The following is a 57,671-nucleotide window of genomic DNA, read 5'->3' as shown; positions in this document are numbered from 1 at the left end:
GTGTAGTTACTGGTGACATCTGCTTCCTCTAAACTGCGACGAACGTGATTGTGTGTTGCTCTCCAAAAACCATTGAAGCGCTTCGATTTGTAGTTAAGTGATAATTGAGGACGTAATATTAAGTTAGTCGAATTTGTCGATTGACGTCGTTCTTCCGAATATACATCCTGATAAACAGCTTCATTATCGATACCAAGCGTCCAATCCAATTCATTGGCGAAAGAGTGCTGGCTCGAAAACATTATAAATAGGGGCGTACTAGCTAGTATGGCTGTCGCTAATGGCTTCCTTTTAAACTGCATCTGCTCACTCTTCCTTTTGTTGCTTTGCTTATGCTTTTGGAGCTGGCTCTTCTTCGCCTTCCCGATCACTACCGTAATAATGATAACCATAGTAGCCGGTTTGCTCAGAACTATTCAGTGACTTATTCACGACAAAGCCAATAGCCATGTCTGGGTTGAGTCGCTCAACTGCTTTTTCAATATCTGAGAGCTTTGAACGGCCTTCTTCAACTACGACAACTGCTTGACCAGCAAAGTTAGCTAGCACAGCAGATTCGTTGATACCTATAATAGGGGGGGTATCGATTATCACTACGCGATCAGCGTAACGTGTTGAGAATTCGGTGATTAGCTCATGCATTGCACCACTCGCTAACAATTCAGTTGATAAGTGATGCGAACGACCTGCTGGAATAACACGTAGTTTTTCGATGTTTGAACGAAACATTACTTCGCCAATATGTTTTACATCTCCCAACAAATACTCCATTAAACCTGAGCGTTCGCGCAAGCCTAATGTTCTCAGTGTATTTGGTTTTAATACATCGGCGTCAACTAATAACACACGCTTATCTTGCTCCGCTGCAATACTCAGCGCCAAATTTACCGCAGTGAAGGTTTTACCCTCACTAGGTCGTGCACTTGTTACCATGATGATATTAGGGTTAGTTAAAGTGCGAGACATGGCCCCAAAAGCATTTGCTAGAAGTTTACGTTTAATTTCACGGTATTCTTCGTTAATTTGACTACGAGTACTGTGTAGTGAAACAAATCCGCGGCTTTCTAAATCAACAATATCAATATCAAAGCGTTGCGAGGTAAATTGAGCTTCACCACTCTCTTCTTCGTCATCATTTACTAAAGCAGTTTCTACTTGCTTTTCAGAATTTGGTTCTTTATTTTTCTTACTTTCAGCCGATTGTATTTCTTCTACTTGCGGAGTATCGGAGATAGTCGCATTCGATTCAATCTCGTTACTTATTTCAGCACTCGGTTCTTCTGCTTCTTTCTTGAGACGTTCAGCTTCTTTTTGGCGAAGTAGGGCCTTTTCTATAGTATTACTCATAATATAAACTTACTCGCCAAATCAATGTTCATAATATCTATCACAACTAGCATTGCATAAAGCATTACGATAGCGCCTGAAGACAAAGAGAATATTAAGACGCGCATTTTATTACGCTTCTTAATGTTAACAATATCTAAGTGACCTACAACCCCCCAAATTGGAAAGCCGGTGATATCAGATAATTGTTGACCACGCACTAAGACAGGCTTGATCATGCTCATTAGAAAAGCGATAGCAACGCCGAACCCGAATCCAACAAATAAAATACCGGTGTAGAATAATATTCGTTTAGGACCGCTTGGTTCATCCGCAATTAATGGCGGACGAATAATTCTAAATTGTAAATCGTCCGCTGTATTGTCGGCTCTGCGCGATAAATCGTTTGACTCACGCCTTGACAGCAGTTCCTCAAACTTTTGCTTCATGATGTTATAATCACGGTTTAAGGCAGTTGCCTCTGCTTCTATCTGAGGCACTAAATCGATTTTAGATTGTAGATCAGCGATCTTTCTTTCTGTATCTTTTTTACGAACGTTGAGTGATGCAAGTTGACCTTCCAAACGAGTAATCTCAAGTCTTAACTGACGGTCGCTTTCTGTTAGCATTGACGGAGAACCATCGCCAGTATCTTGTGCCATATAAGCCTGAATTTCTTTCTCACGCTGCTCTTTCAAAGCGTCTAACAAATTCTGGGTTTCTATTACGTCAGGGTGCTTTTCAGTAAAACGCAGTTTTAATTCGTCTAAGCGTCCTTCCAAACCCAAGATACGGTCATCATAACGGGTCGTAAGCACTTGCTCGCCACCTCGAACACCAAAACCATCTGCAGCTTTTTGTGCTTGGCGAGTTTGACCACTCATTGCGTTAATTTGCTGTTGAGTTTCCTTCATGCTTAACTCGGTTGTTTCTAACTGGCTTTTCAGGTTCTGTAAATTGTTATAAAAAGAACCTTCACCAGGCAAAATTTCGTCGTATTGTCGTTTAAAGTCGACCCTACGTTGTTCAGCTTCTGCCAATCTTGCTTCATACTCGGCAATTTGTTCATCAAGGAACCGAGTAGTTGTATCGACGCCGCGTCTTGAATCGCCGAGTGAGCCTTCAACAAATAGGTCAAGCGTTTCTTGCACGACTGTTCTAGCCATTTCAGGACTTCGATTTGCATAGGAAATAGTATAAATATTATCCCTGCTAGTGCCTCGTAAAGTGATATCACTCGTTAAATCTGAGATTAAACGGTTATATTCTTCATCTGTTTTTGCTGTTATATCGAGGTCTGCCTCTCTAGCAATTGTTTCGATATTAGAACGACTTTTCAGCGTCTTCGCCATCATCTGAACTTCTTGCTCAGGATTAGTACCAAAAGCGAGCCCTGAAATAATTTGCTTCAGTACAGAACGCGTATCAACATAAACCTGCGCATCCGATTCATACACATCAGGGAGTGTTGCAACCCAAAAAAAACCGATAGGGCATATCAGCCATGAGCATATCATCACATATCGTTTCTTTATCCATATCCCTCGGATAAAGTCGAGTACCATCTGAATGGTTTGTTCTAAATCTTGCATGTATAAACTTCTCTAAATTTTAGACTAAAACCAAGCTTCTGGAATAATAATAATGTCGCCAGGCAGCATATCAATATTCTGCGTTATATCGCCATCCTTGATCAATGATTCGATATTAATCTCATATGTAGTTTGCTGACCGTCAATAACACGTACTAATTTAGCATTATTACCGCTGGCAAATTCCGTTAAGCCACCAACAGCAATCATGAGGTCGAGGAGGGTCATATTTTCAGTATAATTAATGGCGCTGGGGTTAGTGGCTTCACCAATTACGCGAACTTGCTCACTAAAAGGGCCTTGAAAGCGGCCAACGCTCACTGTGACTCTTGGATTATTAATATAAGTAGCGAGTTGTTCTTCAAGCTGTCGAGCGAGCATCGTTGGCGTTCTGCCAGAAACTTCGACGTCTTCAACTAAAGAGGTAGTGACTTTACCATCTGGACGAACAATAAAATTACCTGAGATTTCTGGATTTCGCCATACGAAGATGGTTAAACTGTCACCAGGGCCAATTAAATATTGGTAGTCATTCACATTGGTTGTTAATGATGCTCGAGTAGTAGCTTCTGGTAATTTGTTAACACTACATCCTGTTATAACAAACGTGGCAAAAAGTAGTGCTGTAATACCCAATTGACGCGCTTTTTTCATCCCTAAACTTCCTTCACTTATACTGGTTATATTCACAAAGTTTATCACAAATCATAAATCAGTCATTTACCCGAGCGCGAAACCTATTATAATGCTCGGCGAAATAATGTAAGTTTATCTTAAATAAATCAATTATCATACGTTTAAACGCGAGTTTGTGTAAAAGTGCATTGATATAGGGAAGTTATGGCCTCTTCTAACAAAAGACAAAATAAACGTTCGACCGCATTAGTGCTCACGGAAGCAGTCCTGGTGTCATATGTTAGCTATATCGCTAGCTTTGTTTTGGTAAGTCTTCAATTAACACCAAAACCCAACTCTGAAGCATTAGCAATTAATATATTTTTGCTGATGATTGTTATTTTAGTTTGCTCTCTATCCGTTGGATTATATGAAACGAAGCTTCGTGAAACATTCCGAGGCATAATTAGACGTATATTCGTTAGCTTAGTTTTAAGTTACTTCGTTGTTGAAATTATAACGAGTGCGATGTTTTCACAACTTAATTTACACGCCTACTTTTTGCCAACAGCGATATGTTTCAATATTGTAACTTTGGTATTTTTCCGTTACTTCACGAATAGATTGGGCCTAATGGGCTTAAGCAGTTCGCGCATATTAATTTTGGGTGCGGGCGTTAGAGCATCTATTATCGAAACCAGAATGCGCCGTGATGTAGACCGATTGGGCTTTGAGTTAGTCGGCTTTGTGCCTATTCCGGGTGATGATCGTCAAAACGGCGTGCAACGAGAAAAAATCATTCACGTGAAAGTAGATGAATCTTTTAGACAATTTTTAAGCGATAACGATATTGAAGAAGTGATTGTTGCCTGCGATCAAAGACGCGGCACATTACCTGTTTCAGTTTTATTTGATTGCCGCCTTCGTGGCATAGAAGTCACGGATTTGCTCGATTTCATGGAGCGTGAGCGCGGTCAAATCGTGGTTGATCTCATGTATCCTAGTTGGGTAATTTACTCGAACGGCTTCCATTCACAGAATTACTTAAGAGAGTCAGTGGATTATCTTCTTAACATCACCTTGGCCACTTTTGTGATGTTTTTTGCATGGCCATTTATGCTCATTACAGCAATCATCATTTATATCGATGATGGTTTCCGAACCGGCGCATCAGTGTTCTACAAACAAGAGCGCGTTGGAAAAGATGGTAAGTTATTCAAAATTTTGAAGTTCAGAAGTATGCGTCCTGATGCTGAAAAGGATGGAGCGAAATGGGCAACGAAAAACGATAATCGTGTTACCACTATTGGTAACTTCATCCGCAAATATCGTATTGATGAATTACCACAATTGCTGAACGTGATAAAAGGCGAAATGTCTTTTATTGGGCCAAGACCCGAACGTCCCGAGTTTGTGCAGCAGTTAGTGAAAGAAGTGCCGTATTTCAATCAGCGCCACAATGTAAAACCTGGTTTAGCGGGCTGGGCGCAGTTGAACTACCCTTATGGTGCTAGCGTGAAAGACTCGCTAGAAAAGCTAAAATTTGATTTATATTACGTTAAGCATCAGAGTTTGTTGTTAGACATATTAATACTGATCAGAACTGTCGAAGTTGTTCTATTTGGAAAAGGTCGATAATTGTTAACACGCGAATCTGTTAACTCGATTATCGAACAGGGGAAATAAACATGTCGTCTAACATTAAACGATTAAATGCAATGACTGTGGATGTAGAGGACTACTTTCACGTTTCTGCGTTTGAGTCGGTTATTTCGCCGTCTGATTGGTCAAACATCACACCTAGAGTGGGTGACAATACTCATCGTTTAATCGATTTATTCAACGAACACGGCATTAAGGGCACGTTCTTTACGCTAGGTTGGGTTGCAGAACATTGTCCGGATGTGGTTAAGCGCATCGTTGATGAAGGGCATGAATTAGCCAGTCATGGTTCAAACCACCGTCGTACAACAACGATGAGTCGAGATGAAGTGTTTGAAGATATTCGTGTAAGTAAAGACAAGCTAGAACAAGTTTCAGGCAAAGCATTACTTGGCTACAGAGCCCCAAGCTTTTCTATCAACAAAACCAATGAATGGGTGTTCGATATACTGCTGGAATTGGGTTTTAAATACAGTTCAAGTACCTACCCAATTGAACATGACCTATATGGCGTGCCCGATTGGCCCCGGTTCAAACATTTGCGCAAAGAAGGCATTATCGAAATTCCAGTGCCCACCATAGTCAGTAAGGGCAAGAACACTGGTATAGGTGGTGGTGGGTATTTTCGCTTGTATCCTTATTGGTTATCAAACCGACGTATAAAAAGATACATGGAAAGTACCACAGAACCGTATAACTTCTACTTTCATCCATGGGAAATTGACGCCAAACAACCACGAGTTGAAGGTGCGCCGTTTAAGTCAAAGCTGCGTCATTATGTTAATTTGCATGCGATGGAGAAGAAGTTAGTCAAACTTATTACCGACTACGAATGGTCAACGATGGCTGAAGTTTACGGTATAAAATAATCGCTGATTAACGGAATTACAGAATAACGGAATAACGGTATAGATGATCAGAATAGCAACACAAGACGATGCTCAAAACTGGAATGCGTTTGTTGAAAACCATGAGCTAGGTAGTTTTTGCCATTTGTTTGGTTGGCGTCGTGTTATTCAAGGCTCTAGTGGGCATAAACCACATTATCTACTTAGTTTGAACGAAGAAGGCCACGTCGATGGCCTTTTGCCATTATTTGAAGTAAAAAGCTTTTTATTCGGGCATCAACTTTGTTCTACGCCATTTTGTATGTACGGCGGCGCCATCGCAAACTCAATTGAAGTTAAAAATGCCCTTGAGCAAGAAGCGTGTCACTTAGCCCAAAAGCTAGGAGTAGATTACCTTGAGCTTCGATATCAATCTGAACAAGCTGAATTGCAAAGCCAGGGCTTTGAAGAAAAGTCGGTACATAGTTATTTTGAAACAGAATTAAAAGATAATGACGACGATATTTTGCTCGCCATTAAAAAGAAGCAACGAGCGGTTGTTCGACACTCCTTAAAGAACGAACTAACAACGGTCGTTGATCAAGATATTGACACTTTATATCAAATTTACTCAACCAGCGTTCGGAATTTAGGAACGCCAGTATTCTCCAAGAAACTGTTTAGTTTACTCCTTGATGAATTTAAAGATCAGGTCGATATTCTAACGGTTTCTCACGACAATCAAGCATTGTCTAGTGTCATGAGTTTTTACTACAAAAATACAGTAATGCCCTATTATGGCGGTGGTTTAGCCTCTGCTCGCGGTGCGAAAAGTAATGACCATATGTATTATCAGCTAATGTGTCATGCCGCCAAAAAAGGCTGCACTTTATTTGATTTCGGGCGCAGTAAAAACGATTCAGGCGCCTATAAATATAAGCGCACTTGGGGCATAGAGCCTAAGCCACTATACCATTACTATCATTTAGTGAAGGCGAGCGAGTTACCCAATTTAAGCCCGAACAACCCTAAATATCAGTTGCTAATTAATACCTGGCAAAAGTTACCTTTGAAAGTGTCACAAATTATTGGCCCTTTCCTTTCTAAATATGTAGCGTAAGGTGATAACATGGACGATATCGAAATGAAGCCTGCCTTATTATTTCTCGTTCATCGTATTCCATTTCCGCCGAACAAGGGCGATAAAATACGTTCTTACAATATGATGAAGGAACTCAGCAAAGACTTTGATATCCATTTGGGCTGCTTTATCGATGACCATGAAGATATAGGCTTTGAACCTGAATTATTACAGTTTTGCAAAAGCGTAAAGTGCATTCAACAGAATAAATTGCTGTGCAAGGTAAAAGGTTTGCAAGGCTTTTTAAGCAATAAAGCAATTACCTTGCCGTATTACTCAAGCGCAGAAATGCAAAAATGGACGAACGAAACTATCAGCCAAAACCAGATCCAACGGGTGTTAGTATTTTCAGCGGCAATGGCGCAATTTGTAGAGCAGCATTTAAGCCAGTTAAGGCATACCGTACTTGATTTCGTTGATGTTGACTCTGATAAATGGCGTCAATACGCCTCAGAAAAAAGCGGGATCAAAGCCTGGTTTTACAATCGCGAAGCACGACTTTTACAAGATTATGAAGTGCAGATGACCGAGACGTTTGATGCCAGTACATTCGTTTCGGATGATGAAGCAGGTATGTTCAAAACCATGCTTGCAGACAATCTAAAAGATAAAGTTTCTGGTGTTAGGAACGGCGTAGATACAAGCTACTTCGACCCTAAAAGTGATTTTAAGAAGGTTGAGAGTATCTCAGAGAATAGCATCGTTTTTACCGGGGCGATGGACTATTGGGCTAACGTGAATGCCGTTATTTGGTTTACAGATAATGTTTGGCCATTGGTACTCGCCGCAAAACCAGATGCACATTTTTATATTGTTGGCTCAAACCCCACATCGAAAGTTCAAGCTCTGAATGGCAAACAAAACATCACTGTAACTGGACGAGTAGAGGATGTGCGGCCTTATATCGAGCAAACGAAATTGTCGATTGCGCCACTACAAATCGCGCGTGGCACTCAGAATAAAGTTTTAGAAGCGTTATCGATGGCAAAACCCATCGTTTTATCGAGCATGGCGGCAGAAGGAATCAATAAGCCAAGCACCGCAGATTATCAAGTTCAGGACGACGCATCAGCAATGGCTAAACTAATCACTGACTTGCTTGAACAAGGTATCGTAGTTAGCCAACAAAATAGGGCTTTTGTTATTGAACACTTTTCTTGGGAAAGTGAAATGCATAAATTTACAGACTTGCTTAACGGAGTAACAGGTTGATGAGTGAAAATAGTAAAAATCGCAATATTATTATCCAATTCGCTTTGTTTGTTGGGGTTTGGTTCGTACTTTACTATTCTACTTTGATTAGTATGGTAGAAGTGTGGGGCTCGTCTGAAACCTACAAACATTGCTTTTTTATTGTGCCAGTCGTGCTTTATTTATTTTACGAGCGAAAAGAAGAGTTCGCCCATGTGAAACTACAACCCAACTACTGGGTGTTGCTAGCCTTATTCCTTGTCCAAATTATCAATATGTTCAGCGAACTGCTTGGTATCAATCTATTTACTCATGCGAGTGCTTATCTATCCTTAGTGCTTATTGTGTGGTTATGTTTTGGTAACGAATTTGTTTATCGCTTCGCTTTTCCTTTATTCTTCCTTGGCTTTACTATTCCTTTTGGTGACGAACTCGTTCCAGCTTTGCAGGACATCACCGCTTATTTGACGGTTGAAATGCTGCAATTGGTAGGGATACCAATATATCGTGAAGGATTGTATTTATACGTACCAAACGGCACCTTTTTGGTTGCTGAAGCTTGCGCTGGTATTCGCTTCCTGATTGCCTCCTTTGCCTTAGGCACCTTATTCGCTTACCTTAATTACAAAACACGCTGGAAAATTGTTGCTTTTGTTTGTGCATCACTCATTGTGCCGATCTTAGCTAACGGAATTCGCGCGTTTGGTATCGTGGTTATCGGTTACTTATCGGATATGGAGCATGCCACGGGTGCCGACCATTTGGTATATGGCTGGTTTTTCTTTGCCTTCGTTTTATTAATACTTTTTGGAATAGGTCAAATAGGACGCGAGAACACGCATTTTATTAAAAACGAAGAAGAAGCGACTGGCTCTGTTACGCTAATGTCGGTAAGAAACTTAGTCATGTCTCTTATCGTGTTTGCTGGACTTGGTTTGTATACGGCGGTTTTCGTGAATTCAACACCTCCTGCTCATACAAATAGCTTGTCGGACACTTACAATTCAAGTACCGCTTTCACTCCAAGAGAATTTGCTTGGCAACCTGATCTAACCAATCCTCACGAGGAATGGTCAGGCATTTATGCGTCTCGAAACGGTAAAACACCACTGTATATCGCCAAGTATTACTTCGATAATGATGAGCATGAGTTGGTGAGTGGCTTGAGCCGCTACTACAATATTGATGTGTATACTCGTAAAACAATCGATAGAGAGATGACATCGAAAGGCCAAGTTAACCTCATCGACCTAGTGGATGTTAGAGGTAACAGCATTTCTTTAGTTTATTGGTTCGAGGTAGATGGCAAACGAACAGCAAGCGCGATCCCAACTAAGATAAATCAAACCGTGAGTAAGCTGGCGGGTCAGCATGGTGCAGGAAGCTTTATTGCCGTTCAAGTTGATAACAGCTTACCTACGCGAGAAGCGAAAATAAACGCAATGGAAGCCGCGATTGAAGGCTTAGAGTATTAATGTATAGCATAAGAGTGAGTAAGGGATAAATGCCTTCTGAACCACTGCAGCCTGAAGGTGAATTGCTTGGCAATGCACCCAAAATCAAGTTGATGCATCTTGTCTACAGCTTCGATGTTGGTGGTTTAGAGCGTATTATTGCAAACTGTATTGCGAGTTTGCCCGATAATTTTGAGCATACTATTGTAACGCTCTCTAATTATTCACCGGAGTTCGTTGCTCAACTTGCAAAGCCTGTAAAGATGATCGCGCTGAACAAGCCAGAAGGCCAAAGCTGGGCTACGTTTAAGCAGTTTTATTCATTGCTCAAGCAAGAAAAGCCAGATATTTTGCACTCTTACAATTTGGCGAGTTTAGAATTTCAAACTATGGCAGCATTGGCGAGAGTACCGTTTCGCTTGCATGCGGAGCATGGCAGAGACGTTCATGATCCAGACGGCACTAATAAAAAATATCAGATTTTGCGTAAGTTAGTGGCGCCTTTTGTTCATAAGATAGTTTCAGTAAGTGATGACTTACATCAGTGGTTAATTAGCGTGGTTGGCTTGTCCAGTGAAAAGTGCCAGTTGATCTTAAATGGCGTCGACACAAATCAGTACAAGCCAGCAGTTGATAAAGAGCAAACGAATTCAAGCGAAAATAAGAAACTAATATTCGGACATGTCGGCAGGCTTCAAGCAATCAAGAATCAAAAAAACTTGATTGAGAGTTATATTCTAGCCTGCGAACAGAACGAGAAGTTTAAAGCTGAAAGTAAACTCGTGATTGTCGGCAAAGGTCCTTTAAAAGATGCACTAGAACAGCAGATAATCTCTGCTTCATATCAGGATAATATAGAGATGTGGGGCGAGCGTCATGATATGCCTGCAGTGTATAAGAGTGTAGACGTATTTGTTATGTCATCCGACGCCGAAGGTGTGCCAATGACAATGTTAGAAGCGATGGCGAGTGGCCTGCCGGTGGTAAGTACAAAAGTGGGCGGCATTCCTGAAGTAACTAGCAAAGAACAAGCTATTTTGGTGGAAGCGAAATCGGCAGAGGCCTTAAGTGAAGGTTTATTATTGATGTTCGATCGCTACCAAGCGGAAGGTGAATTTGGCCCTGTATTTTCAGATATGCAAAAAGCATCTCAACAATTAGTAGAAGAGAGATTTAGTCAGCGTACTATGATGAATCAATATTTAGCGCTTTATCAACAAGGATTAGCTCATGTGCGGCATTAGCGGCTTTATTTCGTTGTCAGGCATCGACAACATCGATGAATCCTTGCTAAAGACAATGAACCGAACTCAGGCTCACAGAGGGCCTGATGCTGAAGGTTATTATTTTGACCAGGGCATTGGATTAGCGCACCGTCGACTCTCTATTATCGATGTGTCGAGTGGGCAGCAACCCATGTTCAGCGATGACAAGAATATTGTGATCGTGTTTAACGGTGAAATATATAATTTTTTAGATATTAATGCCGTGCTTCAGCAAAAAGGCTACGTATTCAAAACGCATAGTGATACCGAAACTATTATTCATGCTTATCAAGAGTGGGGCACAGATTGTCTTCAACACTTTAATGGTATGTTTGCTTTCGTATTGTACGATAAAGCCAAGCAGTCTGTGTTTATTGCGCGTGATCGCATAGGTGAAAAACCGTTCTTCTACACTGTGGTTAATAATAATTTTCTATTCTCATCCGAATTAAAAGTACTGCAAGCCCACCCTGAGTTTGATCAAACGCTCTCACCACAGGCCGTTGAAGATTATTTAACTTTTGGCTACGTGCCTGAAACTCGCTCCATCTTTAAACATGTTAGTAAGCTTCAGCCAGCGCACTTCATGCAGTTTCAAATAGCTGAAACAACAAGTGCCACAGGGTTAAGTCAGCATAAATACTGGGATATTGCGGATACTAGCAGTAGTAAAACAGGCAATGCTGAAACCCTTTACACCGACTTTAAACAAAAAGTTAGCCAGCGCATGATGTCAGAGGTGCCTTTAGGTGCATTTCTATCTGGTGGCGTTGATTCTAGTGGGGTGGTTGCGGCTATGGCGCAGCTTAACCCCGATAAAAAAGTGACCAGCTGTTCTATTGGTTTTGATGTGCCGGAGTTCAATGAATCAGAGTTCGCCCAAGCTGTTGCCGACAAATACAACACCGATCACCACCTTGATATTGTGAGTCATGATGATTTCGGTCTAATCGACCAGCTAATCGACATGTATGATGAACCCTTTGCCGACAGCTCCGCACTGCCAACATTTAAAGTATGCGAAGTTGCGCGTAAGTACGTGACCGTTTGCTTATCGGGTGATGCCGGGGATGAATTGTTTGCGGGTTATAGGCGCTATAAATTACACAAAAACGAAGAAAAAGTGCGTTCGAAAATACCCAGTATCATCCGTGAGCTCATTTTTAAACCGTTATCGATTATTTATCCCAAAGCAGATTGGGCTCCGCGCTTTTTAAGAGCGAAAACCACTTTTCAATCATTAGCGATGAGCAGCTGGAAAGGGTATTTGAATAGCGTAAGTAAAATTCGAGAAGACGAGCGCAAAAAACTCTATTCACGTGATTTTCAGCAAAAGCTAGAGGGTTACAATTCAGAGCAAGTCTTTGTTGATGCGCTGCAAACAAAGTCGTTTAACTGCCCTGTAAAAGAAGCGCAGTACCTGGATTTTAAAACCTGGATGCCCAGTGATATCTTGGTAAAAGTAGACCGTGCTAGTATGGCCAATAGTTTGGAAGTGCGTGTGCCTATGCTCGATCATGAGTTTATTGATAGTTATTTTAGTTTGCAGACCGAGCAAAATGTTGAAGGTTCGAACGGTAAAGCGTTATTCAAGAAGGCATTAGAGCCGCACTTGCCACATGATAATTTGTATCGTGAGAAAATGGGTTTTAGTATTCCTTTGGCAGAGTGGTTGCGTGGGCCTTTAAAAGATAAGTTGCTTAACGCAATAAACGAACCCAAATTACTCGCCCTAGATATATTTGATAGCAAGCAACTAAATACCATGTTTCAAGCTCATATAAAAAATAAACGCGACTTTAGTGCTGAGTTATGGACCGTTTTTATGTTTTCCCAGTTTGTGCAGAAAAATAAGGTTCATTGGTAAGCGGTTTTTACTAATGGCTTATCACTATCGGCTTATTGTTAAGAGCACTGTATTAAGAAAGTAATATTAAGAGCTTGTTGCTCAAGGCTCTGGTTTAAATCATTTCGTTAGCGTTAATGTGAATTTATTAGAAGATTCAAGTAAGGATTAAATGTGAAAGTATTGCATGTGTTAGACCACTCCATTCCGCTGCATAGTGGTTACACATTTAGAACTAAGGCTATATTAGAGCAGCAACATGGCTTTGGTATTGAAACTGTGCACTTAACCAGCGCCAAACAAGGTACTTTTAGCAGTAACCCTGAAACTGTGGATGAGCTCGTTTTTTATCGAAGCAAAGTACCTACGGGCTCTGCTAGCCAACTGCCCTTACTTAATCAATGGTCTATTATTTCAAGTTTGAAAAAGTCTTTAGTTGACGTTATTGAACGTGAAAAGCCCGATATTATTCACGCGCATTCTCCAGCGCTGAACGGTGTGGCGGCGAATTGGGCGGCGAAAAAGTTCGGCATTCCTTTCGTGTACGAAATCAGAGCATTTTGGGAAGATGCCGCAGTTGATCATGGCACCTGTAAAGAAGGTGATTTACGTTACAAGTTAACTCGCGCTATGGAAAGCAACGTCGTTAAGAATGCAAACGCGGTTACTGTTATATGCCAGGGCTTAAAAGACGATTTGATAAGCCGAGGCGTGGCAGATAGTAAAATAACTCTTATTCCGAATGCTGTTGAACTAGATAAATTCATTCACAGAACGCCAGATGAAGCGGCCAAACAAGCACTGCGTGATAAGTTAAGCATGGGTGATGCATACGTTTTGGGCTTCATCGGTTCATTTTACGCTTATGAGGGCCTAGATATTCTGGTCAGAGCCATGCAAAATTTAGCAAAAGCGGAGAAACCGTATAGTTTGTTATTAGTCGGTGGCGGACCAGAAGACGCGAAGTTAAAGGCACTCGCGAGAGAACTCAAGGTTGAAGATAAAATTATCTTTACTGGCAGAGTACCTCACGCCGAAGTAGCCAACTACTATGACCTAGTCGACTTGTTGGTATTCCCTCGCAAATCCATGCGTCTTACTGAATTAGTGACACCATTAAAGCCTTTAGAAGCAATGGCTCAACAGAAGCTTGTATTAGCCTCGGATGTGGGCGGTCACAAAGAATTGATTGAAGACGGACAAAACGGGTATTTGTTTACCGCGGACGATGAAAAAGAGCTCGCCGCTAAAATTATCGATATTTCGAGTAAAACGCACGAAGCAGTTCTAGATGAAGGTTTGCGTTTTGTGAAAGAGGTGAGGAATTGGAAGGTGTCGGTGAGTAATTATTTACCGGTTTATGAAGGATTATTGAAAAAGTAACGATGAATATTATAACGATATCCACACTTTACCCTAACCCTGTTGATCACAAGCATGGCATTTTCGTGCGTACTCGCTTGATGCACTTGGTAAAACATCACCCCGATATCAAACCCGTTGTTATTGCCCCGGTTCCTTGGTTTTTCTTTTCTTCATCGTTGTTGGGAAAGTTCGCAAGTTTCTCTGAAATCCCAGCGAAGCGAATTGATAACGGAATTGAAGTATTGCACCCGCGATACCTAGTGATCCCCAAGCTAGGCATGTTTTTAGCACCTTTCACGCTAGCTTGGGCTTTAAAACGTAGTCTAAAAAAGCTGATATTAAGAAAGGCAAGTGAAAACGAATCGTTCAAACTAATTGATGGTCACTACTTTTTCCCAGACGGCGTTGCGATTGCAAAGGCCGCTAAAACTGTCGGTTTACCATTTTGCTGTACTGCTAGAGGCACAGACATTAACCTTATTCCAGAAAATCCATTGGCGAAGAAGATGGTTTTAAAGGTGTTTGAAGAATCCGTATATAACTTTGCAGTTTGCCAAGCCCTGAAAGATGAAATGGTCGCTTTAGGGGCTGCACCAGAGAAAACCTCAGTTTTGCGCAATGGGGTCGATTTAGAGCTATTTACGTGGTCAGATAATGACGAACAAAAAGCCTTGAAAGCGGAGTTAGGAATTAAAGGCGATCTAGTGGTTTCAGTTGGCGGTTTAGTCGAGCGCAAAGGGCATCATTTGACTATGGAAGCTATTGCTAACTTACCAGATACTACACTAGTGATTGTAGGCGATGGGCCTGAGATGCAGGCGTTAGAAGCGCTCGCCAAAAAACTAAATATACAAGATCGTGTAAGGTTGACAGGGGCATTGCGTCAACCAGAAGTGAACGAGTGGTTTAAAGCCGCGGACTGCAGCGTATTAGCTTCCAGTCGAGAAGGTTGGGCAAATGTCTTACTAGAAAGCATGGCGAGTGGTTGTCCCGTTGTGGCGACTGATGTTTGGGGAACGCCTGAGGTTGTGCAGAGTGATCAGGTAGGGCGTTTGTGTGAGCGCAGTGTTGATTCGATTCGAGAACAAATTTTGATTTTGTTTGCTCAAGAAACACAACGAACAGCTGTTAGAGAGTATGCAGAGTCTTTTGATTGGAAAGAGACTTCAGATAGGCAATGTGATTTTTTTGCATCTTTCAAAAAGGAAAAATGATGAATGTATTCAAACTTTTCGTTTTTTTAGTTTTATCTCAGTCATTAGTAAGTTTTACTGCTAAAGGTCAAATTGGTCCTGTAGTTGGTGAAATCATTGTCGATGGTTATTCATTTTTTGACATAGCTGAAGCAAGCAAGAAAGTTAAGGCTGGTAGTACGATTTTTTTCGGCCCTGGTACTTACACAGAAGGGATGAAAATAAATCACGATAACGTTACTCTCGTTGGTAATAAAACACACTTCAAAGGTGCTGTGGTTGAGGGGAAGGGTACTTTCGTTATCACATCTAATAATGTTGTGCTTGAGTCAATAGAATGCAGTGGCGTTAAAGTTCAAAGTAAGAATGGCGCATGCGTTAGACATGAAGGTGGTAAATTAACTCTTTCAAATGTCCACTTCCATCATTCAGAACAGGGTCTGCTTCAAGGCGGCAGTGTTGGCGGTGCAATTTACGTAAAGTTTAGTTTGTTTGAACATTTAGGTAAGAATGGACAAGCTCATGGTTTATATACTAGCGGTGAGCTCCTAGATATCAAGCATAGTACGTTTAAGAATACCAAAGACCAAGGTCATGCGATTAAAAGTCGCTCAAAAGTGACAAGACTAGACAATGTTGTGATTGACTCTGGTACAGGTGATGACAGCCGTTCAATTGACATTCCCAACGGCGGTGAGCTCTACATTAAAAACTCAGTGATTTATCAAGGCGTTAATACTGTTAATGGGCAAATAATCGGCTACGCCTTAGAGTCTTTAGGGCGTCAGCGTAATCATATTGTAGAAGTAGCTAACACTATTTTTATTGGTGAGCGAGCAAACGGCAATACTTTATTACTTGAACGCAAAAACATCCCTGACTTTAAGGTGAAAATTTACGACAATGTTTTTGTTGGACGATTTACAGAAAGTGTTCTAGCGAGTGATTCGAGTAACCTTTATTTTACAAACAGATTGGAAGCTGGTTTGCACGAAAGTGACTTGCCAAAAAATAGCGAAATCAGAGCATTACGCTTAAGAGTGTTTCAATGATTAAAAAGGTTTTTGCTCTAGTTATTCTATTAGTAGTGGCATGGGTTATTGTCATTAGGGTAGGGCATGCCGAGTTGTATATTTTTAAACAAAATATTCAGAAATACACAGCGATGAACATTCACAAAAACACGGGACTAAAGCGTCGAATGTTAGTGACTATGAAGTCGTTCGCGGGCTATTTACCTGAATATCCAAGAGTATCAAATGAGCAAATTACTGAGGTATTCGAAACTCACTATAACACTGCTCACATAAGTGTAGGTGACCTTCGCTTAGTGTCTAACACCAAAGAGCTTCGAGAAGCAATTGAATCGGCTATTCCCGGTGATGTTATTGTTTTGGCTGACGGCGAATATATAATAACAGGGGCGCCATTGAGGTTAGGGCGTCCTAATTATTCGTTTAAAAGCCTGCTACCAATAATTTTGAGTAGTGAAAATTATAAAAAAGCAGTTATAAAAGTAAGTCGCGCAGTTGGGATGCAAATTACTCATAAAAACTGGATTGTCAGTAATTTGGTGTTCGAAGGAACTTGTGATGCTGACAGTAGCTGCGAACATGCTCTGCACATTTTTGGAGACGCTGATGATTTACAAATTATTGGTAATGATTTTGTTAATTTTAATGCAGCCATTAAAGCGAATGGTTCCGCTTTTTCAATTGACAGTTCTACTCGCCACTTCCCTGACCAAGTTTTAGTCGATAATAACCGCTTTTATAACCACTGGACTCGAGAAACTAAAGCACCAGTAACTCCAATTGACGTTGTTGGTGGTAGTAATTGGACAATTAGTAATAATTTTATTGCAGACTTCTCAAGATTGTATAGAAATAAGCCAAGTTATACATACGGTGCATTCTTGAAAGGGGATAGTAAAAATGGTGTATTTAAGTCAAATTTTGTGGCTTGCAATTGGCGGGTTCCATACTATTCTGCTTTAGACCAAAGAGTTGGTTTGTCATTTGGTGGAGGTGGTACAGGTCATGAATTTTGTGCAACAGGAAATTGCGAACAAGAGCACAGAGGTGGTGAAATGAGCGATAATGTAATAGTTAATTGCTCTCAAAGTGCTTCTGTTTATATAAATAACAGTCATGATATTAATGTTTTAAGTAACTCAATGATAGGTAGTTCGGGTATAGAGTTGCGAAGAAGTAAGAATATTAAAGTTATGGAAAATCTCATGAATGGAAAAATACGCCCGCGGGATGAGATAAGCTCCTTTGCAGAGCAGTCTAATCAATATTTTCATGATCAAATCAATTATTTGAGGCCCTAATTAATGATCGATAATGCTATTTTTCTAATTGTTATGATTTTAGTGCCTTGGCTATGTTTTAAGGGAGCCAAGATTGATGATGCTGAGCGTGAAGAGAAGAAGTTGAACAATAACAAGAAGAAATTTAAATAAATGCGTGATTTAGTCCTTCTTGGTTTATTCCCTTTCCTTATTTATTTCGCTATTCGTAAGCCATTTATTGGCTTGAGCCTTTGGCTTTGGACCTCACTTGTTCCAATGCAAACGTGGGCCTATGGAATGGCTACTAGTATTCGTTGGAATTTGGTGTTTGCACTTTGTACTATTATTGGCTACATCTTTATGAAGAATAAGCCAAAAGTTAAGGTAAACGGTATTGTTGTTGGCGTCATGTTGCTGCTTATTCTAGCTACCTTATCTAGTATGTTTCATCAAGGATACGACATATTAGTTTGGGCTAGTTGGGAGCGTTTCTTTAAAGCAACGATTTTTTTTATTTTTGTCTTTCTCATTGTGGACAAAAAGTTGCACATAGAAGCGCTAATGTGGGCATGTGTTCTATCCGTAACTGCCACAGCCGCCAAACAAGGGTTTAAAGTGTTTTTTAGCGGTGGTGGACATGTAGTATACGGAATGTCATCTACGTTCAGTGATAATAACCTTTCAGCCTTTGCTACTCTTATTTGTATTCCGTTGACCTTATTTTTGGTATTGAATTACAAAGATAATTTTAAATTGAAATGGGGCTTACTCGGCGCTGTAGGAGTCAGTGTTATTTTTATACTTGGCAGTGACTCAAGAGGAGGCCTGCTTGGACTGATTGTATTGGCTGCGTATTACTTTGTAAAAAGTAAAAGAAAGCTTCCATTGGCTTTTGGCTTCTTTATTGTTGGGGCTGTAGGCTTAAGCTTAATGGATGCATCTTGGTTTGAGAGAATGGACTCTATCGCTGAAGCTGGAGAAGATGACTCTTTTATGGGGCGAGTGATAGCTTGGAAGTTCTCTATATTAATGGCTATGAAGAGCCCATTATTTGGTGGAGGATTTGATTCAATTGCATATCTACCTACTTGGTCTGGCTTAATGTCAAATTGGCATATTGTTAGTTTTATAGAAACGCCATACCCAAGTAAAGGGCATGTTGCTCATAGTATATATTTCCAAGTATTAGGCGACTTAGGCTTTGCAGGTTTCATGTTGTTCTTTGGTCTTGTTTGGGCGATCTTTAGAGTTTTCCTTAAAAATGAAAAAGACATGAACAACGATTTGTGGCTCAGAGAGATGTGCATGATCATGAAACTCTCAATAGTTGTTTTCTTGGTTGCTGGAGCCGCTCTCAGCGTTGCGTACAATGAGGTTATATTTTTTATTTTGGGTGTAGCTGCGTCACTTTATCGATTGCGTGCTAAGTAAGCGTTGTGGCTTTGATGATAAAGACCAATTGATACAGTAAATAGCAAATAACAGAGCAAAGTGAAGACTAATAAAAATAAACATGACTTCTTTTTCGCTCAGCAGCTCTTCTCGTGATGGGCTCAACAGAAATTGTAATGCTGAAAACACGATGCCATATTTGAATATAGCCTCTTGTAAACCGAGCTGAATCAATACGTAGCCGAGGGAGCCGGATGCAATAGTAATCAAAGCCAATAAGGACATAATTACTTTATTTGTAGGTTTGTGCTGTGGAAGCCATTGAAAGCTTAAACCGATTAGTAAGAACAGATACCCGACAAAACCCACAAGGCATATTGAATAACCGTTATTATGTAGCAGCTCAGTTATATTATCGGTACTTGCTTGAATTACTACGATATAAAAGAAAAGTGGTAAAATGATGATGACAAAAACCAAATTAAATGCCCATCTCGCCGATCTAATTGATATAGAATTTGTAGGAAGCAGCCGGCTTGCTGTTATGAAAAATACTGCAGAAACGGGTGTAAAAAAGCCTAAGAAGCGATAAGCGAGTTCAATATAGTGTGGAGTGCTCTTCCATACAGGGTAGCCTAATATGTCGTGTAAGCTCTCGCTAGGAAAAGTGATGTAAAGCAAATTATATAAAATTACACCATGTAAAAATGGTGCACTTGTTAAACTTAACAAGTTGAGCTTCTTTTTGGAATTTAAGTAAGCTAAGCACTTTGCTGGAAACCCAACTGTAAAAAAGATGACTACTGTTATTAGCGCTGCACTAATCGAGTAATGGTATTGGTTAAATAACTCTTTAACGTTGTAAGGCGTCTTTTCAAAACCTTCGACAAATATAAGCAGCAAATAAACAAGCAATAAAGCGACTGATAGCTTTACGTGATGCCTCTGCTTTATCCATTCAAAATATGATTTCTTATCGTTATTGGAAGCTCTGTTTTGATGTTTTCTATATAATTTAAAACCAATAAAAAATCCGAAAAGATTTAGTACAACATCTGTGAGAGTAGCTACTTTACTTGCCAAAACTAGTTGGATTAACTCGAGACTGACAATATATCCAATGCCCATGATAATTAGGAAAAAAAACTGGCGTTGGCTGAATTGGTGTTTATTACTAACAGCAAGTAGCAACACACCAAGGGGGAGCGTAAGTATGACTTTCCGCAGTAATTGTGTAATAGCGCCATAGCTTGTTTCTTGCCAATAAGTTGCCAAGGGTATGGAAAAAAACTCCTGCCATTTGATTGAAAGTTCTAGTTTCGTTTGAATTAAATCGGAGGGATATACGGCAAAGAATAGTAACATTACACACCATACGATTAAGCATGATTCAATGCTAAACAAGGTTATTGGGCCATGCTTAGGTTTATTTGATGTATTGGGCCCGAGACTAGTTTCCAGTTTTGTATACAGCTGAATTGTTAGGAATACACCTATAAATGCAGCAAAAATATCAGTAATATCGGTAAAACGGCTCATCACGAAAAGTTGTAAAAACTCCACGCATACTGCAACAAACAAACATCTAGAGAGTATAGATGCATGCTTGTATTTGTTGCTTTTTAACATACAAAAGCTAATCAATGCCCAAATGGCAATATCAGTGATAACAGCAAAGAAATAAGCCGAGATATTCGCTGTATCTGGATAAAACGGTATGAAATTAATTTTACCTGTAGCCCATTTGCTATAAATTTCGGCTGGGCTTATTGATAAATCGAGAGGCATTAAGTTGTATAAAGTAAAGATAACAATTAAGCCAATCGCATAGCTAAGCCACTTTTCTTGCACTCTTTCACTGTAAAGTTTGTGAATTAAATTTTCGATTTGTTTATGTGAATAATAAAACAGAACAAAGCCGCTTATCGTTCCTAAAAGCTGTGCAAAAACGTCTTTGTATGAAGATACTCTCGCAGGTATGAATACTTGTATAAACTCTATTATGATGGATAAGAAGATAAGGCTTAGCAAAATGAAGAACAGTTTAAAAGCTATGTGCAAAAGGTTTTTACTTCTTGGAAGAATTAACAATAACGCGTAGCTAAGAGGTATAAATAAAAGGTAATTGGTGAACCAATCGGCGCGACTTGCAATTTCAAAGTCGAATATTGGTATGCTTAAAAAAGTTTGGATTGCGGTTGAAAAGTTATAGTTATTGAAACTTAAGGGAACTAAACTGCCATACACTACAAAAATGGTATAGAGTCCACAAAACCATATTGTTATACGTCGAGTTGAGCTTTGCAATTAGTTCACCGTTTTCCTTGCTACTATTATGCTACGTTGCGTGGGCAATCTACGACTGTTATTTCAACATTTTTAAAGAAATTTAATTGGTTATAAATAGAAGCCTAAACTCCTCATCTCGTAGTAAGTTAGATGAGATGCCAGTATTCAAACTATTTTACCAAAATGAATCGCCACCATTAATCTAGACACTTCCTAGTTGTTGCTGGTATTGATTCTCGAAGTTTACTGGTGACAGCAAATTATTGGAACCATGTTTTCGTTTTACATTATAAAACATTTCAATATAGTTAAAGATATCTGCTCTTGCTTGTTCTCGCGTTGAGTAGATACGCTTCTTTATTCGTTCCCGTTTTAGCAGTTGGAAGAAGCTCTCTGCAACGGCATTATCATGGCAATTACCTCGTCGACTCATACTGCCTTCTAACCCATGCTCCGCAAGAAATGATTGCCATTCATAGCTCGTATATTGGCTACCTTGATCCGAATGCACCATGACTTTAGTCGTCGGTTTTCTTCGCCAAACTGCCATTAATAATGCGTTTAATACAATCTGTTTTGTCATCATCGATTGCATTGACCAACCAATGATTTTTCGTGAGAACAAGTCTAAAACGACTGCTAAGTAAAGCCAGCCTTCGTGGGTCTTGATATAGGTGATATCTGTTACCCACGCCGTATTAGGTGCATCAGGGTTGAATTCACGTTGCAAGCGATGAGGAACAACAACATGTTGATTACCACCTCGATGCCTAGGTTTACGATAACCGACTTGTGCTTTTATGCCTTCTTGCTTCATTAACTTGTGAACACGGTTAATGCCGCACTTTTCACCCACATCATGCAGGTCAGAGTGGAGCTTGCGATAGCCATAAACACTGCCTGATTCAAGCCAAAATTGCTTGATTAAACCAGTGAGTTTAGTGTCCCTGTGAGCACGCTGTGAATTCGGCGTTTGTAGCCAAGCATAATATCCGCTTGGTTGAACATCGAAAATCTTACATAATCGCCTTACGGAGATTAAGTGCTTGTTATCCTTAATAAAGGTATACCTCAGTCGGATTGGCTTGCGAAGTATACCGCCGCTTTTTTTAAGATGTCCCTTTCTTCAGTGACCCGCTTTAATTCCTTTTCAAGCGCTTTTATCCTGTTGGCCTCATCAGTATTTGCTTGATATTCAGCAGCTTTGGGCCCGTACTTCCTCATCCAATTGTAAATACTGTGGCTTGTTACACCCAATCGTTCAGCAACATCTGCAACCGAATGACCGCGCTCTGTCACTTGCTTAACTGCTTCTATTTTAAATTCTTCAGGATAGCGTTGTCCGCTCATATACTTTCACCTTATTTTTAGTTAGTTTATCTAACTAAGAGGTGTCTAGTAAACTAGTGGCGATTCAAAATAACGAAATTACATAATCACACACTGTTCGGTTTAAGTTGCTTTAAAAGGTAAGTAAAAATTAAATCAGAGGGTATGGCACCATTTGACGGAAGGCAACTTTCAACAAAGCTCTCTCTTATGTCCTTTTTGCTATCTTTGTTTTCTAATACTTCTGATTCAATAAATCGCCTTATATCTTCACAGCTTCTTCCATGCGAGCAAGCATTAAATGCATCTGTACCTAGAGGGCTAAACCGTTCTTCGATTGAGTCATCTGCGATCATGAATAGGGCGGGTTTATTTACATATAAGTACTCTGCGAGAAAAGAGCCTGAATCATGAATTATTGCATCAGATGTTAAAAATAGATCTATATAGTCAGCTAAGTCAAGTTGAGTGTTAACACTAGTATCCCAGAAATTAAAAAACTCATTTGTACGTTCTAGCCCCCACTCTTCGTGAGCATAAAGTTTATCTTTAAGTAGAGGGTGTGGTTTAAATGAAAACTGTAAAACATCGGAATAATCAGTTGATAGTGACTTCATATAATCTGCAGTATCAAGGAATGTCGAGTATTTTAGAGGACTGTCTATTTCAATTGTGTGATGAGGAGCCCAAATAATTTTTCTCTTACGAACTATCTGAGGTTTCCATACATTCTTTGCTGTATAAGAAGTGTCGATTAACTTATCGATACCCGCATAACCTGTAATTTCAACATTTCTCCCTTTGTTGTTAGCGTATTCAGTTGATATGTTCTTATCTAGCTGATTTATCGTAAATATCTTCCACATTGTGTTGTGTGAAAGTTGATTATATTGTGCATAATAATTCATGTATTTAGTTACTTGGTGCCCGTAAGGTACGTACGCCGTTAATACATTTACAAATGACTTCGCCAAAAATTGCGTTTCAGTTAAATCATGAGGGTTCGTAAAAAACACTAAGTCAGGCTTCATTTCAGCTTTGATATTCAACAAACGTCCATTTACTATAGAGCTTTTTACGTTATATCCTCTTTTTTCAAACCAGTCAAAAGCCTTCTTCATGTCTCGCCGTTTTACTTCTTCTCCTTGCATCACGTAAGGACAAATTAAAACAATTGGTTTGAATTCTTTTGAGGCTTCCATCAACCAATACAATCTGTCAAGTTTCCAAACTGACTCATGAATCACCATAAACACTACTTTGACAGGTGTTTCCTGACGCTTTACTTTTTTCAAAGCTCGTTCGTGTAAAAAAGGAGCTAGTTTAGGATAAGTCACATATTGAAAGCCGTGGACTTTTTGCCTTAGTTTTTTTCCAAATTTGCGCGCAAAAGGTATCCTCTTTACTAGCTCTCTAAGATTAACTTTATACATATGTAATGCTCAATTTATTTTCTATCACTTATTAAGAATATGCGATACTTTAGTTTTTATAGTACTAATATTGTTGTTAATAAATTCACTTGTAAACAAAAAGTACTCGCTTCGTTTTGCTAGTATTTTGATTGAAAAGAAAACAGTTGATAAATAGACTATGCAACCACAAAACGAAGAGACTAACAAACTTATTACTTTACCCTGATCAAGCATGTGTAGTTTTAAAAAGTATATACAAGATGCAAAAGGTAACGATAGTGTAAGAACTGCGACGAACAAAACGAATATAGGTTTTACACTAAATTTATATCGAACTTTTAACATGGCTATTAGGGTGAAAGCAAAACATACTCCAATAAGTACCCTTCCCCAAGCGAGAAACTCGAGACTATCTATAAATGAAGGAGTTAGAATAGCTAGCATTGCTGCAATTGAAGCTATATCCATTATCGTTAGAACTTTCAAATCGTTTGATAAAAACATTATTGTGCGGCAGCAATTGTATATGGGGAAAACTATCATTAATATCGAAACGGTTTTAAAAATGGGGATCGCTTTTATCCACTGCTCACCCATAACTACTTCTACAAATAAGTCTCCGACAATAAATATACCAACAATGGAAGGAATGATAAAAAACATCGCGATATATAAGTATTTAATTATAGCTTTGTAAGCGTCGTTCAAGCCTGTTTTAATTGATGATACGCCAGCTAAAAGTGGTGCCGACGCTGGGGTTATAATATCGCTTAAGGGTAATAAGGCGAATTCTTTTGAAGTATCGTATAAACCTAATCCTTCGACTCCAAACTTACTATTTACTATAAAACTCTCTATTTTAGATCTTATAAAACCTGTGAGAGTACCAATTAACAGCCATTTTGTTTCAGCAAAAATTTCCTTAAACTTTGAAAATCTTAATCTAGGTCTGTAGCTAATAAATAAGTAACTAAAAATACAAACGACTATTATGCTTGTGAGGTTGCCTATGACGAGAGCCCAGTAGGACTTATGTATGACAGCAATATATATAGTAACTGGTGTAGAAACCAACTTTGCACCAATAGCAATCTTTGTTACTTTAGAATAGTCTAATTGTTTTATTAAAAGTGTTCCTCCAATATTGTTTAGAGCGGCGATACTCGGAATAAAAGCGATAACTCTCAATATATCGGTAAGCTTTTCATCACCTAGGATAGTTGATATTACAGGTGCTGTGAGCAGCAAACATATTGTAATAATAAAATTTATAACTAACTGTAATGACCAAGCATTATTAACCATTTCGTCAGTGATATCAGGAGTTTTAATAATGTACTGGCGGATGCCTAATTCACAAAAAGACATAAACAGAAGCATCACCATGGTCGCTAGCGCTACAATTCCAAAATCTGCTGGTTGCAAGACTCTAAGCAAAATTAATGTGCTGATCAGTCCAATTGAGCGGTTAAACCAAGAAATGGCAAGAGACCAAATTGATCCTTTTAATACTTTTTGACTAATACTCATTTTTTGGATTTTCTAAAACATTACAATTCAATGCAAAAAAACTGCAAAGACTATCAGCAATTATTCGAATTGCGTTTGAATCTGTATTTATCGCAGTAAGTCTAGAATGGTCATCTATCCAATTCCCGAGCGAGACAAAGGAGTATGCGCAATCAAGTCGTCTAAACTTCAGTGACTTCTTAATTGCACGTAAATTTCTTTCATTGATAGTAAATTTGTTGGAAATAAAAAAAACGCACATTTACTGGTTCACTTGTTGTAGATATGTTTAATATTTTACGGTCACATTGATGCTTCCGAGCCTAATTTAAAATAATCAATATTCCGTAACAACTATCAAAGTAGAAATCTTTGAATAGAGCATGCTATTACAGTATTACTGCTATCAATAGTCAATAGAGAACTCTTTACCGAGAATAAATACAGAGCGCATATTCGATGGCGAGTAGTGCAAAGCAACTATATTCTTATGCCCAATAGTTTTGGATTTTGAGCCTGAGTTCATTTGAATAAAATGTTTATCAAGCTCTTCTAGGGATTCATCAAAACAAATATTCTCTCGGCGCTTGTGTTTTAAGTCTTGAAGTGAATCGAGAACATCACGAATATTAGCAGCAAACTGTTCTCTTGAGCATTGCTTTATTCTATTCAACATATCACTTTTATTTAGTTCTAGCTCAATATCGTTTGTACTCAGCGCGATAACTCGCCTAATTAATATTTCTTCTGATTCGGTGTCAGCAAGGCTGTGCTCTAAAAACGCGGGTAGTCCTACTGGCGTTTTCAGAGATAACACGGGTAAGTGTGCTAAAGAAATAGCATCGATCATCGAAGTCCATGAGTTAAAGGGAAACGAGTCTAAAAACAAATCACTACTTTTCAACAAAGATTGAACTTCAGAAAAAGGTCTAGAACCAAGAAGTATGACTCGATGAGGGTATTGCTTAAGTAAATCCTTCCAAATAGGATTTCGTTTATGCGGTCCAATCCCTAAAAAATATGTGTTTTCAGTTTTTTCTAAAATCTTAGCGATTGTGCTTGGAAAGTTATATTTCTCAATTGGAGTAAACTTTGCATCGCTAGCCATAGCGCAAATAACAAATCCTTTAGATGGTATTTTGAATTTTTTCCTAACTTTTGCAGCATCATGTTTTATTTCTGGGACCTCAGGTGCAATTAAATTTATAACCTTACTAAACTCAATACCCCGTTTTACTTTGCTAATTTGATTTTGCCCACGTTCAATATCAATTACAAAGTCTGTGATTAATGCTCCCAGCCAAAAAAGATGGCCTGCATGATTAAAAACAATGACTTTTTGTTTGAAGTTTTTATTGCCGAACGCAACTATAGGGACAGCATCGTGCATATGATGATGTAAGATAATGAAATCATAATTCGAGGCTTCCACTCTTAGGTTTTTTGCATTTTTCAAAAGGGGCAAACCACTTTCTGCCAATATCAACTTACCACTTAATCTTTTAGTCTGTTTATGAATGGTGGGGGTTACTTCATGTTCGTGATGTTGGTCTGTTATATATACACTATGAACTTCGTCGGGAGTTGCCGTTTCCATCCAACGTTCAACAAATCTAGTGTGGCCACCCTTAAGGTAACTTCGAGTTAAAACATGAAGAATTCTGGGGGATTGATTTGGGAAGCAAGCTTTGCTGTGTATAGGTTCTTCTATATTATCGGCCAAAGTCAAATAAAACCTCTCAATAACTGGCGAGCAATATATTGAGGAGCGATTGTTTATAGCAAACCTGACTGCTTTGTTGGCAACGTCTATATTGTTCGAAGCCAGCAACTCGTCCTCCAGTGCACGAAGTTTACGCTGGTTATCAATTATTAACTTATCTGCAGGGTTTGAAAGCATTAACTACGCCAATTATTCTATCAACTTGCTCATCGCTCAACGTCGGCGAAATAGGCAAGCTCAGTACTTCATTTTGTAAAGCCTCGGTAATTGGCAACATTAAGTGATTATATTCTTTATAAGCAAGTTGTTTATGTGGAGCGATGGGATAATGAATCAAGCTCTGAATGCCTGCATTCAACATATAATCCAATAATTCATCTCTGTGCTTTGTTCTAATAACAAATAAGTGCCATACATGCGCGGTAGCTTTAGGGACATTAGGAAGTACTATTGCTGGATTGTTAATTTTTTTCAGGTATTTATTCGCAATATTTCTACGAACTTCAATTTCATTTATTAAATACTTTAATTTTACACTTAAAAAGGCAGCTTGAATTTCAGAAAGTCTACTGTTTATTCCTTTGAAATCATTAATATAGCGTTTAGATGTGCCGTAGTTGCCCAAATTTTTTACCAACTTCGCAAGTTCCGCATCATTGGTAGTGACAGCGCCAGCATCCCCAAGTGCACCAAGGTTTTTACCGGGGTAAAAACTAAATCCGCTAGCGTGACCTAAATTTCCAGCCTTTCGTCCCTCAAACGTTGCTCCGTGAGCTTGAGCGCTATCTTCAATAAGGAGTAAGTTATTTTCTTTGCTAATTTGATCAAGTTGTTCAAAATCAGTGATTTGGCCGTACAAATGAACCGCTAATATAGCCTTTGTCTTTTTTGATACTCTTTCTTTAACTTTGATTGGATCTAGATTAAATGTTGAAGCACTGGGTTCAACAAGCACTGGAGTTAAGCCATTCTCTGTAATTGCCAATACTGAAGCAATGTAAGTATTCGCTGGTACAATAACTTCGTCACCTTTCTCAAGTTTACCCATTTCCAAGTAAGCTCTGAAAATTAAGTTGAGTGCGTCAAGTCCGTTGGCTACACCAACACAATATTTTGCGCCGCAAAATTCTGCAAATGCGCCCTCAAACTCACTTACTTCGGTACCTTGAAGATACCAACCCGAGTCAATTACGCGACACGCGGCTTGTTTTAACTCGGCGTTGTATTGGTCATTAACTTCTTTAAGACTTAAAAAAGGAATTACAGAGCCTGAATTGTTCGCAGTCATTTTGCAGGGTTACCTTTTACTGTTGTATGTGCTGGCACATTCTTTGTTACTACCGAGCCTGCACCAATCATTGCATACTCTCCAATAGTAATACCAGGTAATATCGTGGCATTCGCACCTATTGACGTACCTTTGCATACTCGTGTTTTGGTAAACTCGACATCATGGTTTTTTGAACGAGGGTACTTGTCGTTTGAGAAGGTAACGTTGGGGCCAATAAATACATCATCCTCAATCGTTGTTCCATCCCATAAATAGACGCCATTTTTAATCGTGACCCTATGTCCAATAATAACATCATTTTCAATAAAACAATGTGAACAAATATTGCAATTATCACCGATAACTGCGTTTGGTAAGATAACGTTAAATTGCCATACCGTTGTGCTTTGACCAATATGAACCGTTTGTACGTCTGCTAAAGAGTGGATCACTTTAATTGTGCCTTTAAAAATTCGTCATAGTCTCTAACATAATCACTTTCGTCATAGTATTCACTTGCGAGCACCATCAGCACACAGTCAGGACTAAATTGATTCATTTCCCGCCAAATAAACTCTTCAATAAGTAAACCTTTGCATGGGTCGTCTAGTTTGACATTAACTCGCTTTTTGCCATTGTCCAGAACAAAGTTACACGAGCCCTTTACCGCAATCGCAACTTGCTTCAATGCTTTGTGAGCATGAAAACCTCGAGTAACACCTTCTTTTGTATCAAACATGTAATAAACGCGCTTGATATCAAACGGAACATTTTTAATTTGCTCTAAAGCAATTAAAGAACCTCGCTCATCACCACATGATTTAAAGTCAACCATTTGGACATTAGGGTAATCAGACATGTTATTTTTATCTACCATTAGTCGACCTATACCTTTCTCTTGAGATGCCGAGAAAACTTATCATTCGGATTATTATCAAAATATTCTAAATATGCAGTCAACATCTTGTCTTTATTTTTCATTACAAAGTGGACGCAACTGAATTTGCTTTTAAACCACCATATGAAGTATTTGTTATGTTCCAGTTCATTTGGAAAACCCATAAACCAAGTTTGAACAACGTTTAAGTTAAGTTTCTTGGCAAATGCGGTTGCTGCTACATCTTCAACCTCTACGTCTATTTCTTTGACTAACTTTTCCATACTTTCAGTGGCGATTAAATTAACTATCTTTCTAACCGCGGAGGCTTTAAAGAAATAACATCCTCCTTGACAGTATTTAAAATCAACAAAATGACCGTCGCCCATTAAGTCAGCACCTTGGGCGGCTACTTGCTTGAAAATTCGTTCATTTACAAAGAACACATCAGAATCGACTCTTGCAATAATGTCATTGGGCTTCGCTTGTTCCGCCGCATATTCGTAAGCTCGCCAAATGTTACTTATTTGCTCTGCCCCCCAGCCCATGCTCTTTGGCCATAATATGATTTCAACTTGAGGGCTGAGATTGCGTAAAATCTCGCTTTGCTCATTGGTAATGGGTTGATCACTATCATTGAATACAAATATTTTATATTTGAATGACGATAATTGATTAACAACGCTATGTATTGAACAATGGAGATAATCGAAGTAAGACTCGCAGCTAAAAAAACAAAGATTAAATGTTATATCTGAGTCCGTTGATTTCGCTAAAAGTTTTTTCTGAGATATCTTGTCAGCAATGAAGTTAGGTAGATGCTTGATTCTAATAGGCATACGAATTGGGTTTTCCCGCCCTTCAGAATCTTTCATGTATAACTCCCTTTGTGCTTTCGCGTAAAATTTAAATGTTATTGCTTAATTTTTCTATTGATTAACCTAGCAAATTTTCCGTTTAATTAATAGTTTTAAGATTGATTTTGAAACCGTCAAAATTTAACAAAAAGTCGCTGAATGGTATACAAGTCGTATCTGTTAATCAACTGAAAACAATTGAGAAATGGATATAGATTGGCAATTTCAACGCTGTTTGTTATTCGGTAAAAGATTGTATAAGGCGTTTGGTATTAATCGTGTTACGAATGAGCCCGGCCAGAGCTTTATTAGAACAGCAAACATTAAATAGTAGCACAAACTATAGCTAGCAAATCCCAGAGAAATTTCAATTATAAGATCGATAGTTTGAACTGACGTATCAATTGTCATTAGATTTAGGAACGCAAACATAACAATACTGCACAAGGCCGCTGGTGCCAAAGTAATAAGTAAAAGACGTAACTGAAGGCCTAAGAATAATTTAGCTGCGATAAACAAAATAAGTAAAGTTAAAAGCCCAACCACTAATCGTAAATCAACAAAGGTCACAATGGACTGTGGTATAAAATAATAAATAGCTAAGATCATAAAGGTAAGTGCCAGAATGTCTGGGACTATCGAATATTTTGATTTCTGTCTGGAGTCATATGCAATATTTAAAATTGGTTGAGTGTAAAAAGGAAGCATAAGAAATGCTATTAAACCTATATACTCAGCTACTGCAATCCATTGTGCGCCTAGAACAACCGCGACGAAGTTTTCTGCACAATAGAGTAGACCAAAAGCTGAGGGGATAAGTAGGGAGTAGCCAATAAAAAGCGCTTGATAAAGCTTAGCATCAAATTGTGCGATATTATTTTTCAACTGGGATAGGGCAGCATAAGCAGGTTGCATTGCTGGTCCAAAAATTTCATCTTGGGGCATAATTGCAAATTGTCTAGCAACAGTGAAGCCGCCTAACACATCATTTCCAAATAGCTTCCCGACGATAAATGCATCTACTTTTGAGCGACTGTACCCAACCAAGTTTCGAAGAAAAATATACGAAGCAAATTGAAACATTTTCGGGTCGAAACTAAAATTTAAGGCTGGCTTATGCGTACAAATGACATAGCTTAAAATTAGGGTTGCTGATATTAGTACGGACTCGCCAATTATCAAAGCAAAGTAAGACTCGAGTTTTATTGCAAAGTAGACTGTGATTATTGTTGCACTTAATTTAGCTATAACTGCTATTTTATTTAAGGCCTTAAAATTGATATCCCGTTCTAGTTTTATCATGCCTGGACTCATGAACGCTGCCAAGAAATACACGAAACAAATAATTTGCAATACAAGGGTCAGTTCAGGTGTCGTCATGTATTTAGCTATAGTAGATGAAAGCGCAAACAGGATTGACATCGAAATAAATCTGAGAATGATTGTGAGCGTCCATGCCGCATCGTAATCTTCTTTGCTTGGACGCTCTAACAAAATTAGATAGCGGTTGACGCTAGCATTAGATAGCATTTGGAAAAAACCAATAAATATAGTAGCCATCGCCATAATGCCGAAATCTTCAGGGGACAAGACTCTAACAAGCACTAACGTTGATACAACGCTTAGGCTTCTAATTGCAATATTTCCAACAACATTCCATTTATAAGCGGTGATTAGAGACTTGGATAAATTCATTTTAGTCTTGTTGTTAGTCTAGGTTTTGTGAAAGCTAAATAACATAGTATTTAGCTTTACTGTTTTTACAATCTTGAATGTAGGTAATCGTTTGAGCGTTATACAGAAAGGTTAGTTATGACCTTTTTTGCGAGCCTTTTATAGGTCCCTTTGTCATAGCGATGGCTGCCTACAAAATGAATGACGCTGAATTCAGTGATATCAAGGTTATCATCAAATGGGAAGCCATAATTTTGATATTTTGGCCATGGCAATATAGACGGTTTGTCTGTTAATGAGATGATTACGTTACTAGATAATTGTTCTGAACCCCATTCATTCCATTTACTAGCACCAAGTTTTTGTTCCATCTCCTTAGAGAACTTGCTTAGTTCCGGCATCATATCAATGCCCTTGGGAAAACTAGCAAATGCAGCACAGCCACGGCAATACTCAATCAGATCAATACTTTCCAGTTCGTCAAATAGCGATTCTGCACTAGATTGTACATGTGGGTTTTTCCAGCTTTGTGCTGTTTTTGCCATTTCAACCGCAGGAATTGGAGAAAGCCACTTCGGGCCACTGATAACAAAGGCTGTGTTGTTTGCGATGCACTCTTCTATTTCAGAAAGGTTATTTATTGTGAGTGTGTCAGTATCGACTTGGATAACGTAATCAGTTTTAGCGACTTTGAGTATGTAACACAACCTTTCCCAACATCCGCCCTGTGGACAACCGTTTAACTCAACTGAATCCATAGGGATAATGTTGACTTCAGAGAAGTGTTGTTTATAAATTTCCTTATCCGTTTCGGTTAAACTACCATCATCTATAAGATCTAAGCGTACCTTGATTTTTAAGTTTAAGATAAAAGATTTAAGAGCTAACAATGTCATCATTACGGCTGCAGAATAAACCTGACTAACAATAACAATTTGATAATCGGTATTACTTGTCAAATTACACTGAGGCGTGTTTAGGACACCCTTGGAGGCACGATCAAATAAGAATTTGTTGACACGCTTTATAATTTTTTCTGCTAACAAGATACAAGCTCTTTCAAAAATTGGGTAACGAATGATAGTCTAATAATAATCGACTATAAAGTAATTATTGAATCGCCAATAACAACCTAGACATGGTTCGTCCTTTTTAGTCAGGGGTAAGTTGTATTTCCATTAATCAAAAAAGCTGTATTTTAATAAAACACATTCAATCTAGGCAGGACTTTGGAAATAAATATGAAAATTATAGCAACTATTCTAATCTTACTTTGCCCTGCATTCCTACAAGCTCAAATCGTCGTCTCTGGCGCCCACGTATACGTTGGAGGCAATCAACCATTCATCAGTAATCAAGTTATTACCATCGAGAATGGAGAAATTACATCTGTTAGTGACAAGGCCCCTCACACTTTAACTTCGGATATAAAAGTTATTGAGTGCAAGGGATGTTATGTGGTTCCGGGCATAATAGAAATGCATGGTCATCTTCCTACACGAGAATATAAAGGTAAGGAAGTAGATGACCTTCTAGCCCTGTTTGTCACTCATGGTGTAACCACCGTTCGCAGCGTGCTTGGTGGCCCAGCGCAACTTGATTTGCTTGAAAGAATTGAAAAAGAAAAGATATTAGCGCCAGATTTTATCATGGCTGGACCTGGCTTCTCAGGAGGCAATACAAAATCAGTAGAAGAAGCGGTTGCTCGAATTGAAGAATATGCAAGACAAGGTTGGCAATTAGTCAAAGTATATAATGGCCTAACCATAGAGGTTTATAACGCGATTATCAAAACAGCTAAGGTCCACAATATGCCTGTAATTGGTCATGTACCTATGGCGGTCGGTTTGGATCGCGTTCTAAATGCAGGGCAGCAAACAATTGAACATTTAGACGGTTACCTCGAAGGTGGAGCTGGCGAATACCGCTTATTAACTTCGAAAGAATTGAATCTTTTGGCTCATAAGACGCGGGATGCAAAGGTGGGAATTGTGCCCACAATGAAGGTTTGGGAAGTAATACTAAAGACGGCATCTTTGGATGAGTTGATGCAGACCAAAGGACTAGAGTATGTCAGCAATGAATTGCTTGAAAACTGGATAGATGGGTATGAACTGCCGATTATAGCTGAAGTAAAGGTTTTCCTAAAAAAGCTTTTGGGTGAATATGACGTAGATATATTAGTTGAGAACCGAAGAAAGTTACTTGGAGCCATGCAAAGAGCTGGAGTTAAAATATATTTTGGCACTGACTCACCACAAACCTTCAGTGTCGCGGGCGCCTCCGTCGTGCCAGAAATGTTGGAAATGCAAGCCAGCGGCATGAGTCCAGCGCAGGTTATTGAGTCTGCGACAGTGAATGCTGGCAGTCTCCTAAGTCCCTATTTTAAGGTTGGTCAGGTAAAAGCTGGCTATGAAGCTGATCTCATAATATTAAAAAATAACCCTTTAAAAGATCTTAGAGCTTTTGAAGATCCCGCCGGTATCATTATCAATGGCTATTACTTGAGTGAGGCAACTATTCGAGAAACTCTACAATCAATCAAATTGCGTGCTGCAGCGAATTACATCGATTGATAGCTAACTAATGGCAGGTTCAAGGCTATCCTTTTTCACTTGTCGCCATATACTCTTGCTTATAAGCCACTAAATCGGCTATCACTTCCTGTTTATTGTATAGGTACCCATGACTCCCTCCAAAGAGAGTAGCGTATAGGCTTTTGTAGTCGTAACTTACGCCGCTTGAAGCACTTTTAGCTAACTTATGTCCTAGGCAAACTTCGGCAACTTCTTGCACGCCAATCGGTTCACAGCTGATATTCAGCGTCGTTAACGAATTTTTTAATGCGATGTTGATATCTTTCGTTAAGTGATCAAGGTTATAAAACTGAAAACTGCCATTTGGGTTTATTTTATCCACATCATTGTCGTTCAAAAAATCATAAATAATATTCTTCTTCAAACCCGTTCCAAAAAGCCCTGGCAGGCGAATTACAACTGAATCAAAATCATTTTTTACAAAATACTCTAATTCCAATCGATGTTTACCATACGGTTGGCATTCGTCTAAATGAACCTCGGTTTTTTCGTCAACGTTTATAGGCACTGGGTATACATCTACTGTAGATATTAAGATGAACTTATCAGCTTTGACTTGTTTTAGATGAGCCATTAGGCTTTGAATGTTTTCACGATCTTTTTCAGGTTCACGATTAGCCATCCATTTTACAGCCGATACGCCAGCACATATGATTTGCTCGTATTCCTTTCCCGCGATTTGATGAATATTGCTTGAGTTATAACAATCATCAAATTGTTGCTGTTTTAACAAGTTACTTCCTACAAAGCCCGTGTATCCAATCAATGCTTTTGACATTTTGCTATATCCTTACTTCTTGTAATTATGTTTCAGCTCAATCCGATAACACATCGGTGGAAACCGATTCTTCTACAATATTTGGTCGATCTTTTTCTGTGAGTAACAAGCTACTATTTTTTTCATTCTTTTGATAATACAAAGGCCTATTTTGCAGTCGACCGAGAACACGCCCTGTATATTCGCACAAAGCGGTTAGTATAAGAGCTATAACAAAAAACTGACTAGCATTTTGCAGTGAAAGGGTCGTCCAACCGGGCATGACGTCTTCTTTAAACAGGTAAATTAATACAATGTACACAATGTAAATAAGATTGCTCAAGGCGGCAAACAAACCTAACCAACTAACAAAACGTAAAGGGTGAGTAGAGTTTTCTACAATTAGCGTTAAGGCTATATTCAGCGTTTTAAAGAAGCTTCGTTCACGCGAGTTTCGCCCTCGTTTAATGGGGTGATAAATGAGTGGTTGACGATCGTAGCCCACTAAAGAACTAGATAAGCGCAAATACCGATAGCTATCTTTAATTTGAATAATTGCATTAACGGCCTGTCGGCTCATGCAACTGAATTGAGTGACGTTCTTCATCAGGCCCAGTTTTAGAATCCTATTTGAATACCAAAAGAACAGGTCCTTAATCTTTCGGGTAATCCATTTTTCTTCGGCTGGAATAGCTCGTACACCATACACAATGTCAGAGCCCTCAATGCAGTTCTTGACCATTTCTGGGATAGCACCTTGAGGGTCAATATGCGGTAACATTACGATTGTAAAATCGCCGATAACAGATTCTAGCCCAGCAGTAATTGCAATTTCCTCACCGAATTCTCTAGATAATCTGAGCAACCTTATCCCTTCGTACCTATCAAGCACAGACATCACTAGCGCTACTGTTTTATCCCGCGAGTTATCATCAACAAGTACCAGTTCATAATTAGTATAGTTTTCTTTTAAAACGGATATGGTGTCGTCGATAAATTGAAGTATCGAGTCTTCATTGTTGTACAAGGGGGAAATAACAGATACAAATTTATCAATTTTCATGGTGCACTCCACTCGTCGTCCAGTAACTCATTTAGTTTATCCCTAATATCAAAAATATTGTCAATTTTGCCACCCATTACAGACACAACATTTGCAAGCTTCTGATTTCGCTTAAAAAGAATTGGTCTACTGTCGTCTATTTCACTTTGAGGTAATATCGTCTTAATTTCCCAAATTGAATCAACATACTTACATTCTCTTAGTGCTGGTAAATAACGCTGTGCATCATTTAGCATATGCACGTGATAGCTTTTTACTTTTTGTTGATTAACGTATGCATGGTTTTTAATAAATTGTTTAGTGTCTACAAATTTTTTATCAGAATCATCCAGCCAGAAGCAATGCGGTGTGTAGCGCACATGACTTAAAGAATGAAGGCCGCGTGCAGGAAAGGGCATAATGCTAAAAAACGGTCCGTCCATTACAGTGAAACCTGATTTTTCTAATTCGTCTGGCATTTGCATCAATGCCATTTCAGTCAGTTCATGCTTTAAAGGCACAATGGGAATTTCTGAAGCTTGATTAAGCTGATTAATTCCAGAGTAAGTACAATTTAGAACATATCTGGTTTCAAGGCTGTTTTCTTCTCCCAGTTGAGTGTAGTTTAAGCTTAAGCCTTTACTTGATTGTTTTACTTTCATTACTTCACAGGCTAGACCAACATCAACTTTTTGCTGCTCGAGTAAATTCAACAAAATATTCTTGAGCTTAAGGGCATCGAACGCATACTCTCGAACTTTAAATACTTGCTCAATTAAATTGGGGTTAAATAGTGCACTGACGTTTTTCGGTGCCTTCTCAATGGGAGCATTTATGCGATTACAAAATTGTCTAAATTGCTCTGCATTTACTTTCGATGATGTTTTCGCGATGGCATAATATTTATCAAATTGGTCGTACACACAGCCACTAAATTCAGTGATAAATTTATCAAAATTTGTTTGTGAGCGCAGCGCCGTCAGGATACTTCTAGGATAATGATACCCTTGGTGAATACGAGCTTGATTCGTATAAGATGCGCGTTGCATTATGTCTGATTCTTTCTCAAGTATAGCGACAGTGCGGCCCTGCTTAAGCAGTTCCACGGCAATTGAGCAACCATAAAACCCAGCACCTACAATGACAATGTCGTAATTTTGTTTTTTCAGCATAAGTATTATTTTATTTTTATCAGTGCATGATTGTTAAATTCAGTAAGCTCAGCCGAACTGCCGATCTCAGGCATGTTGAAGTCGCCTTTTATTCGATCAAACCCCGCAACAAATAAGTAAACATTCTCTAACTTAGGCCAATCGCTACTCGTTAATTGATTGCTGATTTCCAGTATGAATTTTTCTAACTCGGTTGCGGTATATGTTTTTCTGGGGTTATCAGTTTGGAAGTTTTTTATGGTTTGATAATTGTTGGTTACATTTAAAGGCTGTTTGGTTGGATCAACAAAAGTCATGGGAACAAATCTAGGTGCGCTTAAAACGGCATAAGAGGCCACATGCTTTAACGGTGGCGCCCACGCTTCTCGGCGCTCATTGGTGTCTGTTATTAAATAGGTATTAGGTTGAGCTGTTGCGCTAAAAACGGTCGAACCCGTTTCTGTTTTTTCGAATATACGAGTAATGATCGATATTTCATGATCAAATTCATTCCACTTCTTTGTTACTCCGACAGATATTAAAACTGAAAATAGCAGCGCGAAAGTGGCTATGACTCGATCGCTATTAGTGAAATTAGGTTTGATATCGATACTCGCTACCAAAAGCAAAGCAATTGCAGGCCCCAGACGTACATCTGCAAATTGGCTGCCCATGATAGCTGGAGGCAGCAGAATATAAATTATTGTCATTACACTAAATGCAAAGAATAAACTGGGTGAAAACTTAATTCGTTTTTTGAGAAAAAATAAAGCAAAAATTAAAATGAGAAGGGAGTAGGTGATTATGTCAAGCCAGATGATGCCGGTTAAAATGCTATATAATCCGCCTAAAATAATAGAACCAATGGCTTTAAATGCGAAGCTTTTTTCGCTTAATCCTTCACCTGCAACATCTGCAGTAGGTGATACAAGCAGAAATAGAAAGATTGCTAGCAGAAATGGAGACGCAGAGAGGCAAAGCTTGATCACAGAGGTTTTAGCGCCATCTACTTTCCAACGTGAGTACGTATTATATATTTCACACGAACCAATAATAACGGCATAAACTGCAAATGCTGCAAAATGCAGCATAATGAGTAGGAGTGACAATATAAGCGCAATCAGGACTCTTCGTGTGCCTTCTTTCATGTTTAGCCAAATTGCCGCAGCAATAAGTGCAATGCCTAAACCAAATATATAATTTAAAAATCCATAACGAAAAATGCCATTGAATAAAAACACCACTGCAAGCAACGGTAACGGAGAGAAACGTTTGTGCACAGCATTATGCAGTAGCATAGTGCCCAGTAGTAAAACAACTAAACAAAGCATTACAAAAATGCGCGAAGCGGTCTCTGCGCCTACAACAGTAGCTAATGGCACAGCGATCATATCCATCGCCATATTTGGTAGCAAAAAGCTTCCCGCTTTATAAAACTCGCTGTAAACAGGGTTACTTAGATCAGCAAGTATAACAATTCGCGCAAGATGGAATGGATAATCATTTAAAGGGACAAATTGGTTTGAAATAACAGGGGTAAGGATCAAGCAAACAATAATCAATGTAATTAAAGAACCACTTGCGAGTGACCACCTTGGGAGCGATTGCATGGTGTTTTTAAACATAATCAATATCGCTGGGGTATTCGGCGAAAGAAGTGTATGAACTCATTTGGTATTTTGCTGCTAGAGAACAAAGCTGCGCCTCAGTCTGACCTAGCATCCAACCTTCGGTGTTTATAATATTGCCGGTGTCGAAGTCTAAAGCTGTTCTTGTGTTTAATAGAAGCAACAAATCTGCTTTTTTGAATGAGTTAAGTTCTATAAACGACAAACCTAAATTGTTCATAATTGAAATGACAAGCGCGTTTAAAGTAGAGTCATGTTCGCGCAATACCGCTTTTCCTACATAAACAGCTGATTGCCTGTCGCGCATTATTGAGAGTAATTTTTCTATGGTTTGAACTGTATTATTCTCTGTCTCACTCTCTGTTTCACTCTCATTTACATTCTCACTGACTCTACTTGATAAGAGGGGAATGCTGCCAAGCATTGCGAAAGCTAAACTCGCTGATAAAAAAGAACGTCTACTCAAATGTCTTTGGTTTTTAATGGTCTTCGTTTCAAGTTCCTTCATGACAAAGCTCCATGTAAATGATCAGCCAATTTTAGAGATAGCGCGACAATGGTTAAGGTTGGGTTTGCAAAGCCACAAGTCGGAAAGACGGCACTGCCAGCAACGTAAAGATTTTCAACTGAATGAACACGGCAATCGGCATCTACCACACCTTTTTTAGGATCACTCGACATCCTCGCGCCGCCCATGTGATGAAAACTACCTGACATTAAGCTTGGCCATTCTGCTTTATCGCCGATTAACTTAACTCGAACGCGCCCTATATTGCTGCGTCCTAGCTCCTGAGCGACTGTTTGAAGAGCTTTTGTAGCAGTATGCCAATCTGTGTCATCTAGTCGCCAGTCGAGCTTAATACGTCGTTGACCGAGCGCATCAACGGTAGTATCAAGTGTGAGGCGACTATCTGGGTTTGGGTGTTGTTCAAAATTGAGATCAATAGATGCACCGATAACAGGTGCGTCGGCATCTTGCTCACTTCCAAATGGTGATTCTTTTTCATTAAATATTGATTTGTAAGCAACATCAGCTAACTGACCAGAGTCTGCAAAAAGATTAGAAATATGATCACCCAAATTATCCGCCAGTTCACCTTCCTTTAATTTATCGATGATGGTTCTGGCTGAGTCTATACCTGCTGTTGATACCGTTGATGGGCGCAGCCATAAACGGAAGCCTCCAATCTGATGAGCCTCTTTTAGTTTTGGCGAAGGTGATAGCGTGCCAAAAATTTTACTTTTTGCGACCTTAGTTTGATCAAAATATAAAGGCAATTTTGTATCAGCATTTTGAAATCTGACATAGGCTGCAGATGTAATCCATGGATGATCCATAAAATAACGGCCCACCATGTCATTCTCATTCCCAGCGCCCTGAGGGAAAACCTTGTCTGAAAGCAATAACAAGCGGGATGTTTCAACCCCACCAACCGCAATAACGGTTGCCTTTGCATTTATCCTAAACTGTCTTTTGTCTAGTGTACTGGCTCGCACACCAGTTATTTTTTTCACTTTGTCGTGAATTGAGCTGTCATCTGATTTCAGTACTTCCAGAGCAGTCGCATTCAAAATCAGGTTTATGTTTGCGGCATTTTGAAGATCTTTGCGATAGACTTGTGCAAATCGTGTTGGTGGACTTACTTGAAAAATACTTGTAAATAGGCGGTTTTCGTTAACATCTAATGCAGAAAGTTGCTCGCCTCCAGCTTGCGACTTCCAATATGCAATGTTGTCAAAAACATTACTGCCTAACTGACACACTTTAGTCGCTGCATCATAGTATGGGCTTAAATCGTCAAGAGTTATCGGCCAGCCACTCTCGGGCCAGCCCTTTCTTTGTTCAAAATCTTCGCGCTCAAAGGGTCTGCACCAGCCAGCCCAATGATTCGATGTTCCACCAAAATAACGAAGTCTTGAAATATCTAAAGGAGCAGAAGGCGTGCCAGTAATAGTGCCACGATAAAGGCTTTGAGTGTCAGCGTTATAAGTTTCGCCACCACTTTCTAAAACAGTGACGCGAATAGAGCTGCCGATAAATTTTCGAGCAATAGTGATACCCGCGGGACCAGAGCCTATGATCAATAGATCCGTTTCAATGTCCTCGTTGCCTATTAAGCTTTTTGCATCCGTGATCATGTTAAATCCCTGCGTATCCCTAACGCTTAGCAAGTCATCATTAACTTAAGCTTGTTGTAAGGAGACTCGGCGTCAACCAGAGTTGTTTAAATATTACCCGATCAACTTGAGCAAGGTCAAATCTCTTATTTCATGCTGATTATCTGTGGCAAACAGCTCGAATTGCACTTTGTTGCATCAATTAGGAATACGATTTATGCTACTTAGCACTCAAGAAAAGAACTTCGCTTGATACAAGACCTGAGAATGAGTTCGCTCATTATTACTTTTTAGGCAAACTACTAATTGAGTTTAATGTCCAGCTCAAATTAGAAAGCATTAAATGAAAAGCTCTGGATAATTAAGCAATAAGGCGTTTTGTAGAACTATGACCATCAACATCATCCTATTCATCATCAGTAGTGTTAGCTTGTCAGCATTTGCTCAAATAGTGTTAAAGATGGGGATGTCAAATGCCAAGGTCCAGAATGATTTAATGATTGCTGGAAATTTGTTTGAAAAGCTATTTATTGCTTTAACAAATGTATACGTGGTGGCCGGCATAAGTATGTATCTGCTGAGTATGGTTCTTTGGCTAGTTGTGCTGTCAAAAATTGATGTTAGTGTCGCTTACCCCTTTGTCGGCTTAGGGTTTATTATTACGATGGTCTTAGGATTTTTATTACTTAACGAGCAGATATCTGCTATGCGTGTGATGGGAACCATACTGGTGGTTTGTGGTGTACTCATGGTTTCATCTACACAATCTTAAAGGACGACGGTGAGACCGTGTTATCACTATTTTGTGATAAATCAAAAGGGACTATATATGAAACTATCAGTGTCTAATATTGCATGGAACGAAACCGAAGATCTTGAAATATTTAAATTGCTAAAAAGTAGCGAGGCGACAGGAATTGAAGTTGCTCCTACCAGAATTTGGCCAGGATGGCAGGGAGCAAGTTCGAACTATGCCTCTCAAATAAAAACGACTTATGCAGACTCTGGCTTCAAAATTCCAGCTTTACAAGCCATTCTATTCGATAAACCTGAACTACACGTTTTTGGCGATACAGATAACCAAGCAGAACTAATCGACCACCTTGATAATGTAGCTTCATATGCCAAAGCATTTGGAGCAAGGGTATTAGTATTTGGTTCGCCTAAAAATAGAGATAAAGGCTCGCTGTCAAACGAGCAGGCTTTTTCTTTGGGAGCAGATTTTTTTAAACGGGCAGGAGCAGCCTGTGTTAAACATGATGTTCAACTCTGCCTTGAACCCAATCCAAGTATATACAATTGCAATTTTATGACGCGTTGGCAAGACATACTGAATATGGTGGAAGTCGTGTCTCACCCAGGTATCGCTGTTCATCTTGATACTGCCTGTATTTCACTTGAAGGTGATGACATTATTGAAGCTATTGAAACGTGCTCAGGAAAAATTGCACACTTTCATGTTACTGAACCTAATTTGGGTGATTTCTCTCAGCCAACGCTTGATCATGCTGCGATTGGACAGGCATTGAAAAAAGCTCAATACGAGGGTTGGCTATCAATCGAAATGCGGCGTACTGAAAATCCGCAAAAAAGTGTTCAGGAAGCTTTAGAAAAAGTAACTCATTGGTATAGCTAATTCACTGGAACAGAAGCAGTAATAAATTATGAACAGTAAAGCTTTAGATAAAGACACGAACGATATGCCGGTAAGTTTATTTTCTATCGTTATGCCTGCATACAATGAAGAAAGTGTGATTGAACAAACCTTAATAGACCTAACTACTCATTTAGATAGCTGTGGCTTCAATTATGAAATTGTGGTTGTGAATGATGGTAGCAGCGATAACACAGAACAGGTACTCGAAAAAATTGAGGCAAACCTCAAAACAGTACGCCACGTTAATAACGAGGGCAGTCATGGGTATGGTTATGCTATTCGCAAAGGATTAGAGGAGTACAAGGGGGATGCGGTCGTTATTGTAACCTCCGACGGTTCTGACGCGCCAAAAGATATTGCTGCGTATTTTAATAAGATTAAAGAAGGTTACGACTGCGCATTCGGTAGTCGTTTTATTGCAGACGCCACGGTCACTGATTACCCAAAATTCAAATTAATAATTAATCGTATAACTAATCGCTTGTTGTCATGGGTACTAAGAAGTAAGTACACCGATTTTACAAATGGCTTTAAGTGTTATCGTCGCCATGTTATCGATGATATGCAGCCATTGGTTGCAGGGCAATTTAATATCACCATCGAACTTGCCGTTTCAGCCACTTTAAGAGGATGGACTTATGCTGTTGTCCCTACAGATTGGACACAAAGAGATGCGGGTGATTCGAGTTTTTACATCAAGCAACTGCTTAAGCCGTACTTTTTAACTTTAATTTATTGCCTGACTCGAAATTATTTGAGGAATACGAGGCGTTAGGAGATTGTACTTCATTGTCGATAGTTTTCAGTCATACGATAACGCCTATTTTATTCGATAACTTACAACTTTCTTGAAGAGCATTTCCTCAACTTCTTATTTTTAAAAAAGCTTTCCGAATATGGTAACAGCAGCTAGACCAGCAACAATAATCAAACTACCTCTGTCTTTTAAGGCAAATAAAATTGGATCATCAGTCATTTCTCCCCTTGATGTTTTAACCCAGATCCTCACTAACCAATAAGCAAGCATAGGAACGGCGGCCCATAAGACATGAGGCGAAGTATACTGATCTTCCAGAACGTCACTATTTAAGTAAAAGCAAAACATCAACACCGCGAGCATGCTTGATGACGATCCAAAAGAGGATAGTATTGTATAGTCAGAGCTATTGTAATCTCGACCCGTAGCTGCTTGTTTGTCGCATTTTTCTAGTAGTTTTAATTCAGCACAACGCTTAACAAGTGCAAGGCTAAAAAAGATAAACATCGAAAACGCTAGTAACCAAAAAGATAAAGCCACGCCAATCAGAATAGCTCCTCCTATAATCCTAATTGTATATAACGATGCTAACAATATTGTATCTAGTGCAACGTATTGTTTAAAGTTAAGTGAATACGAAAGTGTAAGTACAAAATAAGCAAGTAATAGCAGTGTAAACTCAGCGTTTGTCATTACTGCTAAAATGAATGAACTGACAAATAGTGAGCTTGATATTAACATTGCAGTTGGTATGGATAGAGTTCCACAAGCAATAGGCCGTTTCGATTTGTTGGGGTGTTGCCTATCCGCCTCCAAGTCCAATAAATCATTTATGATGTAAGTTGAAGATGCTAGAAAGCTAAAGGCAAAAAAACCAATAATGCCCGTCATTATAGAATCAACACTCACAAACAGGCCCGAAGTTAATAGGGGAACAAACAGCAACAAATTCTTCGTCCATTGGTGAATTCGAATTTGCTTCAGAATTAATTTTAAAGTTAGTTGGGGGCGAATAAATATTTTTTCGAATGTTAGGTCAGAGAATTTACCCAAGGATTTACTGACTAAAAAAGATGACTCAGCATTGCGGAATATTACTTTGTCAGCACTTGAGTCACCTATGTAGTCAAATGTAGTCGATTCATTATTTATTTCTTGAAGCTTTCTGCCAGATTTTAGATTTCTGGTTTCGTCGCTTGCTAACACATCATCGAACACATCGGGAAATTTATTTAACACTTCGGTTGCATACTTTTTATGACTTGCTGTTGCAAGAACGATACGATCCCATCGGGATTTATTATTGCGTAAAAATAATAAGAGATCTTCGTTAACTGGCAGAGTCTCTGCATTTAAACGAATGTGAGTAGCAATAAAACCTTTGAACGCGTTTTTCCCTTTTAGAAGATAAAACAGCGCTATCAAAGCTATCAACGGCTTGTGTTTAACTAATAGTGTGTAGGATTCGTATAATAAATCGGTATAGATAAATGTATCATCCAAATCGACATACAGAGTATGAGGTGTCATAAATCTTCTCTCCATGAATGGTCAAGCTCATGCGTTGCACAGATCTATAGTACTTCCTATATCTATAGTTTAACTCTTTCTTACATGTGGTAATTTTTATCTTTTTGTAGAAGCAGCAACAATGCTTCTTTGTTTTCAATTAAATTATCAATTTAGCTCTATATGAGCGCTTCAATGTGTCTATTTAAATAAGATAGCACATTTAATGAAGACCAACATGTTATTGCAATAACTACTGCAATAACTACTGACGTTACTATTTTTGTTGCTTTGCTTTGTATCTGTTTTAAGCCCAATGCAAGACAGACAAAAATTGGGAAAGTAAAGTGGCTTGCGTATAAGAATAGTGAGCCTCGGTCATGATATTCAATATGAAAAACAAAGCTTAGTATTACAAATATCAAAAAGGGCATGAAAACAATACGATTTTTACTCAGCAAACCAATAACGAAAGTAAGATAGATGAAAAACAAAGCACTCATTTCGAGAATGCTATACTGCAGTGATCTTAAATCCAGCATAGAAAAGCCACCAGGTATCGGTACTAAGCTAGGCTGAGGAGCGAGCAATCCGTTAGCGAAAAGAATATAAAGCACTTCAAACATCGATGCAGCTTCACCTGGCCTAATAATTGCCCACAATACAGCTCTCAAATAATCAATGGGTGATGTTAGTAAAATGAAGAATTGCTCAGGATACGTGATAATCAAGATAATCGTGCCATACAATAAACTTAATACAGCTAAACCCAGCAGTCGTTTGCACTCCGACTTAAATTCTACTTTTCGGTTCTTAGTGTTGTTAACTCCTTTCGATAATTCGACTAAAAATACCAACAACAGCATGTAAATCGTTATTCCACTTAACATTACATAAATGAATGCGAGAATAAATGCAGGCGTTTGTTTATTTTGATAAAAATCTCGGCAAAACAAATATATCGCTAAGGCAGTCCAAGTGCTTAAGAGTGAATATGAATCGAACACAACCGCAATGCTCACGATAGAAGAAGTAGAAGCAAGTAAGATTAATAGCAAGAGAGAAACTAAAGGATTCTTTGTGATTAACAAAAACGTTTTCCACATTAAAAATAAGCTTGTTGTAACAGATAAGATGCAGACGATGGCAACTGAATCAAACCGCGTGAAACCTATAAACTGAAGAAAGGCAGAAAAGTAGGAATATAAGTAAACAAAAGGGTGCTTAATCCAAATTGCTTCGACTGCGGTGATGTCTGACAAGTATGAACCATCTATGGCTTTAACAAATACAGATTGATCAAAGTCGAATGCGACATTCATCATTTCGTAGAAGCCTAAGGCATTTAGATTGTTTGCATAATAGTAAGCAAACACAAAAAATAAAAATAATATGGAAATGATGAATATTTTGTTTTGGTTTTCTTCAATTGAAGACGAAAGATTCCCTAACATTATTTAAACTCCGTTTTATAAAAATTTTGGAAAATAACTATTTTTGCTTATACGTATCCTTTGTATATAGAAGTTTGATTCTTCAAATTAATTAGCAGTAAAAAATTATATAGCGTTGAAATAATATAACGGACCTGAGAAGAAAGTAGAAGAACTAAGATTTCTAGCTGCTTTTACTTCGTTTTCGGTGACATGCATATTCTTATCGACATGAAGAGGAATTTTTAATTAGCACTTTTCTCACTTGGCTATATTTTAGTTCGAGTGTGTTAATCTGGTTTTCGGTCAATTTAATATCGTCGTATTTGTTAGTTTTCTTTATGATATTTCCTGTCATTAAGTTCCCTGTATGGTCGCCTCCATCTCCTACGCCTGTCAATTTTTTAGGTGAAAACTTTTCTTTCAGGGGGGCGTTAAGCTCTAAAAATTCACTAATTCGTTTTAGTGTTTCATTCGAATTATCAATAAGCTCTTCCGCATCGTAATAAAAATAGCAACTTTTCAATTTTTCTGAGTATGTGGCGAGACTATCTGCCCTGTTAATATAATAATTGGTGACCACGTCGGGATCTGTAAATTCATGGTTAGGCAGGTTTTTCTGAAACATTGCTACAGTGCTTCTTACTGTTATTTCAGGTTGACGCAGGCTAATTAAGAATTTTGAAGAAGAATTCTTTAAAATGTAATCTGTTACTCCGTGTCCGTCGTGTAAAATTTTGTCAAATATATTTTTTTTAACTACTTCCTTTGGGTGCTGTGCAAAATATTTACTTTTCTGCCTTAAAAAGCTTTTCCAACTGTAATACCCGATATGCATTTCATAATAACCATTGATTTCATCGTGCTCTCCTAGTATGTGTCCTAGCAAACTAGTATTGGCTCGCATGTGACTGAGTAAAAAAATGTGAGTTTGAGGTTTTAAAATACTTGGTTTCGCAGCAATGTTTTTAACTAATTCAAAAAATTCAGCCATTTCATATTCTCGATTTTATTTTTAGATATAAAGCGTAAAGAAACCACCTCATATCAAACTTAACGCTGGCTGCTAATGATGCATAGAAAGCGGCTAGTTTAATATTGCAATTGCTTATCTGAATGTCATGGCAACGTTTGAAGATATCACAAAGTTGTTCAGTAACTTTGTATATTACCGCTTCATGTTTACAAGTTTGCAAGAGATTCATATGTGAAGTTATTTGTTGCAGCAGCTTATCCATTTTATTCACGGTAGTTGATGCATTTTGTGATAGTTTTTTGTTCGGAATGTAGTGTTTAGCTATGAAATGGTTATTGAAAAAAATATAATCTGCTTTATCAATTAGTTTCGTATAAAAATTTCTATCTTCCTCATATCTTAGGCTTTCATTAAAGCCGCTAATCGATACAATTAAGCTTTTTGACGCAATGAGCGTGTTAAGATGATTGAAACCATTACTGCGTAGTATCTGTTTTAAAGATATTTCGAATACGCCCGCATCAAGAGAAAGCGTATCTGCTAAGTCCTCATTCCAAACAATACTTTTTACAGAATTACCTTCAGGCGTAATTGCGTTTTGTTTCGATAAAAATATACAGAACTCAGTCGACTTATTTAGTAATGAATTATAAGCCTCAGATAAATGGGATTTTCTTACCCAAACATCATCATCATCTAAAAAACAAATAAATTGGCCAGAAGAAAGGGCGATACCTTCATTTCTTGCAAAGCTCGGTCCGTGACCATTTGTGCGTTGCTCAAGTTTCTTGTATACAACTTTGTTATCCAATGAATTTAGGAAGTGTTCAGTCTTCATTTGATTATCTTCATCTGAGCCGTCGTCGATGACTATTATCTCGAAAGTAAAATTAGCGTCTACTTTTTGCTCAATTAAAGATTGAATAGCCCTCTTGAGTAACTTGGGTCTGTTCCTTGTTGCAACAACTATTGAAAAGAAAGGATTGTTAATATTCATAGCAGGCTTGGGGTAATCTTATGCGTTTTCGAATTAATTAATGCCAACAATAAGTTTACGTTTTCAGCCTTTAAATTATTCAAGGCTGAAATGTTGTTAACATAAGGCGAGCCGCACATCTTGCTACTTGAAGAATGAAATGAGTGAATTAGATGTAGTACGCCAGTTCTTAGAAGCGAGTCAACTAGCTTTTGTATTTGCGTGCTAGAAAAGCCCTCTGGTGACATCCTCACTTTTTCTACACCAAGCACCCTCAATATTATTTTTCCAAATAAGTTATTATTTAGTTTATTTAAGTGTCGTGAATCCTTGTTAAGCCAATCAGTGAAGCTTGATAAAAAGCTGATATATCCACTTGAGTGCGGGATACACCTCACACCATCACGCTCAAACTCAGCATTCGTATACCCCGAAAAATCCGGCCCATCCTGGTGCCTAAAATCAGCAAAAGGGCTAACACTAACATCAACTTTATAACCTAGCTCTTTTAATATTCTGTAAGTGTTTTCACCAACGCCATAACGCCCGGCTAAATAAGTTGTCGGCCTTATACCGGTTAGTTCAGTAATCTTCTCTGTCAACATACTTAACTTAGCTTTTTCAACCTCTGCAGGCAAATTACCGGGATAGGATAGTTTCTCATCGATATTGTCAATGTCAGACTGCTGCTCATCAAACGGAGGGTTAACCCAAGGATGCAAGTGAGTAGCAAACTCAACCTGCTCAGCATAGTTTTCCTGCATAAAACGAATGACTTCCTGTCCTTGCTCGGACGTAACAAACGCCCAATCCATCGCAAAAGTAATGCAACAGCCAAGCTCGAGCATATCCACGCACATCTCAGTGAGTTCTTTGCCGTGAGTCACGGAGCTGTTGTTGCGATTAAAACCACCTGACCAATCGAATTCTTCTTCAGTGTGGATGACTATTGATAGTTTCGTTTTTCTCAATTATTTTCACTTACTTAGTTTTTGGTTGTTCTGTGTTGCTATTATGAATTGTTCTTTAAATGCGATTCAAAAAAGTTTTTGACGGCTTCAACAATCAATAAATAGCAATACTTCACTGCCTCATCACCGTTCCCATATGGATCTGCGATCTCATTATGCTTACCGAGTCCTCGAGGTACAAAGTGTGCAAGATTAAACAAATATTTACAATCGTAAAAGCTTTCTATCTGACTCATGTTTTTATCATCAAAAATAAAAATAATATCGTGTTCAGGGTCTATTTCATGCTGTGGTAACCACTTTGAACGATGCTCTGTTAAACAAACCCCTATATTTTTCGCACCCATAACACATTCGTCTGGACTTTTTCGCTGTTGGTTTTGATGAAATCCATAGGAATCAATAGCCCATGTTAAGTCTACTTCGCTCGCCAAAATAGACAAGGTTTTCGCTGCCATAGGGCTGCGCATGATATTGCCGTAGCAAATAAATTTAATCGAAATATCATTTTTAATGTGTAACAGCCGCATTAACCTTTGCATTTCGGCATCTGAAGGGTCGGTAAATTTTTGTTTGAATTTTCCACCGATAGTTGCTTGCCAAAACTGTTTTACCTCATGCTTAAATGGTGCCGGATCAAGTTTGTCGTAACTATCAATTTGCTCATTGTGAAATATGCGGAAAAAGCTGAGTATTCGTTTGCTCAATCGACCTAAGGCATAAAATGTGGATTGATGTTTCAAGTCATATTCAAATTCAGCTTTCAAATCGTATATATCGTTACTGAGGCTTCTTGCATAAGCATTTACTTTATATTGCTTGTTAGGCAGGGAATGTGGTGAAAACTCATTAAACAGATACTTGGCATAATCCGCTGGGAAATCAATACCAGCGAATACAGCAAGAGGTAAAGACCCCCAAAAGCGAGCATTTACTTCAATTAAAATCCACAGGCCGGTGGTTCTGTTCTTCTTGAACTCAAACATACCAACGCCAGTGAATCTAGTTGCTTCACATAACTTTATACATGCCTCTCCCATGCCTGCATCTACCGGAATCGCTTTGCGGTATGAACTTCCACCGCCTGCTCTGGGCTCATTAACGCGAGTATGAGCAAACAAATGTTGGACTTTACCATCGACGGCAAACAAGCTTACACCTTCTCCGACCCCAGTGAAATATTCTTCAATGAGGTATTCGTCTCGTTCATGGACATGCTTGGTGTAAGCACGCAATTGCTCATCGTTTTCAACAATCTCGACTTTTTGACGTGTCGACAATGTTTCAGATTTAAAGGATAAAGTTGGCTTTACTACAAATTTATTGCCAAATAAAGCTGCAAGTTCTCCGTAGCTTTTATCTTTAATAGTGAGAATCTCACCTCGAGCAACAGGTATCTCGCATTTGATAGCAATTTTTTTTGTTTTTTCTTTATCAAAAAGGTTTTCTATAACCTCTTGGTTTGGAATGGCTAATTGGCAGCTTGGTGGAAAAGATGATTGGTTTTCGTATAAGGGAAATATTGCGCGTTCGTCACAGGGGAAAAGGGCGTCATAATTTTCTTGATAAACTAATTCTAATAAACAGCTTAACCATTCTGTTTGTGAGTATGCTTGATAATTAAGAAAGTGAGCCCGATTTACATATTTTGAATGCAGTGAAGGTGATTTTTTATCATAACAGACAACGTCTACCAAATAACCCTGTTTACCTAATGAGCGAATTACCGTTAAAAAACTGCGAGTGTCTTCGCCTAAAACCAATACCTTCTTGGTCATATTTTATCTCCTGGCAAAATGCTGAAAATGGCATCAATGCCAATTGCACTCGTATTTAATTCCCATACTTTTTTGTGTTTATGAATATCAATTAGAATCACTCTTGCATAAGACTTTGATTTAACTATGTGCTTTTTTGACTGCCTAATTTTACTGATACCGACGAGGACTAAATTTGTGGAAACTGGCAATACACCTCTACACCAGCCATTTAAATTAGGGATGAAATGGTTAAGGTTACTAACGCTTTTTAACGAAAGAGATTTGGTATCGTAAACTGAAATTCTGCCATCGACATTTGTAAAAAATATATTGTCTTTGTACACAACACCATCATGAACTAAATCGTGACCAATGTTTATTCTTTGTTCCGGTGCATCTAAACAAATCGCGTCCATGAAGTCACAACGGGTTGCCCATAAATTGTCGTTCAAAAAGAAAGCATAATTCGGATGAGCTAAATGCGGTTTTGTTGACTGGACCTGTCTGTAATCAACATCTTCATTTAATCTGCAGCTCTTATTCTTTGTTAGCGCACTGAAGTGATTTACATCACCTGACAATGCAGAGAACTGAGTGACACAATCAAGTCCGGTGTTCACGACGAACAAGTCATCACCCTTTTCAACAACATGGTGTAAATCATTAAAAGACTGGTGGCTATATTGCTTTTTCAATTCAAGCTCAGGTAGCTGATACTGGTGAATTTCAGTTTCCGTGACGACATTAAGAGTATCATCATTAATACTGCCTGATTTGTACAGAACGTTGCTACTCTCATTTTGAAGCCCACTTGGTGGCTGATAGTTAACCGTTTTTACGAGTTTTAATTCGCCTTTAGACGAAACTTCACATGCAACTATTGAGGCAGCGATATATTGCGGACTATTTGATTGATTACTTTCTTTTCCACCAGTTAGAATAAATTTAACTGTAGGCGTTTTACTAATGTTCTTTTTGCCGCTCACATGACGTTGCTTTAACTCCCTGAGCTTGTTCTCAAGCGTAAATTTAAGCTTCTTCTTACTGAAAACACACAAAAAGATAGGAGATGCAGTAGATGCTAGTGAACGCTTATATTGTGACTCACCCGCCATGAAGTCATAGAGCTCAAAGCCTTTATTTATATAGTGCTGAATTGCTAAGTAATGAGCAACTAAACCTGGTTTCAAGGCGCTGCCTGTCTCTTCATAATTATTTGCAGATAAATAAAACTTTACGTCATTACCTTGTATAAAGTTGTACAAGTAACAAATTACGCTATCTCCAGCGGTAATTTTAATTATATCAATTGAGCCACTTTCTAAATTTTTCTTAATCAAATTTTGATGAAACTTAACAAAAGTTGGATTTGAAAACCCACTCCCAACTATCGTGTTTTCCCAGCGAGAAATATGAAACGGAGCAGCTTCTTCAAACCAACATAATCCTTCCTTTACGGTCTTTGCGACTGATAAGGATATTTCGCCACGTTTTCTGTAAGCTTTTAAACTTCTGTTTATTTGATAGCGTGAATTCTTGGAAAGCGTGCTTAAATAGTCTAACTTTTTGTTCCGTAGGCGAGTTAAATTAACTTGGTAGCTATGGCTATGCCAGACTAAGTTTTCGTTTAGATTCATTGTACGAAAGGGAATCAGTGCATTGTGTGTCGATGCCCCGATAACAAATTCATCCCAATCTAGTTGCTTGTGAACTTGCTCTATAATTTCAGTACGTACCGCATTTTCAATTGTTGCAGAAAGTAAAAAATCGTTGTACTCAATCCAAATTTGATCAGTTTTTTCTTCGCCGGTTTTATGCAAAAAGAGTTGCTTAGATCGCACGAAGCCGTTTCTGAATATTTTTTTATCGACTAGAATACCTAAACCAACAACAGAATCGTTCTGGCTGGCAATACAAAGAGTGTAGGGGGATTTAATTGAGTCTAACCAATTACCAATCCAGTTCCATGAGAGAAAAAAGTTGGGACGGGCTTTACTGTAAAGCAGGTTCCACATTTGCTCTAATTCAGCTTTGGGAATTTCCTTTTTGAATTTGACTAGTATGGGGGGCATTCTTTTAATCTAGTTTTTAATTGGTTAGATTTAATCCACATTTAATCTTAAAATGTAAACTAAAGATAGACTTAGCTCAATTTTATTTTTAAAAATGATGTATCAATCTAAAAACGGCATCGAGTCATTTTCTCAAACTTAATTTACGACGCCGCTTCTGGTCAATTAATTTATCTTTTGTTCGTTCATGCATTCTCTAATGTTTTCTAACATGCATTTAAAACCTTTAGACAAGGTAGAGACGAGTAAGGATGGATTTATGTAGTATGGCGCTCGCTTACCATGGTAATCGACTACCGGACCAATTTGTATAAACTTAATACCGACATAACCCATACTTCTCGCTAGGCGAGGCTCCATCATTACATAGGTATGTTTTTTTCCCAATTTCATTACAAGCGCTGCAGCAGCGAAATATAGACCAACTGCAATAAACGGAAAGCATCGTAATTCCGCATCTGACTCAATAAATTGATTGATCGATCCTGTTGCTGCGCCAACAAATTTATCTGCTTTGCGTCGTCTAAATGCAGCTGGTACAGCCAATCTTGAAATTTCACATATTTCGTGACGCTCAAAATTTGTTGGTGAATACTGTGATTCAGTTATTGTGTCTAGGCAATACTTTTCTATGGGGAGTAATTGGCCCTCTTTTTGTGGACTGACAACTCGGACAGTTCCAGCAAAGGTCTCAGATTTAATATGCTGGATCATGCTGTATTCCGAATATGCATCAAACTCATCTTTTTCTAAACCGTCTTCTCTAACAGGCTCAAAATTGAGTTCATCGCAATAGACATTATGCCTAAGCTTAAAAACACATTCTTTTTTGTAATCCGTATTCGCGATAACGGGTGTTAGGAACTGGGAGAAGTGATAGCTAATTTCATGAGCTTCTCTAAGTTTCTTATATCCACCCCATTGTTTCTTTACATACATGACTAACTTGGACTTCTTCTTAGGAGTCCTTGTGTTGCCTTGTAGAAACTGCTGTATTGATTGAATATTCATGAATGAGCCCTTTTAGTTCTAAATAGATTATAGGCACATTGATTTTTAAACAGGGTATTGAGGCACATAATAGATATAGTAAAACATACTTGATATGTAGCGGTTTTACTTATCACAAGCTACTTTGTGATTGTTTTTATTGAGTTTATTCAAACAATGCTATTTCTAGATTGGCGAAATAAGTATAAATGGCTCGTTGACTTTTTTTTATACTATTGATACTCGGCCAACCAAGACCAATCGATGGATTGCTAAGGTTAAAATGTTCAACGGGAACAAACTGAAACTCTAGGTGCGAATTTAGTTCCATTAATTTGTGAAGCCGTCTTCCATGACTAGATGACGACACGATAGCTAATTTATTTATTTTAGCGATACTAGGTTCGGCTAGTAGTCCAATTAGTTCTTCTTTTGTATTTGTGCCTTTATCTACGACTTTAATCATTGTTTCGGGAACCCCAAGGCGAACTAAAAATGCTTTTGCTTCAATGGCGTAACTAAAGTCTTTGTCTTCAGTGAAGGCACCTCCACTTACATAAATCAAGCTGGGTTTTTCTTGGAACATTTGATATGTGTGCACTAACCTTTGCAGTGAACAATGATTCCAGCGACTAACATCAGGGAGTGCTGGGTTTTTGTAGTGTAGACAGGCTAAAACCCATATTGCGTCCGCATTTTGCCAACTTTTATCTGATGCTTTTACTGAGGCAAATTCTTGCTCGATGGGTGCCATCAACATTTGGCTAAAAAAAGGTTGAGCACATAGATATAGCCATAAAAGGGTTATCCCAATGGTTATCCAAACCGTTATTTTGGTAACGACATTACGCCAATACAGTAGTGCAATCACGGCAAAGATAATTAGCGTTTGGTTAATCGGAGAGGTGAGTATATGAGCGGCTTCTTTTATCACTGTATTCTTTTTAAGTTTGGTAATGGTGGGTTGTTTTCGTTATCCTATCTTACAAACAGAAATATGAGAAATAAAATGCCTATTAAAATAATTAGTTTCGTTTTTCTATCGTGTTTATTCTTTAGCAATCTGACTGCGGTTGCAATCGCAAAAGAGGATAAACAAACTACCGGTTCACCTAGTTTGGTTGATTCAGTAAAATTAGTGAAACCATCGGTTGTTGGCATTGCGTTGTATACACCGATGGAATCGAAAGCGCCTCAGTTATTGGGGACAGGTTTTGTTGTTGGAAATGGACAATACATCGTTACTAATTATCATGTTGTGGGGAAGGAACTTGACCCTTCAATTGTTCAAAATTATGTGGCTCTTAGTGGCTCAGGACCTAATCCTTACATCCATAAAATGAAGATCTTAGCAATCGATCCTGTTCATGATATTGCAATCTTATCTACTACAAATAAGCTACCTGCACTCAACTTGGCGAAAGATAAATTGATAGATGAAGGTAGTCGTATTTTTTTTACTGGCTTTCCAATTGGCGCAGTCCTAGGGCTATATCCCGCTACTCATGAAGGCATTGTTTCAGCAATTGCTCCCGATATTAACCCCGCAAGTAACGCTGACCAATTAACTGTACAAATGTTAGCGCGCTTGGAAAAGCCTTTTATGATCTACCAACTAGATGCCACGGCTTACCCAGGCAATAGCGGTAGCCCAGTGTTTGATCGTCGCACTAACGAAGTAATAGGCGTGATAAATAAAGTGTTCGTTTCAGGAGGGAAAGAGGCCGCACTGACAAATCCGAGTGGTATTAGCTATGCCATTCCAGTAAGAGAGCTTAGAAAGTTGGCTAAAATTAACGATATTGAGCTATAAACTATAAAGCATAAAAAGGAAAAGACCTTGAGAATATTAGTTACAGGTGCTGCTGGTTTTATTGGAGCGCACACTTGTCGCCAATTGCTCGATATGAAAATGAGTGTGATTGGCATAGATAACCTCAATGATTACTATGACACTTCGTTAAAAGATGCACGTATAAATTGGATAAATGATCATGAAAATGCAAATGATTTTTCGTTTGTTAAAATGGATATTGCGCATCGGGATGCAATGGAATCCTTATTTGCTGAACATCAGTTCGATCGAGTCATCCATCTAGCAGCCCAAGCCGGTGTTAGGTTCTCAATTGAAAATCCGCATGCCTATATCGATGCAAACATAGTTGGCTTTATGAACGTGTTGGAAGGATGTCGACATAACAATGTTGAGCATTTGGTCTATGCCTCTTCAAGCTCAGTTTATGGGGCTAATGAAGCCATGCCGTTCAGTGTTGATGATAACGTGGATCATCCAGTATCACTTTACGCAGCAAGTAAAAAGGCAAATGAATTAATGGCCCACACATATAGCCATTTATACAATTTACCAACAACTGGTTTACGCTTCTTCACAGTTTACGGACCTTGGGGCCGACCTGATATGGCTCCCTTTAAGTTCACAAAAGCTATCAGAAACGGTGATCCAATTGATGTTTACAATTATGGTAATCACCGACGTGATTTTACTTACATAGACGATATAGTGTCTGGTGTTGTCAAAACGATGATGAACGTGGCACAAAATAATGAGAATTGGGATGCAAAAAAACCTTCGCCTAGCACAAGTAAAGGTCCTTGGCGTGTTTACAACATTGGTGCGCAAACTCCAGTTCATCTACTTACTTTTATTGAAACGATTGAGAAAGCACTAGGTAAGACTGCAGTGAAAAATTTGCTTCCTATGCAGCAAGGTGATGTACCCGATACTTTTGCAGACGTTGAGGCGTTAGTTAGAGACGTTGGTTATCGACCAAGTATTGGTTTAGATGAGGGAATTACTAAGTTTGTGGATTGGTATAACGAGTTCTATCCTTTATAGCCACTTGGTGTCATTTATTGACTTTAGTTCAGCCAGCAAGGCAGGATATCTGAAGTATTTGAGTAAGTTATGATTTAAATAGTTATTAACAAACTTAAGGATACTCTCCAAAAAGGTTTGAAAAGTGTCAACGTTATTTAGGATGGGTTAACAAACATAAAAAAAGCGCCGGAATGAAGTGACCCCATTAAGTTGGACTCATTTCTAAGCGGCGACCAAGGCCTGATTTCGATATTGTGTCGGACTCAGGCCTTTTAGTTTTAGCTTAATGCGTTCGTTGTTGTAATAATCAATGTATTGTTTGATGTTTTC

The 57,671-nt window shown here is 38.6% G+C and carries 49 protein-coding genes and 1 pseudogene (1 of these 50 running past the window's edge); 18 read left to right on the top strand and 32 right to left on the bottom strand.

What is annotated here, in order from left to right:
* The 4 genes in view from ACKLNX_RS08495 to ACKLNX_RS08480 are tightly spaced (at most 28 nt apart) and all read right to left on the bottom strand, a layout consistent with a single transcriptional unit that may run on beyond the window.
* On the bottom strand, nt 1-302 hold the 5' portion of the coding sequence (locus ACKLNX_RS08495; RefSeq protein ID WP_412972016.1) for a TIGR03016 family PEP-CTERM system-associated outer membrane protein. 1,363 nt of this gene lie to the left of the window's left edge; 302 of the gene's 1,665 nt are visible here — the first part of the coding sequence; it begins with the start codon at nt 300-302; the stop codon falls past the left edge of the window.
* A gap of 28 nt (nt 303-330) precedes the next feature.
* The gene (locus ACKLNX_RS08490) at nt 331-1,347 is read right to left on the bottom strand and encodes an XrtA-associated tyrosine autokinase (protein WP_412972015.1); all 1,017 of its coding nucleotides are present in this window, start codon (nt 1,345-1,347) and stop codon (nt 331-333) included.
* Nucleotides 1,344-2,918, bottom strand: a complete 1,575-nt coding sequence (locus ACKLNX_RS08485) for an XrtA system polysaccharide chain length determinant (RefSeq protein WP_412972014.1) — start codon at nt 2,916-2,918, stop codon at nt 1,344-1,346. Before ACKLNX_RS08485 ends, ACKLNX_RS08490 begins: the two co-directional genes overlap by 4 nt.
* 24 nt (nt 2,919-2,942) lie before the next feature.
* Entirely contained in the window at nt 2,943-3,572 is a 630-nt protein-coding gene (locus ACKLNX_RS08480) for an XrtA/PEP-CTERM system exopolysaccharide export protein (protein WP_412972013.1), read from the bottom strand.
* Nucleotides 3,573-3,758: 186 nt separating this feature from the next.
* Between ACKLNX_RS08480 and ACKLNX_RS08475 the strand changes: the two genes are divergently transcribed.
* From ACKLNX_RS08475 to ACKLNX_RS08420, 12 genes are all read left to right on the top strand, one after another.
* The gene (locus tag ACKLNX_RS08475; protein ID WP_411693007.1) at nt 3,759-5,171 is read left to right on the top strand and encodes a TIGR03013 family XrtA/PEP-CTERM system glycosyltransferase; all 1,413 of its coding nucleotides are present in this window, start codon (nt 3,759-3,761) and stop codon (nt 5,169-5,171) included.
* Between the two features lie 50 nt (nt 5,172-5,221).
* Nucleotides 5,222-6,064, top strand: coding sequence for an XrtA system polysaccharide deacetylase (locus ACKLNX_RS08470; RefSeq protein WP_412972012.1), 843 nt, complete (start codon nt 5,222-5,224; stop codon nt 6,062-6,064).
* Between the two features lie 43 nt (nt 6,065-6,107).
* On the top strand, nt 6,108-7,142 hold the full coding sequence (locus ACKLNX_RS08465; RefSeq protein WP_412972011.1) for a FemAB family XrtA/PEP-CTERM system-associated protein: 1,035 nt from the start codon (nt 6,108-6,110) through the stop codon (nt 7,140-7,142).
* A 9-nt stretch (nt 7,143-7,151) separates the two neighbouring features.
* Nucleotides 7,152-8,375 carry a TIGR03087 family PEP-CTERM/XrtA system glycosyltransferase gene (locus ACKLNX_RS08460; RefSeq protein ID WP_412972010.1) on the top strand — a complete coding sequence of 408 codons (1,224 nt, stop codon included), beginning with the start codon at nt 7,152-7,154 and terminating at the stop codon, nt 8,373-8,375.
* Nucleotides 8,375-9,829 carry an exosortase A gene (gene xrtA / locus ACKLNX_RS08455; protein ID WP_412972009.1) on the top strand — a complete coding sequence of 485 codons (1,455 nt, stop codon included), beginning with the start codon at nt 8,375-8,377 and terminating at the stop codon, nt 9,827-9,829. Before ACKLNX_RS08460 ends, xrtA begins: the two co-directional genes overlap by 1 nt.
* A gap of 29 nt (nt 9,830-9,858) precedes the next feature.
* Nucleotides 9,859-11,052: a glycosyltransferase gene (locus ACKLNX_RS08450; protein ID WP_412972008.1), complete on the top strand. Its 1,194-nt coding sequence runs from the start codon at nt 9,859-9,861 to the stop codon at nt 11,050-11,052.
* Nucleotides 11,039-12,940 carry an XrtA/PEP-CTERM system amidotransferase gene (locus tag ACKLNX_RS08445; RefSeq protein ID WP_412972007.1) on the top strand — a complete coding sequence of 634 codons (1,902 nt, stop codon included), beginning with the start codon at nt 11,039-11,041 and terminating at the stop codon, nt 12,938-12,940. Before ACKLNX_RS08450 ends, ACKLNX_RS08445 begins: the two co-directional genes overlap by 14 nt.
* A gap of 153 nt (nt 12,941-13,093) precedes the next feature.
* On the top strand, nt 13,094-14,302 hold the full coding sequence (locus ACKLNX_RS08440) for a TIGR04063 family PEP-CTERM/XrtA system glycosyltransferase (RefSeq protein ID WP_412972006.1): 1,209 nt from the start codon (nt 13,094-13,096) through the stop codon (nt 14,300-14,302).
* Between the two features lie 2 nt (nt 14,303-14,304).
* Entirely contained in the window at nt 14,305-15,498 is a 1,194-nt protein-coding gene (locus tag ACKLNX_RS08435; protein WP_412972005.1) for a glycosyltransferase, read from the top strand.
* Nucleotides 15,495-16,529, top strand: coding sequence for a hypothetical protein (locus ACKLNX_RS08430; protein ID WP_412972004.1), 1,035 nt, complete (start codon nt 15,495-15,497; stop codon nt 16,527-16,529). Before ACKLNX_RS08435 ends, ACKLNX_RS08430 begins: the two co-directional genes overlap by 4 nt.
* Before the next feature lie 278 nt (nt 16,530-16,807).
* On the top strand, nt 16,808-17,812 hold the full coding sequence (locus ACKLNX_RS08425) for a hypothetical protein (RefSeq protein WP_412972003.1): 1,005 nt from the start codon (nt 16,808-16,810) through the stop codon (nt 17,810-17,812).
* A gap of 132 nt (nt 17,813-17,944) precedes the next feature.
* A complete protein-coding gene (locus tag ACKLNX_RS08420; RefSeq protein ID WP_412972002.1) occupies nt 17,945-19,204 on the top strand; it encodes a putative O-glycosylation ligase, exosortase A system-associated in 1,260 nt (419 codons plus the stop codon).
* On the opposite strand, the gene ACKLNX_RS08415 is transcribed toward ACKLNX_RS08420, so the two are convergent.
* From ACKLNX_RS08415 to ACKLNX_RS08360, 12 genes and pseudogenes are all read right to left on the bottom strand, one after another.
* Complete coding sequence (locus ACKLNX_RS08415; protein ID WP_412972070.1) at nt 19,178-21,016, bottom strand: VanZ family protein; 1,839 nt, start codon at nt 21,014-21,016, stop codon at nt 19,178-19,180. The genes ACKLNX_RS08420 and ACKLNX_RS08415 overlap by 27 nt on opposite strands.
* Nucleotides 21,017-21,079: 63 nt before the next feature.
* Nucleotides 21,080-21,472: pseudogene (locus ACKLNX_RS08410) on the bottom strand (VanZ family protein); the annotation flags it as partial.
* Between the two features lie 184 nt (nt 21,473-21,656).
* Nucleotides 21,657-22,804 (bottom strand): IS3 family transposase gene (locus ACKLNX_RS08405; protein ID WP_412972001.1). Its coding sequence is split into 2 segments (ribosomal slippage): nt 21,657-22,555 and nt 22,555-22,804, totalling 1,149 coding nucleotides; the frame shifts between segments, so codons are not numbered across the junction.
* Nucleotides 22,805-22,890: 86 nt separating this feature from the next.
* Nucleotides 22,891-24,216 (bottom strand): CDP-glycerol glycerophosphotransferase family protein, encoded by a 1,326-nt coding sequence (locus tag ACKLNX_RS08400; RefSeq protein ID WP_412972000.1) that lies wholly within the window; start codon nt 24,214-24,216, stop codon nt 22,891-22,893.
* Nucleotides 24,217-24,240: 24 nt separating this feature from the next.
* Nucleotides 24,241-25,728, bottom strand: a complete 1,488-nt coding sequence (locus ACKLNX_RS08395; protein ID WP_412971999.1) for an oligosaccharide flippase family protein — start codon at nt 25,726-25,728, stop codon at nt 24,241-24,243.
* A 385-nt stretch (nt 25,729-26,113) separates the two neighbouring features.
* A complete protein-coding gene (locus tag ACKLNX_RS08390; protein ID WP_412971998.1) occupies nt 26,114-27,607 on the bottom strand; it encodes a hypothetical protein in 1,494 nt (497 codons plus the stop codon).
* Entirely contained in the window at nt 27,585-28,718 is a 1,134-nt protein-coding gene (locus tag ACKLNX_RS08385; RefSeq protein WP_412971997.1) for a DegT/DnrJ/EryC1/StrS family aminotransferase, read from the bottom strand. Before ACKLNX_RS08385 ends, ACKLNX_RS08390 begins: the two co-directional genes overlap by 23 nt.
* A complete protein-coding gene (locus ACKLNX_RS08380; RefSeq protein WP_412971996.1) occupies nt 28,715-29,152 on the bottom strand; it encodes an acyltransferase in 438 nt (145 codons plus the stop codon). Before ACKLNX_RS08380 ends, ACKLNX_RS08385 begins: the two co-directional genes overlap by 4 nt.
* Complete coding sequence (locus ACKLNX_RS08375; RefSeq protein WP_412971995.1) at nt 29,149-29,577, bottom strand: sugar 3,4-ketoisomerase; 429 nt, start codon at nt 29,575-29,577, stop codon at nt 29,149-29,151. Before ACKLNX_RS08375 ends, ACKLNX_RS08380 begins: the two co-directional genes overlap by 4 nt.
* A gap of 8 nt (nt 29,578-29,585) precedes the next feature.
* Nucleotides 29,586-30,452 carry a hypothetical protein gene (locus ACKLNX_RS08370; RefSeq protein ID WP_412971994.1) on the bottom strand — a complete coding sequence of 289 codons (867 nt, stop codon included), beginning with the start codon at nt 30,450-30,452 and terminating at the stop codon, nt 29,586-29,588.
* A 207-nt stretch (nt 30,453-30,659) separates the two neighbouring features.
* Entirely contained in the window at nt 30,660-32,129 is a 1,470-nt protein-coding gene (locus ACKLNX_RS08365; RefSeq protein WP_412971993.1) for an oligosaccharide flippase family protein, read from the bottom strand.
* Between the two features lie 98 nt (nt 32,130-32,227).
* Nucleotides 32,228-33,154, bottom strand: coding sequence for a hypothetical protein (locus ACKLNX_RS08360; RefSeq protein ID WP_412971992.1), 927 nt, complete (start codon nt 33,152-33,154; stop codon nt 32,228-32,230).
* Nucleotides 33,155-33,349: 195 nt separating this feature from the next.
* On the opposite strand from ACKLNX_RS08360, the gene ACKLNX_RS08355 reads away from it, so the two are divergent.
* The gene (locus ACKLNX_RS08355; protein ID WP_412971991.1) at nt 33,350-34,684 is read left to right on the top strand and encodes an amidohydrolase family protein; all 1,335 of its coding nucleotides are present in this window, start codon (nt 33,350-33,352) and stop codon (nt 34,682-34,684) included.
* Between the two features lie 25 nt (nt 34,685-34,709).
* Here the strand turns inward: ACKLNX_RS08355 and ACKLNX_RS08350 are convergent, their stop codons facing one another.
* From ACKLNX_RS08350 to ACKLNX_RS08325, 6 genes are read right to left on the bottom strand one after another with little or no spacing between them, the layout of a single operon-like run.
* Complete coding sequence (locus tag ACKLNX_RS08350) at nt 34,710-35,483, bottom strand: NAD(P)-dependent oxidoreductase (protein ID WP_412971990.1); 774 nt, start codon at nt 35,481-35,483, stop codon at nt 34,710-34,712.
* 37 nt (nt 35,484-35,520) lie between these two features.
* On the bottom strand, nt 35,521-36,525 hold the full coding sequence (locus tag ACKLNX_RS08345; protein ID WP_412971989.1) for a glycosyltransferase: 1,005 nt from the start codon (nt 36,523-36,525) through the stop codon (nt 35,521-35,523).
* Nucleotides 36,522-37,676, bottom strand: coding sequence for an FAD-dependent oxidoreductase (locus tag ACKLNX_RS08340; protein ID WP_412971988.1), 1,155 nt, complete (start codon nt 37,674-37,676; stop codon nt 36,522-36,524). The genes ACKLNX_RS08345 and ACKLNX_RS08340 overlap by 4 nt, the downstream gene beginning before the upstream one ends.
* A gap of 5 nt (nt 37,677-37,681) precedes the next feature.
* Nucleotides 37,682-39,280 (bottom strand): hypothetical protein, encoded by a 1,599-nt coding sequence (locus tag ACKLNX_RS08335; RefSeq protein WP_412971987.1) that lies wholly within the window; start codon nt 39,278-39,280, stop codon nt 37,682-37,684.
* Nucleotides 39,273-39,791, bottom strand: a complete 519-nt coding sequence (locus ACKLNX_RS08330; RefSeq protein WP_412971986.1) for a hypothetical protein — start codon at nt 39,789-39,791, stop codon at nt 39,273-39,275. The genes ACKLNX_RS08335 and ACKLNX_RS08330 overlap by 8 nt, the downstream gene beginning before the upstream one ends.
* Complete coding sequence (locus ACKLNX_RS08325) at nt 39,788-41,422, bottom strand: GMC oxidoreductase (protein WP_412971985.1); 1,635 nt, start codon at nt 41,420-41,422, stop codon at nt 39,788-39,790. Before ACKLNX_RS08325 ends, ACKLNX_RS08330 begins: the two co-directional genes overlap by 4 nt.
* Nucleotides 41,423-41,789: 367 nt before the next feature.
* On the opposite strand from ACKLNX_RS08325, the gene ACKLNX_RS08320 reads away from it, so the two are divergent.
* From ACKLNX_RS08320 to ACKLNX_RS08310, 3 genes are read left to right on the top strand one after another with little or no spacing between them, the layout of a single operon-like run.
* Nucleotides 41,790-42,173: an SMR family transporter gene (locus ACKLNX_RS08320; RefSeq protein WP_412971984.1), complete on the top strand. Its 384-nt coding sequence runs from the start codon at nt 41,790-41,792 to the stop codon at nt 42,171-42,173.
* Nucleotides 42,174-42,230: 57 nt separating this feature from the next.
* A complete protein-coding gene (locus ACKLNX_RS08315; RefSeq protein WP_412971983.1) occupies nt 42,231-43,037 on the top strand; it encodes a sugar phosphate isomerase/epimerase family protein in 807 nt (268 codons plus the stop codon).
* A gap of 28 nt (nt 43,038-43,065) precedes the next feature.
* Complete coding sequence (locus ACKLNX_RS08310; RefSeq protein ID WP_412971982.1) at nt 43,066-43,833, top strand: glycosyltransferase family 2 protein; 768 nt, start codon at nt 43,066-43,068, stop codon at nt 43,831-43,833.
* A gap of 102 nt (nt 43,834-43,935) precedes the next feature.
* Here the strand turns inward: ACKLNX_RS08310 and ACKLNX_RS08305 are convergent, their stop codons facing one another.
* The 9 genes from ACKLNX_RS08305 to ACKLNX_RS08265 form a co-directional block, all read right to left on the bottom strand.
* Complete coding sequence (locus ACKLNX_RS08305) at nt 43,936-45,345, bottom strand: UbiA family prenyltransferase (protein WP_412971981.1); 1,410 nt, start codon at nt 45,343-45,345, stop codon at nt 43,936-43,938.
* Between the two features lie 158 nt (nt 45,346-45,503).
* Complete coding sequence (locus ACKLNX_RS08300) at nt 45,504-46,778, bottom strand: hypothetical protein (RefSeq protein ID WP_412971980.1); 1,275 nt, start codon at nt 46,776-46,778, stop codon at nt 45,504-45,506.
* Nucleotides 46,779-46,980: 202 nt separating this feature from the next.
* Nucleotides 46,981-47,751 carry a hypothetical protein gene (locus tag ACKLNX_RS08295; RefSeq protein ID WP_412971979.1) on the bottom strand — a complete coding sequence of 257 codons (771 nt, stop codon included), beginning with the start codon at nt 47,749-47,751 and terminating at the stop codon, nt 46,981-46,983.
* Nucleotide 47,752: 1 nt separating this feature from the next.
* Nucleotides 47,753-48,730 carry a glycosyltransferase family 2 protein gene (locus ACKLNX_RS08290; protein WP_412971978.1) on the bottom strand — a complete coding sequence of 326 codons (978 nt, stop codon included), beginning with the start codon at nt 48,728-48,730 and terminating at the stop codon, nt 47,753-47,755.
* A complete protein-coding gene (locus tag ACKLNX_RS08285) occupies nt 48,727-49,680 on the bottom strand; it encodes a hypothetical protein (RefSeq protein WP_412971977.1) in 954 nt (317 codons plus the stop codon). Before ACKLNX_RS08285 ends, ACKLNX_RS08290 begins: the two co-directional genes overlap by 4 nt.
* Nucleotides 49,681-49,721: 41 nt before the next feature.
* Nucleotides 49,722-51,458 carry a hypothetical protein gene (locus ACKLNX_RS08280; protein WP_412971976.1) on the bottom strand — a complete coding sequence of 579 codons (1,737 nt, stop codon included), beginning with the start codon at nt 51,456-51,458 and terminating at the stop codon, nt 49,722-49,724.
* Nucleotides 51,455-53,512: a GNAT family N-acetyltransferase gene (locus ACKLNX_RS08275; protein WP_412971975.1), complete on the bottom strand. Its 2,058-nt coding sequence runs from the start codon at nt 53,510-53,512 to the stop codon at nt 51,455-51,457. The genes ACKLNX_RS08280 and ACKLNX_RS08275 overlap by 4 nt, the downstream gene beginning before the upstream one ends.
* 165 nt (nt 53,513-53,677) lie before the next feature.
* On the bottom strand, nt 53,678-54,523 hold the full coding sequence (locus tag ACKLNX_RS08270; protein WP_412971974.1) for a PEP-CTERM/exosortase system-associated acyltransferase: 846 nt from the start codon (nt 54,521-54,523) through the stop codon (nt 53,678-53,680).
* Between the two features lie 145 nt (nt 54,524-54,668).
* Entirely contained in the window at nt 54,669-55,436 is a 768-nt protein-coding gene (locus ACKLNX_RS08265; RefSeq protein WP_412971973.1) for a YdcF family protein, read from the bottom strand.
* A gap of 75 nt (nt 55,437-55,511) precedes the next feature.
* Here ACKLNX_RS08265 and ACKLNX_RS08260 point away from each other — a divergent pair, with 75 nt between their 5' ends.
* Together ACKLNX_RS08260 and ACKLNX_RS08255 are read left to right on the top strand one after the other, a co-directional pair.
* A complete protein-coding gene (locus ACKLNX_RS08260; RefSeq protein ID WP_412971972.1) occupies nt 55,512-56,315 on the top strand; it encodes a S1 family peptidase in 804 nt (267 codons plus the stop codon).
* 27 nt (nt 56,316-56,342) lie between these two features.
* A complete protein-coding gene (locus ACKLNX_RS08255; protein ID WP_412971971.1) occupies nt 56,343-57,359 on the top strand; it encodes an NAD-dependent epimerase in 1,017 nt (338 codons plus the stop codon).
* A 204-nt stretch (nt 57,360-57,563) separates the two neighbouring features.
* Here ACKLNX_RS08255 and ACKLNX_RS08250 read toward each other — a convergent pair.
* A partial coding sequence (locus ACKLNX_RS08250) for an IS3 family transposase (RefSeq protein WP_412970873.1) occupies nt 57,564-57,671 on the bottom strand: 108 nt, incomplete at its 5' end.

Origin of the sequence: Glaciecola sp. MF2-115 (genome assembly GCF_047250385.1) — a bacterium.
Classification (GTDB): Bacteria; Pseudomonadota; Gammaproteobacteria; order Enterobacterales; family Alteromonadaceae; genus Glaciecola.
The sequence above is the reverse complement of the archived record's forward strand: the minus strand, read 5'-3'. Positions and strand labels throughout refer to the sequence as shown.

Bases quoted from the DNA above. Each gene is read 5' to 3' on its own strand.
- ACKLNX_RS08490 (WP_412972015.1), bottom strand. From the start codon at position 1,347: ATGAGTAATACTATAGAAAAGGCCCTACTTCGCCAAAAAGAAGCTGAA.
- ACKLNX_RS08485 (WP_412972014.1), bottom strand. From the start codon at position 2,918: ATGCAAGATTTAGAACAAACCATTCAGATGGTACTCGACTTTATCCGA.
- ACKLNX_RS08480 (WP_412972013.1), bottom strand. From the start codon at position 3,572: ATGAAAAAAGCGCGTCAATTGGGTATTACAGCACTACTTTTTGCCACG.
- ACKLNX_RS08475 (WP_411693007.1), top strand. From the start codon at position 3,759: ATGGCCTCTTCTAACAAAAGACAAAATAAACGTTCGACCGCATTAGTG.
- ACKLNX_RS08470 (WP_412972012.1), top strand. From the start codon at position 5,222: ATGTCGTCTAACATTAAACGATTAAATGCAATGACTGTGGATGTAGAG.
- ACKLNX_RS08465 (WP_412972011.1), top strand. From the start codon at position 6,108: ATGATCAGAATAGCAACACAAGACGATGCTCAAAACTGGAATGCGTTT.
- ACKLNX_RS08460 (WP_412972010.1), top strand. From the start codon at position 7,152: ATGGACGATATCGAAATGAAGCCTGCCTTATTATTTCTCGTTCATCGT.
- xrtA (WP_412972009.1), top strand. From the start codon at position 8,375: ATGAGTGAAAATAGTAAAAATCGCAATATTATTATCCAATTCGCTTTG.
- ACKLNX_RS08450 (WP_412972008.1), top strand. From the start codon at position 9,859: ATGCCTTCTGAACCACTGCAGCCTGAAGGTGAATTGCTTGGCAATGCA.
- ACKLNX_RS08445 (WP_412972007.1), top strand. From the start codon at position 11,039: ATGTGCGGCATTAGCGGCTTTATTTCGTTGTCAGGCATCGACAACATC.
- ACKLNX_RS08435 (WP_412972005.1), top strand. From the start codon at position 14,305: ATGAATATTATAACGATATCCACACTTTACCCTAACCCTGTTGATCAC.
- ACKLNX_RS08430 (WP_412972004.1), top strand. From the start codon at position 15,495: ATGATGAATGTATTCAAACTTTTCGTTTTTTTAGTTTTATCTCAGTCA.
- ACKLNX_RS08420 (WP_412972002.1), top strand. From the start codon at position 17,945: ATGCGTGATTTAGTCCTTCTTGGTTTATTCCCTTTCCTTATTTATTTC.
- ACKLNX_RS08400 (WP_412972000.1), bottom strand. From the start codon at position 24,216: ATGTATAAAGTTAATCTTAGAGAGCTAGTAAAGAGGATACCTTTTGCG.
- ACKLNX_RS08395 (WP_412971999.1), bottom strand. From the start codon at position 25,728: ATGAGTATTAGTCAAAAAGTATTAAAAGGATCAATTTGGTCTCTTGCC.
- ACKLNX_RS08390 (WP_412971998.1), bottom strand. From the start codon at position 27,607: ATGCTTTCAAACCCTGCAGATAAGTTAATAATTGATAACCAGCGTAAA.
- ACKLNX_RS08385 (WP_412971997.1), bottom strand. From the start codon at position 28,718: ATGACTGCGAACAATTCAGGCTCTGTAATTCCTTTTTTAAGTCTTAAA.
- ACKLNX_RS08375 (WP_412971995.1), bottom strand. From the start codon at position 29,577: ATGGTAGATAAAAATAACATGTCTGATTACCCTAATGTCCAAATGGTT.
- ACKLNX_RS08370 (WP_412971994.1), bottom strand. From the start codon at position 30,452: ATGAAAGATTCTGAAGGGCGGGAAAACCCAATTCGTATGCCTATTAGA.
- ACKLNX_RS08365 (WP_412971993.1), bottom strand. From the start codon at position 32,129: ATGAATTTATCCAAGTCTCTAATCACCGCTTATAAATGGAATGTTGTT.
- ACKLNX_RS08355 (WP_412971991.1), top strand. From the start codon at position 33,350: ATGAAAATTATAGCAACTATTCTAATCTTACTTTGCCCTGCATTCCTA.
- ACKLNX_RS08350 (WP_412971990.1), bottom strand. From the start codon at position 35,483: ATGTCAAAAGCATTGATTGGATACACGGGCTTTGTAGGAAGTAACTTG.
- ACKLNX_RS08345 (WP_412971989.1), bottom strand. From the start codon at position 36,525: ATGAAAATTGATAAATTTGTATCTGTTATTTCCCCCTTGTACAACAAT.
- ACKLNX_RS08340 (WP_412971988.1), bottom strand. From the start codon at position 37,676: ATGCTGAAAAAACAAAATTACGACATTGTCATTGTAGGTGCTGGGTTT.
- ACKLNX_RS08335 (WP_412971987.1), bottom strand. From the start codon at position 39,280: ATGTTTAAAAACACCATGCAATCGCTCCCAAGGTGGTCACTCGCAAGT.
- ACKLNX_RS08330 (WP_412971986.1), bottom strand. From the start codon at position 39,791: ATGAAGGAACTTGAAACGAAGACCATTAAAAACCAAAGACATTTGAGT.
- ACKLNX_RS08325 (WP_412971985.1), bottom strand. From the start codon at position 41,422: ATGATCACGGATGCAAAAAGCTTAATAGGCAACGAGGACATTGAAACG.
- ACKLNX_RS08320 (WP_412971984.1), top strand. From the start codon at position 41,790: ATGACCATCAACATCATCCTATTCATCATCAGTAGTGTTAGCTTGTCA.
- ACKLNX_RS08315 (WP_412971983.1), top strand. From the start codon at position 42,231: ATGAAACTATCAGTGTCTAATATTGCATGGAACGAAACCGAAGATCTT.
- ACKLNX_RS08310 (WP_412971982.1), top strand. From the start codon at position 43,066: ATGAACAGTAAAGCTTTAGATAAAGACACGAACGATATGCCGGTAAGT.
- ACKLNX_RS08305 (WP_412971981.1), bottom strand. From the start codon at position 45,345: ATGACACCTCATACTCTGTATGTCGATTTGGATGATACATTTATCTAT.
- ACKLNX_RS08300 (WP_412971980.1), bottom strand. From the start codon at position 46,778: ATGTTAGGGAATCTTTCGTCTTCAATTGAAGAAAACCAAAACAAAATA.
- ACKLNX_RS08295 (WP_412971979.1), bottom strand. From the start codon at position 47,751: ATGGCTGAATTTTTTGAATTAGTTAAAAACATTGCTGCGAAACCAAGT.
- ACKLNX_RS08290 (WP_412971978.1), bottom strand. From the start codon at position 48,730: ATGAATATTAACAATCCTTTCTTTTCAATAGTTGTTGCAACAAGGAAC.
- ACKLNX_RS08280 (WP_412971976.1), bottom strand. From the start codon at position 51,458: ATGACCAAGAAGGTATTGGTTTTAGGCGAAGACACTCGCAGTTTTTTA.
- ACKLNX_RS08275 (WP_412971975.1), bottom strand. From the start codon at position 53,512: ATGCCCCCCATACTAGTCAAATTCAAAAAGGAAATTCCCAAAGCTGAA.
- ACKLNX_RS08270 (WP_412971974.1), bottom strand. From the start codon at position 54,523: ATGAATATTCAATCAATACAGCAGTTTCTACAAGGCAACACAAGGACT.
- ACKLNX_RS08260 (WP_412971972.1), top strand. From the start codon at position 55,512: ATGCCTATTAAAATAATTAGTTTCGTTTTTCTATCGTGTTTATTCTTT.